The sequence below is a fragment of the Streptomyces sp. NPDC034049 genome (genome assembly GCF_055575575.1).
This window is the reverse complement of record NZ_JBVISJ010000002.1, coordinates 919,109-967,819: the sequence shown is the minus strand read 5'-3', so window position 1 is coordinate 967,819 and position 48,711 is coordinate 919,109. Positions and strand designations below refer to the sequence as shown.

Here is a 48,711-nt window from a genome sequence, read left to right as displayed (position 1 = left end):
CGGCTTCGTCCTCGTCCTGGGTCGCGTCCTCGTCCTCGGCTTCGTCCTCGGCTTCGTCCTCGTCCTGGGTCGCGTCCTCGTCCTCGGCTTCGTCCTCGGCTTCGTCCTCGTCCTGGGTCGCGTCCTCGTCCTCGGCTTCGTCCTCGCCCTCGGCCTCGTCCTGGGTCTCGGCCTCGGCCTCGGCCTCGTCCTCGGCCTCGGCCTCGCCCTCGTCCTGGGTCTCGTCCTCTGCCTTGCCCTCGTCCTGGGTCTCGTCCTGGGTCTCGTCCTGGGTCTCGTCCTCGGGCTCTTCCTCAGGCTCTTCCTCAGGCTCTTCTTCGGGCTCGGGCTCGTCGTCCTGCGCGCCGCCGTTGCCCTCCGCCCGCTCCCGCAGTCCCGTGGTGCGTTCGTGCAGGGCGTCGGCGAGGTGGTCGGCCTTCGACGACAGCACGGAGGTCGCCGCGGCCTTGCTCGCGCCCGCCAGTTCCCCGCGCACCTGACGGGTGAGGTCGCCGAGGAACGGGGCGTCGAGCGCCTTGCCCAGCTGTCCGGGTCTGACCTGCGACCCGGCCAGCAGCGCACCGAGGCCGAGGGCGAGCTTGGCCTTCTTCGTCCGCCCCAGCAGATAGCCGCCGAGGACGGCCGCGCCCATCGTGGCGTTGTTCATGACTCCGTCTCCCTCTGCTGCTGGAGCCGGTAGGCGCTGATCTCCTGCAGTCGCCGCAGCAACTCCTCCTCGCGCCGCGCGAACTCCTCCTCGTCGATCCGCCCCTCGGTCCGCGCCCGCTCCAGGTTCACCAGCTCCTCCTGGACGGGCCCCGGGTCGTAGTACTCGTCCTCGGCGGCCTGCCGCACCTTGTCGACCACCCACCCGACGCCCCGCACAGGAGCGATCGGCAACGTCAGAATGGTCCCGACCAGTCCCACCACATCGCCTCCCAGGTCATCCGGCGGTCACATATGCGGTCATGAGCGGTCAGTCACGAACCGTCAGTCATGACCGGTCATGACCGGTCATATGCGCGGTCATACGAAGCTGTACGGCGGCAGCGGCCCGCGCAGCCGCAGCTCCACTCCCTCTCCGAGGGCCTCGGCCAGCTCCCCGCCGGCCTCGGCGAACTCGTCCTCCCGTTCGCCGTCCACCAGGAAGGAGACGTTCACGAAGTACTGCTGGGAGGCCGGGGCGAGCCGCTCGTCCAGGGCGTACGGCCGCAGCGCCGCGAGGACCTCCTCGCCGAGCGCCTCCTGCCGGCCCTGCACCTCCTGGGCCACGAGTTCACCGAGCGCCAGGCGGTCCTCGTACGTGCCACCGCCCTCACGGATCGCGTCGTTCAGCTCACGCGCCCGCGCGGACTCCGTCAGGACGGCGCGCAGGAGGGTGTCCTCGTCCAGTACGCCCTTGACGTTGAACTCCGCGCGCCCCGTCAGTTCGTCCAGACGTCGGGAGAACGTCTCGGCCTGCTCCTGGAGCAGCGCCTCCACGGCCGCCTCGTCCGGGGCGACGAAACCGAAGCTCAGCGGCAGGATGGCGCCCTCGGTCCACAGTTGCAGCTGGACCTCCTGGTGCGCCTCCACGTCCCGGCGGCTGACCGACAGATCGTCAGGTGCCTCGCTGACGACGGCGCTCAGCTCGCCGTTGCTGACGGCGTGCAGGGCGGTGGGATCCTCGCCGACGCCCTTGACGTCGTCCAGGCCCAGCGGGTGCGCCGCCTTGGTGATCGCGTAGACGTAGACCGACATCGGCTCGCTCACTCCTCACGGTCCCTGGAGGTACGGCGGCTCGTGCCGCTCCGCCCGGAGCTCACGCGCTGCTTCTCGCGCACGGACTCGCGCTCCTCGTCGTGGTCGCGCTTCTTCGACAGCGAGTCGGTGACGGCCTCGGCCGCCCCGGTGAGCGCGCCCTTGCTCTTGCCCCGGGCGCCCGACTCGACGGTGTTCCCGACGATGTCCGTCAGCTGGGAGGGGGCCTTGCGTCCCGATTCCAGATCCAGCCGGTTGCACGCCTCGGCGAAGCGCAGATAGGTGTCGACGCTGGCCACGACCACCCGGGCGTCGATCTTCAGGATCTCGATGCCCACCAGGGAGACGCGGACGAACGCGTCGATGACCAGGCCCCGGTCGAGGACCAGTTCCAGGACGTCGTAGAGGTTCCCCGAGCCACCGCCACGGGGGGCGAGGGCGCCGCCCTCGCTCTGCGGCACCACAGTCACGATTTCTTCCCTCCGAGTACGGGAAGCCGTCCGGCGAAGGGCGCGGGCCGTGGCTCCGACGGCGGCCGCCGGGTTCTTCGGCGGCGGCCGTGGCCTCGGCGGCTCAGCGGGAGCTGCCCCGGTCGATCTGCGCGCGTGTGTACCGGCGTCCACGCTCGTACGCCAGCAGCTTGCCCGCGGGGTCCAGAGACACCCGGTAGGCAGCCATCACGCTGGTCGTCTGCGGAATGCGCTCCAGTTCCAGGACCTCGACCTGGGCCTCCCAGCCCTCGTCGGTCGGCTTCAGTGCGGAAACGGACTCGGGAGCGCGGCCGAGCAACTCGGACAGCTGCTGGATCGCGCTCCGCATGGCCTCGGGTGCGGAGGCCCGCTCCTCGGCGGGCGCCTGCCGCGACGAGGAACGGTGCTTTTCCGACTCCCGACCGTTCGTAATCATCACCTTCTTACCCTTTGTCCATCATCGACCTTGGGCGGGTCATATGCCACCCCGGGGGGAGAGAGGGGGCGCGGTGGGTGGGGTCAGATAGGCGTGCAGGTGGCCCGCGCCCTCCAGCATGGCCGCCGTACGCGCGGTCAGGGCGGTGTGGCGGGTGGTGATCGCGGCGCGCAGGGCCTCCGTACCACCCTCCGCGCGGAGGTCCTCGAGGACGGGACGGATGTCGTCGAGGAGGTAGTGGCTGCGGCGGAGGGCGAGGACGAAGCGGGCGTCGCGCACCTCGTCGGGGGCGTAGTGGCGATAGCCGGTGCCGCGTTCGCGCCGGGGGGACAGCAGACCGGCGGCCTCCCAGACCCGCAGCGTCGACGTCCGCACGCCGAGCAGGGCCGCGACCTCGCCGATCAGCAGGTCGGCGGCGGGCACGTCGTCCTCGGGCGGCTCCCCGGCCAGCGCCCGCAGCGCCTCCCCGGTCACGCGCAGCGACACCCGCTCCGTGTGCAGCGCCGCGTGCGCCTCGTCCACCAGCGCCAGTGCCCCCGGTACGTCCCCCTCGTGCACGGTCCGCATGATCCGCGTCGCCACGACCGCCCCGTACCCCTTCGACAGCGCCCGGTACGTCAGCAGTGCCCGCCGGTGGGCGTCCCCGAAGATCCGGTACCCCGAGGCCGTACGCGGCACGGGCGGCAGCACCCCGGCCTCCTCGTAGTTGCGGATCTGCTGCGTGGAGACACCGGAGAGCCGGGCGAGGTCGACGGGGCGCAGGCGGGCGGAGGGACGTGGGGGTGGGCCGGGTGCGGGCATCGGATGGAAGGCCAGAACGCTTCGACGTGCCGGACGGCCGTGTCAGTCGGCGGTCCGACGCCAGACGGCCCTCACGTGGCCGACCGGCGCCGCCGTCACGCCTCCTCGCCGTCCTTCTTCTCCCGCTTCTCGGCCTGTCCGCCCTTCTCGCCCCGCTCCTGCTCCTGCCGCTTCAGTTCCTCCTCGCGGCGGCGCAGGTCGGCCTCCCAGCTCTTCAGGAGCGACTCGTCCTTCTTGTTGTCCTCGGCGAGCGACTTCAGGAACTCGGGGTTGTCGTCGGGGGCGACGTACTCCGTGCGGTGGTTGCGGTGCCACTCCGAGGGCGTGCGACCACCGGCGGGCGCGTTGCGGAGCTTGCCCGCGGCGAGCCAGGCGATCGGGCCCACGATCCAGAAGAGCAGGATGATGAAGACCCAGGCGATCTTCGGCAGGTGCTTCGCCTCGTCCTCGGGGGTGTTGAGGCAGTCGATGAACGCGTAGATGGTCAGCGCCAACGGCACGAGGTACATCAACAGCCTGAGCATGGAACAGCCCCCTGGAAGCGGTGGCGGGGCCGTGCACCTGGCCCCGTGACGGGGTCAGGGTAGCCCCTCGGGGATACTGGACCCCATGGCTTACGACGATCTTCGCTCCCTGCTCCGCGCACTGGAGCGCGAGGGCGATCTCAAGCGCATCAAGGCCGAAGTCGACCCCTATCTGGAGGTCGGGGAGATCGTCGACCGGGTCAACAAGGCCGGCGGCCCCGCCCTGCTCTTCGAGAACGTGAAGGGCTCCGCGATGCCCCTCGCGATGAACGTCTTCGGCACCGACCGCCGCCTGCTGAAGGCGCTCGGACTGAAGTCGTACGGCGAGATCAGCGAGAAGATCGGCGGCCTGCTCAAGCCCGAACTGCCCCAGGGCTTCGTGGGCGTGCGGGAGGCGTTCGGGAAGCTCGGCGCGATGGCCCACGTGCCGCCGAAGAAGGTGAAGCCGGACAGCGCGCCCGTGCAGGAGGTGGTCCTCCAGGGCGACGAAGTGGATCTGGACCTGCTGCCGGCGCTCTTCACCTGGCCCAAGGACGGCGGCTCCTTCTTCAACCTGGGGCTCACCCACACCAAGCACCCCGAGACCGGCGTGCGCAACCTCGGCCTGTACCGCCTCCAGCGCCACGACAAGCGCACCATCGGTATGCACTGGCAGATCCACAAGGACAGCCGCAACCACTACCAGGTGGCCGCCAAGCGCGGCGAACGCCTGCCGGTCGCCATCGCCTTCGGCTGCCCGCCCGCCGTGACGTACGCCTCCACCGCGCCGCTCCCCGGTGACATCGACGAGTACCTGTTCGCCGGGTTCGTCGCGGGCAAGCGGATCGAGATGGTCGACTGCAAGACGGTGCCGTTGCAGGTGCCGGCGAACGCCGAGGTCGTGATCGAGGGCTGGCTGGAGCCCGGCGAGATGCTCCCCGAGGGCCCGTTCGGCGACCACACCGGCTTCTACACCCCGCAGGAGCCCTTCCCCGCGCTGAAGATCGACTGCGTGACGATGCGGAGGCGCCCGCTGCTCCAGTCGATCGTCGTCGGCCGTCCGCCGACGGAGGACGGACCGCTGGGCCGCGCGACGGAACGCTTCTTCCTGCCGTTGTTGAAGATCATCGTCCCGGACATCGTGGACTACCACCTCCCCGAGGCGGGCGGCTTCCACAACTGCGCGATCATCTCGATCGACAAGAAGTACCCCAAGCACGCGCAGAAGGTCATGCACGCCATCTGGGGCGCCCACATGATGTCCCTGACCAAGCTGATCGTCGTCGTGGACTCCGACTGCGACGTCCACGACCTGCACGAGGTCGCCTGGCGCGCCCTCGGCAACACGGACTACGCCCGCGACCTCTCGATCGTCGAGGGCCCGGTGGACCACCTCGACCACGCCTCGTACCAGCAGTTCTGGGGCGGCAAGGCGGGCATCGACGCCACGAAGAAGTGGATCGAGGAGGGCTACACACGGGACGGGGGCTGGCCCGACATGGTCGAGTCGGACCCGGCCACGGCGGCGCTCGTCGACCGCCGCTGGAAGGAGTACGGCCTGTGACCAGCGCGTCGGCGGCGATCCCGCGACAGCCGGGCCGCACCAAGGCCTTCCTCCGCCTCGTGATGATCGAGCACTCGGTCTTCGCGCTGCCCTTCGCGTACATCGCCGCGCTCACCGCCATGTTCCAGCTGGACGGCAACATCCACTGGGTCCGGCTGCTCCTGGTCACCGTCTGCATGGTGGGCCTGCGCACGTTCGCGATGGCGGTCAACCGGATCATCGACCGGGAGATCGACGCGCGGAACCCGCGTACGGCGCACCGCGAGCTGGTGACCGGCGCGATGTCGGTCAGGCACGCGTGGACCGGCGCCCTCGTCGCGGTCGTGATCTTCCTCGGCTCGGCGGCGCTGCTGAACCCGCTCTGCCTGGCCCTCGCCCCCGTCGCCGTGATCCCGATGGTGGTCTACCCCTACGGCAAACGCTTCACGAACTACCCCCAGGCCATCCTGGGCCTCGCCCAGGCCATGGGCCCGGTCGGCGGCTGGCTCGCGATCACCGGGGAGTGGTCCTGGGAGGCGGTCGTCCTCGGCCTGGCCGTCGGCATCTGGATCGGCGGCTTCGACCTCATCTACGCCTGCCAGGACGTCGACTCCGACCGGGAGTCCGGCGTGCTGTCGGTCCCGGCGCGCTTCGGCATCCCGGCGGCGATCTGGGCGGCACGGGTCTGCCATGTGCTGACGACCGCGCTGTTCGCCTGGTACGCGGTCGTCACCGACGCGGGCGCGTTCCTGTGGCTGGGCCTCGCGATCGTCGCGGGCGCGTTCGTCTACGAGCACACGATCGTGCGCCCGCACGATCTGTCCCGCCTGAACCGAGCGTTCTTCTCCGTCAACGGCTTCATCGGCATCGCCCTGTTCGTGTGCGCGCTGCTGGATCTGGTGGTGCGGGGGTTGACGTTCTAGGAGCGCCTCAGGGGGTGGGGGTGTGGGTTCGTCGGCGACTGCGGCTCCGGTGGGGCTTCTCGCGCAGTTCCCCGCGCCCCTCAAAGACCAGGCCCTGCGGGCCTGGAAGACCACGGCCCTGCGGGCCTGGAAAGCACGGGGCGCAGCCCCTGTTTTTCAGGGGCGGGGAACTGCGCGAGAAGCCCCACCGGACCCCCACCCGCCGAAGAACCCGCGCCCCCAGCCGTCAGGCGACCGAGGAACCAGGGCCCGGGCCCGTGGTCCGGCGGCGGAACACGAACGCCGCCACCACGCCCGTGACCAGGCCGATCAGATGTCCCTGCCAGCTGATGCCGGTCTCGGTGGGGGCGATGCCGCCGAGGATCGCGCCGCCCCACACGGCCGCGACCAGGACACCCACCACGACCCCCAGCAGCCGGCGCTCGACGAAGCCGGTGACCACGAGGAACCCGAAGAGCCCGAAGACGACGCCGGAGGCACCGGCGGTGTTGGTGTGGTCGGGGGATATCAGCCAGACCCCCAGCCCGTCCGCGACGATGATCAGCGCGCACACGGCGGCGAAGCGGCGCAGCCCGCCGAGCGCGGCGAGGAACCCCAGCACCAGCAACGGCACGCTGTTCGCCGCGACATGGGCGAAGCCGAAGTGGATGAACGAGGCGGGCACCACGTCGACCAGCTCGGGCACCGAACGCGGAACGATCCCGAAGTCGTCCAGGGCGTGGCCCATCGCCACGTCCACGACCTCCAGGATCCACAGCAGCGCCACCCAGCCCACCATCAGCTTGGCCGCCGCCTTCGCGCGGTCCCCGCGCGACCACTCCCGCTCGGGGCGCAGCGCTCCCCGCACTCCACCTGCCATGTCGAACCCCCGTCCCGACCTCACGCCGACCTCACGCGTCCTTCGTGGAAACGGCCGGGCCCCCTTGGCCGGTTCCCGCCGCGCGCCGCCGGATAGGCTCGGTGTCGTGAACCCAGTCAAGCCAGGGAAGACACCGCGTACGCCTTGGATCGTAGGGGTGTCCGGCGCATCCGGCACCCCATACGCCGCCGCCGTGCTGCGCGCGCTCCTCGCCGCGGGCGAGGATGTCGACCTCGTGGTGTCCCGGGCCTCGCGGCTGACCCTGCTCGACGAGACGGGAATCTCCTTCCGCGACGCGCACTGGCGCGACGACCTGCGGGAATGGCTGTCCCACGGCGCGGACGGCAAGCCCGGCACGTTCGCCGTGGACCTCGACGGCGAGGGCGGCGACCGGGTACGTCACTGGACCCCCGGCGACCTGGCCGCCGGACCGTCCTCCGGCTCGTACCCCGTCAAGGGGATGCTGATCGTCCCCGCGTCGACGGCGTGCGTCGCGGGCGTGGCCCTCGGGCTCTCCAAGGACCTGCTGCAACGGGCGGCGAGCGTGACCCTCAAGGAGGGGCGGCGGCTCGTCGTCGCCGTACGCGAGACCCCGTTGAACGGCCAGACCCTGCGGCACCTGGTGACCCTGGACGAGGCGGGCGCGACCGTACTGCCCGCGTCCCCGGCCTTCTACGCGGGGGCCACGCACATCCAGGACCTGGTGGACTTCGTCGCCGGACGGGCGCTGGACGCGGCGGGCGTCCCGCACACCCTGTACCGGCGCTGGGAGGGCGAGGTGGGCGGGGCGCGCGCCTCCGGTGCGACCGACTGAGCCGCACACGCCCACCCCGGCCGGCACCATGCTCCTCCCCGGCCCGCTGCACGAACCCGTTTTCTCGTACCACTGAACAACCAAGCAGCACCCACGACGCAACTCTTCAGCGGAAGGCAACCGATCGCATGGACGCGGTGGACAGGCAGCTCATCCAGGCCCTGAGGGAGAACGGCCGGGCCTCCTACGCGGAGCTGGGACGCCTCGTCGGACTGTCGGGACCCAGTGTCACCGACCGCATCAACCGGCTGGAGGCGGCCGGTGTCATCACCGGCTATCGCGCCACCGTCAACGCGGCCTCCCTCGGCCTCGGCGTGACCGCGCTCATCGGCATCTCGCTCTCCGACGCCGCCGACCACGAAGATGTGGCGAACCGGCTGCGGGACCTCGCGGAGATCGAGGACTGCTGGTTCATCGCCGGCGACGACTCCTTCATGCTCAAGGTGCGCGCCCCCGACGTCGACGGCCTGGAGAAGACCATCCGTCGGCTCTCCGGCACCAAGGGCGTCTCCCGCACCCGTACGACGATCGTGCTCTCCACGAAGTGGGAGAACCGGGTGGGTGAGCTGCCGGAGGAGGAGCTGTAGGGCGGGGCACGTAGGGTTGACGAGGTCTTCGAAGCAGGCAAGCACGCAGGCAGGTCGGTCGGTGAAAGGTGTGGGCATGGACGTCGGGCTCAAGCGCGAGCTGGAGGAGAAGGTCCGCTCCGGTGAGCGGCTGACCCGCGAGGACGGCATCGCGCTGTACGCGTCGGACGACCTGGCCTGGCTGGGTGGTCTGGCGCACGAGGTGCGGACGCGGAAGAACGGTGACGTCGTCCACTTCAACGTCAACCGCCACCTCAACATGACCAACGTGTGCACCGCCTCCTGCGCGTACTGCTCCTTCCAGCGCAAGCCGGGGGAGAAGGACGCGTACACGATGCGCATCGAGGAGGCGGTGAAGCTCGCCAAGGCGATGGAGGGCGAGAACCTCACCGAGCTGCACATCGTCAACGGCCTGCACCCGAACCTCCCGTGGCGCTACTACCCGCGCTCCCTGAAGGAACTGAAGGCCGCCCTCCCGAACGTTTCGCTGAAGGCCTTCACGGCCACGGAGATCCACCACTTCGAGACGATCAGCGGTCTGACGGCGTCGGAGATCCTGGACGAGCTGATCGACGCGGGCCTCGAATCCCTCACGGGCGGCGGCGCGGAGATCTTCGACTGGGAGGTCCGCCAGCACATCGTGGACCACCGCACCCACTGGGAGGACTGGTCGCGGATCCACCGCCTGGCGCACGAGAAGGGCCTCAAGACCCCGTGCACCATGCTCTACGGCCACATCGAGGAGCCGCGCCACCGCGTCGACCACGTCCTCAGGCTGCGTGAGCTCCAGGACGAGACGAACGGCTTCCAGGTCTTCATCCCCCTGCGCTACCAGCACGACTTCGTGGACGTCCAGGACGGCAAGGTCCGCAACCGCCTCCAGGCCCGCACCCAGATGGCCACGGGGGCCGAGGCCCTGAAGACCTTCGCCGTCTCCCGCCTCCTCTTCGACAACGTCCCCCACGTCAAGGTCTTCTGGGTGATGCACGGCGTCCAGACCGCCCAACTGGCGCTCCAGCACGGCGCCGACGACATGGACGGCTCGGTCGTCGAGTACAAGATCACCCACGACGCGGACAACTACGGCACGCCGAACAAACTGACCCGCGAGGACCTGCTGGACCTCATCCGCGACGCGGGCTTCCGCCCCGTAGAACGCAACACGAGGTACGAGATCATCCGCGAGTACGAGGGCCCGAACCCGGCGCGTCGCGAATCCCCGCAGCCGATGCGAGTCTGAAGCCGGCCGGTTGTTCGGGTGCGGGTGGGTAGGGCTTCTCGCGCAGTTCCCCGCGCCCCTGAAAGGGCCGAAAGGCCGTAGGCCTTTCAGGGGCGCGGGGAACTGCGCGACCAGCCCCCACCGGACGGACGCTGGGGGTCGAAGGGGCGCAGCCCCTTGGTGGGGGCACCTCCCGCTCGAGCGAAGCCGAGAGTGGGGGAGGGAAGGGTAGGGGCGGCGGGGGCGAATCCCTCTTGAGACGAGCCGCACGTAATGACTACGGTCACCCCATGCCCCTTACGTTCCACCTGGACCCACCCCTCACCCCCGCCCTCCACGACGGCATCCTCACCCTCTGGGCGGACGTCTCCAACGCCGACGGAGCGGTGGGCTTCGTCCCCCCGGTCACCCGGGAAACCATCCGCCCGGAACTCCTCAAACACCTCACCGCCATGGCGGAAGGCAGACACCGCCTCCTCCTCGGCCTGGACGACACCGGCACCCCCGCCGCCACCGCCTTCTTCGGCTTCAACACCCACCGCCTGATGACCCACTGGGTCTGGCTCTACACGGTGATGGTCCACCCCTCCCACCAGGGCAAGGGCTACGGCCGCGCCCTCATGGCCGCGGCCGAGAACGCGGCCTGCGACTTCGACGGCATAGACGCCATCCGCCTGTGCTGCCGAGGCGGCCGCGGCCTCGAACACTTCTACGCCTCCTGCGGCTACAAGGAGGTCGGCCGCGTCCCCGGCGCGATACGTGTCGCCCCCGGCGACCACCGCGACGACATCACGATGCTCCTGCCTCTGAGCTGAGGCCCCGCACCCCCGTGCAAGATCGCCCCCCGACCGTGCTTCACTGGACGATGCCCTGCGAACAACGGTGGCACTGTTCGGAACGGATACGGAAGAGTGGATTGAGATGCTCCGCTACACACTGATGCGCCTCGGTATCTTCGTGGGCTGCTTCGTGGTCGTCTGGGCCCTCGTCTACTCCGGCGTCGCCCCGCGCGGCCTCGGCGCGTCCAACGGCATGTGGATGGTCGTGCTCGCGCTGCTGGTCTCCGCGCCGATCAGCTTCGTCGCCCTCCGCAAGGAGCGCGACCGGGCCTCCGCCCAGATCGCCCCCCGCCTCGACCGCTCCATCGGCCGCGTCAAGTCCAACCTCGCGGCCAACCGCAGCCAGGAGGACGAGGCCGACGACGTGGCCCGGACCCCGAGCCCGCGGACGACCGACGAGGCCGACGAGGCCACCGGGACCGACGGGACGACCGCCGGGTCCGACGAGGCCGCCAAGGCCGACGCGGCGGCCGCGCAGCCGGCGTCCGGCAAGGCTTCGTAGGGCCGTACGCGGACCGTCGGCAGCCGCGCTCGCCGACCCGCCCCACAAGATCACCCGCCCGACGCGCAGGTCCGTCCCCGCCGTCGGAACCGTACGCTTGCCCGCATGGGTGCTGTGAAGAGCAAACGGATGCCTCGTGCGGTGCGGGAACAGCACATGCTGGACGCGGCGGTGCGGACGTTCGGGCAGCGTGGGTACCGGGCGGCGTCGATGGACGAGATCGCCGAACTGGCGGGTGTCTCCAAGCCGTTGGTGTACCTGTACCTGAACTCCAAGGAAGACCTCTTCACGGCCTGCATCCGCCGTGAGGCCAAGGCGCTCACCACGGCCGTCCGCGCGGGTGTGAACCCCGAACTGCCCGCCGACCGCCAACTCTGGGAGGGGCTGGGGGCGTTCTTCACGCACACCGCGCGCAACCCGGACGCCTGGGCCGTGCTGCATCTCCAGGCCCGGACGCACGGGGAACCGTTCGCCGCGGAGGTGGCGGCGATGCGCGAGGAGATGGTCGCGTTCGTGACCGGGCTGATCCTGGTCGCCGCGCGGGAGGCCCGCCGTGACCCGTCCCTGCCCGAGCGGGAGGTCGCCGGTCTCGCCGAGGGCCTCGTCGGCGCCGCCGAGGCCCTCGCCGCCTGGGCCAACGCGACCCCCGGCATCACCGCCCGCCAGGCCGCCACGACCCTGATGAACTTCGCCTGGGCCGGGCTGGGCGACCTGATGGAGGGGCGTCCGTGGACACCGCCGGCTGCGACGTGAGGGGGCCGTTCGTCGCCGGGTGCGGGTTCGGCGGGGAACTGCGCGACCAGCCCCCACCGAACCCGCATCCGATCCCACCCTCAGGCGACGAGCGGAAACACCTGCCCCCGCACATGAACACGCCCGCCACCCGACCCACCGGACGTGTCTGACGAGCCCGCCCCGGAGCCCTCGGCCACCCCCGGCACCTCGGTCCCACGCAACTCGAACCCACCCCACGCCCGCCCGTCGGCCAGATACGTCACCGCCCCCGGCAACGGCACCGGCGCCCGGAACTCCGCGCGGACGAGGGTCGCCGGAGGCGCGCCGTGCTCGGCGAGGCAGCGGGCCACGGTCCACATGCCGTGCGCGATGGCCCGGGGGAAACCGAACAGCCGGGCGCCGAGCGGATGCAGATGGATCGGGTTCCGGTCGCCGGACACGGCCCCGTACCGCCGGCCGACATCCCCGCCCAGCCGCCACTGGACGACCACGGGCACCCCTTCCGGCCCACCCCCGGCCGCCTCACCCCGACCGCTCCACCCGTCCCTGAGAGCACCCCCCTCCCGGGAAGCACCCCTCTCCCGGGAAGCACCCCCGTCCCCGTCACCCCGAGCCTCACCCCGCCGCTCCCGCACGGGTGCGTGCCGGGCCAGGTACGTGCTGCGGGACTCCCACGCGATCCCGGCCCCGCCCTCGGCCTCCTCCCCGTCCCGTACCTCCGTGACGACGGTCGCCTCGGTGCCGCGCCGATGGGGCGTCAACCCGGCGACGTACACGGTGATCTCGTACTCCCCGGTGGCGGGCAGCCGTCGGCGTCGGGTGATCTCGATCGAGGTGTGCACCAGGCCGAGGACCGGCAACGGGAAGTCCCGACCGGACATGATCCGCATGGCCGACGGAAACCCGAGGACGTGCGGATACGTCAGCGGAACGGCGTCTTCGCCGGTGGGAAACCCGCAGACCCGCTCGTACGCGGCGAGCCGGGCGAGGTCGATGCGCACGCCTGGCAGGACGAGCCGGGGCAGCCGGGAGGGGGAGACGAACCCGGAGGCCGCCGCGCGGGGGAGCCTGCGGCTTTTGCCCGGGGAGAGGAGGGCGCCCCTGGCCAGAAGCGGACCGAGGGAGGGCGGTCGGGTGAGGGTGACGGTGGGCATCGGACGGTCTCCCCTTCCTCGCGCCGGGCTCCGCTCCCCGCGCCGGACTCCGCTTCTTACTCAGAAGTCAGGTTACCCAAGGTAAGGGCCGGTAAGCCCTGCTGGGGAGCCCGGTAAATGAACGACCCTCAGGTAACTTGGCGCGCCCTTGACCTGCGGAGGAGTCGTGACCGAGCGGTCTGCGACACTGCACATGCCCGGCCCGGTTCCATCTCCGGACCATCGCCACACTCACACGAACCTCACACACCAACCCCGTACGATCCGGACACACCGAACGCCCAGGAGCCGCCCGTGTCCAACCTCGAAAGCACCGAACCCGCCCTGGTGGAACCCGAGTTGAAGCGGCTGGACGGCACCGTGCGGGAGGCGTACGTCCCCGCGCTCGCCGCGCCCGTGACCTACGGCTCGCTCGCGGACATCCCGTTCGACAACGCGGCCCACGCCCCCGACGCGGTCGTCCTCAGCCGCAAGCACGGCGGTACCGACAGGGAGCACGACGACGGCCGGTGGCGGGACGTCACGGCCGCCGATTTCGCCGCCGAGGTGCTCGCCCTGGCGAAGGGCCTGATCGCCGAGGGCCTCATGCCGGGCGACCGCATCGCGATCATGGCGCGGACGACGTACGAGTGGACCCTCCTGGACTTCGCGGCCTGGGCGGCGGGCCTGGTCACGGTCCCCGTCTACCCCACCTCCTCCGTCTTCCAGACCCGCTGGATCCTCCAGGACGCGGGCGCGGTGGCCCTCGCCGTCGAGACGGCGGGCCAGGCCGCCGCCCTCGGCCCCGAGCTGGACCGCATCCCCGACCTGCGCCACATGTGGGTCTTCGAGAAGGGCCATCTGGACCGGCTCGCCGAGCGGGGCCGCGACATCTCGGACCAGGAAGTGGCCGTACGGCGTGGGGTGCTGGGCCCCGACACCCTCGCGACCCTGATCTACACCTCCGGCACGACCGGCCGCCCCAAGGGCTGCGCCCTCACCCACGGCAACTTCTGCGCCGAGGTCGACAACGCGATCGACCTCCTCTACCCCATCTTCCGCGCGAAGACGGACGAGGAGGCCTCCACCCTCCTCTTCCTCCCGCTAGCCCACGTGTTCGGCCGCATGGTCGCGATCGGCTGTATGCGGGCGAGGGTCCGGCTGGGCCACTCGCCGAGCTTCCGCACGGAGGACCTCCTCGCCGACCTCAAGTCCTTCCGCCCGACGTTCCTCCTGGTCATCCCCTATGTGCTGGAGAAGGTCTTCAACACGGCCCGCGCCTCAGCCGAACGCATGGGCCGCGCCGCCTCCTACGACCGCGCCTCCGCCGTCGCCCGCCGCTACGGCGAGGCCCTGGAGGCCGAACAACACGGCACCGGCCCCGGCCCGTCGGCCTTCCTGAAGACGGCCCGCTCCTTCTACGACCCCCTGGTCTACCGCCGTATCCGCAAGGCGCTCGGCGGCCGGGTCCGTTACGTCATCTGCGGCGGCAGCCCCCTCGGCCGCCGGCTGGCCGCCTTCTACGCCGGTGCGGGTATCGATGTCTTCGAGGGCTACGGCATGACGGAGACGACCGCCGCCGTCACCGTGACCCCGCCCGACCGGCCCCGGCTGGGCACGGTCGGCAGGCCGCTCCCCGGCACCCGGGTCCGGATAGCCGCCGACGGAGAGATCCTTCTGCACGGCGGCCAGATCTTCCGCGGCTACTGGGACCCGCAGGCCGGCGGTGTCGTCCCCGCGGGACCCGACGGCTGGTTCGCGACCGGTGACATCGGCCAGCTCGACGACGAGGGGTACCTCACGATCACCGGCCGCAAGAAGGAGATCCTCGTCACCGACAGCGGCAAGAACGTGGCACCGGCGCCGCTGGAGAACTGGCTGCGCTCCCACCCCCTGATCGCCCACGCCATGGTCATCGGCGACCGCCGCCCGTACGTCACCGCGCTGCTGACCCTGGACCCCGAGGGCATCACCCACTGGGCCCAGATGAACGCCAAGCAGGGGCACCCCCTCGACCGCCTGGCCGAGGACCCGGATCTGCGCGCCGTCCTGCAACGCGCGGTGGACGAGGCCAACCGCCTGGTCTCCCGCCCCGAGTCCATCCGCCGGTTCACCATCGTCCCCGGCGGCTTCACGGAGGAGGCGGGTCACCTGACTCCGTCGATGAAGCTGCGCCGGGAGGTCGTGGAGAGGTCCTTCGCGACGGAGATCGAGGGGCTGTACGAGAAGTAGCCGGGCCGCGTGCCTTCCCCGGGGCGGCCCGGTCCCCCTTCCCGCTACTTCCCCGCGGCCGGATCGCCCTCCCCCAGCGCGACCCACCAGTGCCCGTCGTCCCTGACCAGCAGCAAATCCTGCCGCTGGTCGGTCCTGTCATAGGTGAGCCGGACGGGGTTGAAGTAGTCGACGCTGCCCTCCAGCACGGTGACGTCGACGTGCCCGCGGGCCCCCTCGCCGAACTCCCGCACCTGCTCGTAGGCGGCGCCCCGGGTCCCCTCGTACGCGGGTCCCGCCAGCTCCATCAGCCCTTCCACGTCACCGGCCTCGAGCCGCTGGACGTAGACCCGCACGAGGGTGTCGACGTCCTCGGCGGTCTCCCGCACATCGGGATACCGGGACTTCTCGGCCCGGACGCTCACATCGACCGAAGGGGAGTCGGCGAGCGCGTACGGCGCACGGAACCAGCCCCACCACACGGCGCCCACGGCTCCCAGCACCAGAGCCAACCCGCCGCACCACAGCACGGCACCACGCTTCCCCATCGCCCCCACCTCGACCCCACGGCCCGGCCCCTCATCGGCCGGCGCACCCCTCAAGACCCGCCACAGCCGCATCCGGTTGCACTCACCGACGAGAAAACCCAGCTCAAGGGCCCGCTGCCCCGGCTCACCCCCCCGCCGGGGCAGGCTCTACACCGCCTGCACCCTCCTGGCCGTCGCGCCGGGAGGCTGGTCCCTCGTCGCAATTGTTTTGGCGTGACGCCGCCCGGGCGATGCGTGTCGAAAAGGCCATCGAGGAAAAGGCCGGACGGAACCGTAGGGAGAGGGTCCGCAGGAGTTCCATATTCCGTGCGTGAATTTCCTGTCTCGGCTTCTTCTCCTCCCCCCTCCGTCGCTGGCGGAACTCGGGCCTCGGCAAGGAATGGCGAGCAAGCCGAAATTCCGCCAAGAGATGCCACCGGCACTTTCAGGTCTTTGCTCGTGAGGGCGTGAACGAAATCGTTTCCGCATATCTACGATTTCGAACCATGACCGACACCACTCGGCTGTCTCCACACCCTGATCGACACGGGCCGTCTCGGCCCCACCCCCCACCCGCGCAGGAAGATCCTCGTCATCGGCGGCGGCATCACCGGCCTCGTCGCCGCCCGACTGCTCAAGGACGCCGGCCACTTCTACGGCCCATCACCTCCCGAGAATCGCAAGGGAAAGGAACCGGAAATGTCTGATCTCAACGTCCTGATCGCGTTCGACGCGGCCACGATCGTCGAACGGAACCCCAACGCGTCGAGGAATCCCGACGCCCCGACGTACGCCGACGAGAGCCTCATCTACATGACGACGCGTCACGACCACATCATCGGTACGTCGGGGGCCGAACTGAATCTTCGCGCGGAGCCCGGGGACACCGTCCGGTGGCGGGAGACGACGCTGTCGCTCGGCAGCGACTACAAGGCGTTGCTCTACAAATACGTGAGCAGCGACCCCGGCCACCAGCTCATCCGCACACCGGAGATCGAGGTGATCGACGGCGTCTATCCGCTGCCGAAGGAGGGCTCCGAGGGCAGGCCGGAATTCGTGACACAGGCCTACCAGGACCATTACTGGCGGACGACCGTCAAAAGGGCCGGCAAGGTCGTCTACCACTTCTCGTTCCAGATCCTGGACCGCCACCGCCAGCTGAAGGGCTACTTCCAGTGGGACCCCTTCATCACCATCGAGAACCCCTGAGGGTCGTCGACCGGCGGGGCGTCAGGACGTCGGCTCGTCCGGCCGGGGCTGTGGCTACGGCTCCAGCAGGACGTCGGTCACGCTCACGCCCGCGGAGGCGCCGAAGGTCTCGGTCGTCACCCCGAGACCGGTGGCGGTGACCTGGAGGGCGATGTGGTCGCCGCCCACGCGCAGGTCGAGCCGCACCCGGGGCGCTCCCAGGTGGTCCGGGACGCGGTGGATCCGTGCCGCCGGGTAGTTCAGGCTCGTCAGCTTCGTCAGGAGCGCCGCGTGGTCGGCGACGGCCGTGCCGGAGAAGGCCCTGCTCACCCGCCGTGCGTGCCGGTCGGCGACACACTGTTCGACGGGGTGGAGCCGCACCGGATCGTAGGGGTCCACCGGCACCGGGTCGATGGGGTCGTCGCCGGGAGGCGTCGCCGCCCCGTCGTCGTCGCTGACGTCCGGCTCACAGCCCTGCCAGATGATGTCGTTCATCTCGAAGAACCGTGCCTCCGCGGCGTCGTCGCTCACCGAGGTGACGGCGCTCGCGGAGGCCGGAGCGGCGGCCAGGGCGCTCGGCGCGCCGAAACCGGTCAGAAGGGCGCCGCCGAGGACGGCCACCAGCAGGGGCTTACGAAGAAGGTGTGGTCTCATGCCTGAACCATGCCGGGCACCGGCGGGTGCCCACATGAGTACCGGTACTCAATCCACCAGGTCGGCCGCCGTGAGCAGTCGGGTCAGGTCCGTTCGGGAACGGACGTGCAGCTTGCGGTAGATGCGGGTGAGATGGGCCTCGACCGTCTTCCGGGAGACGAACAACGACGCGGCGGCCTCCGTGTTGTTGAGGCCCCGGGCGATCGCCCGCGAGACCTGGAACTCCTGGGGGGTCAGCTGGTTCAGGGCGCCGCCCATGCCGCCCGCGCCGCCGGCGGCGGACCGGGTGCCGCTCAAAGCGCCGCCAGCGGCGGCCAGTTCGCCCGCCGCGCGCCGGGCCCAGGGGACCGCGCCCAGCCGTTCGAAGCAGGCCAGGGCGGAGGCCAGCGGGGCCCGCGCGGCCCCCGGGCGGCGGTGGCGACGCAGCACCTCCGCCTCGCACAGCAGGGTCCGCGCCCAGTCGAAGGGGCCCGTCGTCCGCTGGTGGGCGGTGAGCGCCGCGCCGAAGTACGCCTCCGCCTCCTCCGGCGTCCCCGCGAGCAGCCCCCGGACCCGGGCGGCCGCCGCCTCCGCCGACGCCAGGCCCGTCTCCCGGGCCCGTTCCTCCAGCCAGGACACCACCTCGGCGGCCCGCGTCGCGTTCCCCGCCCGTACGTGCGCCTCCGCCAGATCCGCCGCGAAGGGGACCACCTCGGGGTTCCCGATGCCCTGCTCGACCGCCAGTGACAACGTTTGCTCCAGCTGGTCGACGGCCGCTTCGTGGTCGCCGTGGGCCAGCGCCGACAGCCCGAGCACCGCCGTCAGGTGGAACTCCTGGCAGCCGATGCCGTACGCCCCGCACTCCCGCCTGGCCCGCGCCACATGCTCCTCGCACTCGACCCGTTCGCCGCGCAGGGCTTCGAGCCGGGCGAGGCAGTACAGCGTGTAGCTCACGCACGTCAGCTGACCCAGTTCCTCCGCCCAGCGCAGCGACTCCGTCAAGTCGCCCCGGGCGGAGGCCCATTGGCCGATACGGGTCTCCAGCTCCCCCCGTACGGCGAGGGTGAAGCCCAGCACGCCCACCGCGCTGTGCCGCCGGGCCGACTCCACGGCCGTGTTGAGCAGCCGGCGGCCCCGGTCGAACTCCTCGGCGCGGCTCCACGCCTGTCCGGCGATCGCGTACACCTGCTGGTCACGGACGGGGTCCCCGCCGCCGTGCCGGTCGGCGGCCTCCAGCATCGCGCGGCCCCGCGCCGTACGACCGGACATGATCAGGGCCCCGCCCAGCATCGACAGGCTGTACCAGCGTTCGGGGCCGGACTCGGAGGCGAGGGCGAGGGACTCCTCGGCGACACGGACCGCCGCCGGGACATGGCCGTCCAGCCGCGCGGCGGCCGTCGCCTCCGCCAGCAGCAGACACGCCCGGGTGCGGTCGGAGTCGCGGACGGCGTCGGCGGCGTTCATGAGCAGGCCGTACGCCTGGGCCGTCTCGCCCTTCCAGGTGTGCATACGGCCCAACAGGCCCTGGATGGCGGCGCGCACGGCCGGGTCGGGGGTGATCCGCAGGGCCTCCTCGCACCACTGCGGGCCCGCGGGTGAGCCACTGAGCAGGGCGTCGGAGGCGGCGTGGTGGAGGCGGTCGGCGCGGGGCGCGGGGTCGGGGGTGAGCTCGGCGGCGCGCCGCCAGGCCAGGGCCGACTCGCCGAAGGCACTGCGGCGGCGGGCCTCCCGCGCGGCATCCGCGAGCGCCGCCGCGGCCTCCTCGTCGGGGCCGGGCGTCGCGGACGCCCGGTACCAGGCGTGCAGCGAGCCGGTGCTCACCTCGGCCAGCGCCTGGAAGGCGGCGTACCGGTGCGCGAGGGGGGCGCGGCCCAGCACCAGTGCACGCAGCACCGGGTGGTGGAAGTCCAGCCCGTCCGCCGTGGCCGTGATCAGGCCGTCCTGCTCGGCGGGGGAGAGGGCGTCGAGCGAGAGCCCGGCCGCCTCCAGCGCCTTGCGCAGCGGGCCCGCCGCCGTCGAACGGCCGGCGGCCAGGACGACCAGGGCCCGCCGGGCGGCGTCCGGCAGACCGTCGATCCGGTCCGCCCAGGCGCGCTCCAGATGGCTGCCCAGGGACGGCGGTTCGAGCAACGGCCGCTCGCCGCGCGCCTGTTCGTCGGTCAGCGCGGCCGCGATCTCGCGCAGGGCGAGCGGATTGCCGCCGCTGACGCGTACGAGGTCGGCGAGCACGCTGGGGGCCACGCGGCCCTCCAGCAGCGCGGCGCACTCCTCCGGCGTCAGCCCGCCCATCTGCACGGTGGGGATGCTGCGACGCGGCCCCGACTCGCCGTGGTCCTCCCGGGAGCCGAGTGCGAGGGCGACGCGTTCACTGGAGAGCCGGCGGGCGACGAAGAGAAGGACGCGCTGGGAGGAGGGGTCCACCCAGTGCAGGTCGTCGACGAGGACGACCACCGGGCGCTCGTCGCCGAGCGCCGCGAGCACGTTGAGGGCGCCCATACAGGCGGCGTAGGGATTGCCCTGCGGGTCCGCCGGGTCGCCGCTCAGGGCCAGACAGGACTCCAGGGCCGAGCGCTGGGCGCCGGGGAGTTCCCTGAAAAGGGGTGAATGGGGCATCAGTAGGTCGCCGAGGGTGGCGAAGGGGAGCACGGTCTCGGTCTCGATGCCCCGGGCGCGCAGGACCGTGGCCGGCCGCGCGCCGGAGCCTCCGGCCGTCGCGCGCTCCGCCGCGTAGTCCAGCAGGGCGGTCTTCCCGATACCGGGTTCGCCCCACAGCAGCAGTGCCGCCCCACCCGCCCCGCCCGCCACGAGCAGGTCGTCCATCAGCCGGCGTTCCCGCTCCCGACCGACGAGTCCCCGTAACAATGCGCCACCCCCTGGTGCCCGCCTGCGCCCGGCCCCGCCCGTCCATCATCCCCCAGGGGGAGTTGTCGGGGGAGATGTAGGGACTTCCCGGAAGCGCGGGCGGCCGCCCCGGGCCTTCAATGGTTCTCGGAACACAGCACCACAGGGGAATCGCACGGGGGGATCGCAAGGACACGGGGGATCGCAAGGAACGGAAGGAACCAAGGGGAACAGGGAAATGAACCAGGTCGCGGAACTAGGGGGACGGCCCATGCCGGCATCCGTGGGACGCGGGGATCTCACCTCGGGGTCCGACCGGCTCGACTCGGTCGAGATCAAGGTGACGTTCTCGGGTGCGGGCGCGGCCGCCGCGACTTGGGCGCTGGCGCCGGACACCGGGGGAGCCCGGCGCCGCGTCTACTTCTGTGAGGCCCTCGCCCGCTCCACGGCGCCAGGTCACCTGCCGCTTCTGGATGCGGGGCTGATCCTGCGCCTTCGGGTGGGGAGCGGGCGGGGCGGGGCCGCGACCGCGGAATTGCGGCCCTGTCGCCGGTCCCGGCTCTCGGAACGCTGGCTGCGCTTCCGTGAGCAGGGACCGGATTCCTTCCACCTGACGGGCGCCTGGTCGGGCGACCGCCGGGTGCTCTCCGCCGCGCTCGTCTCCGACTGCGGGCGTACGGCCGTGGAGGCCGCCGCCACCGGCACCGAGCCGCTGGACCACGTCTTCTCCGACCACCAGCGCGCCTTCCTCGCCGACTGCGCCGACATCGACGTCGGCCTCGGCGCGCTCGACGTCCTCGGCCCCGTGGACACGGTCCGCCGGTGCGGGGTGCGCCTCGACCATCACGAAGTGACCGTGGAGCACTGCACGGTGGGCGCCGACCGGTCCCTTGAGTGGCTGGAGGTCTCGGAGCGGGTCGCCCCCGAGGGGGCGGAGGTCGTCCAGGCCTCCCTGACCGCGCTCCTGCGGGGGAAAGGGCTCGAACCGGATCTGGGGCGGGGCGTCCGGCTGCGCCGGGTACTCGAGTCGCTGGCCGCGGCAGGGGCCGAGCGCGGGCCGGGAGAGTGACCGGGGGAGAGGGGGCGGGGGAGTGACCTGGGGGGAGGGGGCCGGGTCGGCATTCCCTGAATGCGGCGGAAAAGGCAGGAGCCCCTGCGCCGAAAGGCTAGGGGCTCCTTGGGTACTGCTCTCAGACGTCGTCAGAGGGGCATCCCTCGGATCGAACGGTTCAGACGGGGGTGACGTTCTCCGCCTGCGGACCCTTCGGGCCCTGCGTCACGTCGAAGGAGACCTGCTGGTTCTCCTCCAGCGAACGGAAGCCGCTCGCGTTGATGGCGGAGTAGTGGACGAAAACGTCCGGGCCGCCACCTTCCTGGGCGATGAAGCCAAAGCCCTTTTCGGCGTTGAACCACTTCACGGTTCCGGTAGCCATAAGCCCTCCTTGGGCCCAAAGGGTTGCCCTGCTCCAGAACCCTGCAAGTGTGAAAACAAGATGCCGCACAACTGCATACGTCTGAAAACGACGAGAGCCCGCGGTCACATGCTCCGCAGGCTCTGTACTGCAAGGGAAACCAAACTGCAACTTGCGGCGAGCCTAGCACGCGGGCAGGGGAATGCAATAGAGGCCTGGATCACGTCACCCGGATGTTTGAACCGCTCGGGTCTCGGTTTGACTGACCGCCTCTACTTCCCCATCTGTCCCACCGGCGACACGCCGTCGAGAGTGTTGACACGGGGTGTACATCCGGTTTCGGGAGCACCTCCGGCCCCCGGAGCCCGCACCGTACCCCATGAGGGCTAGCCTCGCGATGTGGACAATCCTCGCAACCGGCCGCGCGTCGGCCACATCCAGTTCCTGAACTGCCTGCCCCTGTACTGGGGGCTCGCGAGAACGGGCACGCTCCTCGACTTCGAGCTCACCAAGGACACCCCCGAGAAGCTCAGCGAGCAGCTGGTGCGCGGGGACCTCGACATCGGGCCCATCACCCTCGTCGAGTTCCTGCGCAACGCGGACGACCTGGTCGCCTTCCCCGACATCGCCGTCGGCTGCGACGGCCCGGTGATGTCGTGCGTGATCGTCTCCCAGGTGCCACTCGAACGCCTGGACGGCGCACGCGTCGCCCTGGGTTCCACCTCGCGCACCTCCGTACGCCTCGCGCAGCTGCTGCTGGCGGAGAGCGTCGGCGTCCAGCCGGCGTACTACACCTGCCCGCCCGACCTCTCGCTGATGATGCAGGAGGCGGAGGCGGCCGTGCTCATCGGTGACGCGGCGCTGCGCGCGAACCTGCTCGACGGGCCGAACTTCGGCCTGGAGGTGCACGACCTGGGCGCCATGTGGAAGGCGTGGACGGGGCTGCCGTTCGTCTTCGCGGTGTGGGCGGCGCGGCGGGAGTACCTGGAGCGGGAGCCCGAGGTCACCCGCAAGGTGCACGAGGCGTTCCTCGCCTCCCGCGACCTGTCGCTGACCGAGGTGGACAAGGTCGCCGAGCAGGCCGCCCGCTGGGAGGCCTTCGACGAGCGGGTCCTGGAGCGGTACTTCACGACGCTCGACTTCCGCTTCGGCGGGCCCCAGCTGGCGGCGGTCGCCGAGTTCGCGCGGCGGGTCGGCCCGACCACCGGATTTCCGGCGGACGTGAAGGTCGACCTGCTTTCCTGATCCCTTTCCCGCGAAATCCCGGTGAACTTCGTGGAATTCCGGTTGACGAATTCGACGTTCTGTGGGATTGACTGCGGGAGGGATCGCCGACGCCCGCATTTCCCTTCGCGCGTGCGGCACTACGCTTCAGGGACGGGGGAGGTGTCGTCCATGCAACCGCTCGATGTCGGCGAACCCACGGCCGTGGGGCCCTACCGGCTGCTCGGCCGGCTCGGGTCGGGCGGCATGGGCCGCGTCTACCTGGGCCGCAGCGCGGGCGGCCGTACGGTCGCCGTCAAGGTGGTGCACCCGCACTTCGCCCTCGACGAGGAGTTCCGCGCCCGCTTCCGGAGGGAGGTCGACGCCGCCCGTCGCGTGGGCGGCTCCTGGACCGCGCCCGTCCTGGACGCCGACCCGGAGGCCTCGGTCCCCTGGGTGGCGACGGGGTACGCGGCCGGTCCCTCCCTGGCGGCGGCGGTGGCGGACGGCGGCCCCCTGCCTCCCCACTCCGTGCGGGTCCTCGGCGCGGGCCTGGCGGAAGCGCTGTCGGCGGTGCACGCGCTGGACCTGGTCCACCGGGACGTGAAGCCGTCGAACGTCCTGCTCACGGTCGACGGCCCCCTCCTCATCGACTTCGGCATCGCCCGCGCCACGGACGGCACCGCGTCCCTGACCTCGACGGGCGTCTCGATCGGCTCCCCCGGCTACATGTCCCCCGAGCAGATCCTCGGCAAGGGCATCACCGGCGCGGCGGACGTCTTCTCCTTGGGCGCCGTCCTCGCGTACGCCGCGACCGGCCGGTCCCCGTTCCCCGGGGACTCCTCCGCCGCCCTCCTCTACAAGGTCGTCCACGAGGAGCCCCGGCTCGACGGTCTGGAGGGCGAGCTGCGCGCCCTGGTGGAGCGGTGCCTGTCCAAGGAGCCGGGCGCCCGCCCGGCCCCCGACGAGATCGCCCACGCCCTGGCCCCGCAGGGCACGGCCCGTCTGGTGGCGGCGGGCTGGCTGCCGGGCCCCCTGGTGGAACAGGTCGGCCGCAGCGCGGTGCAACTGCTGAACCTGGAGGCGGCGGAGCAGGTCCCGTCCGGCCCGGTGGGGTTCAGCAGTCCCTCGGTGGGTGTCGAGCCGCCCGTCCCCGCGGCCCCCTCCGGCGAGGTGAGGGCCGAAGTCCCGGCCGCGAGCGGGGTGTTCGGGCCGCCACCGGTGATGTCGCCGCACACACCGCCGCCGCACTCACCGCCGCCGGAGACACCGCCTCCGGTGACACATGTGCCGGGGCAGCGGGCCGACGCGTCGGCGGACACCGCCCCACCGCCGGGCAAGCTGTCGCTGAGCGTGGCGGCGGCGTCCACGTCCACGGAGAACGGCCGGGGTCGACGGGTGAGTTGCTCGGTGGCCCTGGCGGTCGCGGGCGCGTTCGCGATGGTCGGCCTGGGGGTCGTGTTCGGGCTGGGCATGCTGAACGGCGACGACAAGGGCGGCGAGGCGGCGGGCGAGGCCCCGTCGGCGAGCAGCGCCCCGACCGACGGCGGCCAGGACTCGGGACCGCACGACGGGGCGGGCGACCTGCCCGCGAAGTACCTCGGCACCTGGGAGGGCGACGGCTACGCCCTCGGCGGCAACCTCCCCGCCGGCACCTTCACCGTCACCCTCGAACAGGGGGCCGTGGGCGACCGGTTGGGCACGTTCCGCTCGGTGGACCTGCTGGGCGGGGCCTGCGACGACACGTTCGTCCTCAAAAAGGTCGCCGAGGACCACATCCTCGTCACCAGCATCGCCGACACGAAGAACAACCCCAAGACCTGCACCAGCAACACCCACGAGGTCACGCTGACCCCCGTCGGCGACGAACTCGAGTACACCTCGAACAACGCGGACGCGGGCGACCCGACGGCCCGCCTGGCAAAGGTGAAGTAAGGGGCCGGTTGGTCGGGTGCGGGTGGGTGGGGCTTCTCGCGCAGTTCCCCGCGCCCCTGAAAAGCAGGGGCTGCGCCCCGTGCTTTTGGGCCCGAAATGGCCGGAGGCCTTTCAGGGGCGTGGGGAACTGCGCGACCAGCCCCCACCGGGCGGACGCCGGGGGTCGAAGGGGCGCAGCCCCTTCAGGATGGGACGGGTAGGGGCGGCGGGGGCGAGAGAACGCACCCCCTCCTCATAGGCTGCCCCCGTGGCTCTAGACCCCGTGCTGATCGCACCGACCGTGGCCGCCGCACTCTGGGGCGCAGCCACCGGCACACTCCTCCCCCGCCCCGCCTACCGCTTCACGGTCGACGAGGACCATCCCTGGCACCACACATGCCCCGCCGGCCACCCCCTCACCGGCCCGGCGAACGGCTGGCTGGGCCCCGCCCGCTGCACCGCACGCTCCCCCGAGGCCGCCTGCTCCTACGGCCCCAGCACCCCCGCCGTCGCCGCTGCCACCACCCTGATCTGCGTCACCCTCGCCCTGGCCACCGGCACCCGCCCCGAACTCGCCGTATGGCTGCTCCTCGCCCCCCTCGGCGTGCTCCTCACCCTCGTGGACCTCGGCGCCCAACGCCTCCCGGACCCCCTGACCTTCTCCTTCGCGGGCCTGGCCCTCGTGCTCCTGGGCGCGGTCGCGTTCGTGCCCGAGCACGCCGGCCAGTGGCGCACGGCGCTGTACGGCGCCCTGGCCCTCGGCGGCCTGTACTTCCTCTTCTTCCTCGTCCGACCCATGGCCCTCGGCTTCGGCGACGTGAAACTCGCCCTCGGCCTCGGCGCCGTCCTCGGCTGGTACGGCTGGGGCGCGCTGTACCTCGGCACCTTCGCCGGCGCCCTCATCGGCAGCGTGTACACCGGGGTGGCGCTGGCCAGGGGCCGAGCCGTACGCCGGCAACTGGTGGCCCTGGGCCCGTTCATGATCGCGGGAGCGTACGTCGGCCTCCTGCTGGAGGCGTACGCGGCCTGACACCGGACGCCGCCCGACGAAGTTATCCACAGGCGGACGGCCTGGCGTCGGCCGGTCCGGGCCCCTGGCGTAGGCTGGCCCGGTCCGTTCAACCCTTACGAAAGGGACGCTCCCGGTGACCGAGAAGGCCGATCTCCAGTCCGTTCTCGACCGTGCCGCCGAGGGCGGGAGGATCACGCCGGAGGAGGCGCTCGACCTCTACCGCGACGCCCCGCTGCACGCCCTCGGCGCCGCCGCCGACGCCGTACGCAGGCGCCGGTACGCGGGCACGGAGCACATCGCGACGTACATCATCGAGCGGAACATCAACTACACGAACGTGTGCGTCACGGCGTGCAAGTTCTGCGCTTTCTACGCCCCGCCGACGGCCAAGGACAAGGGCTGGACGCGCGATCTCGACGACATCCTGCGCCGCTGCGCGGAGACCGTCGAGCTGGGCGGTACGCAGATCATGTTCCAGGGCGGGCACCACCCGGACTACGGCGTGGAGTACTACGAGACGCACTTCGCCGCGATCAAGAAGGCCTTCCCGCAGCTGGTCATCCACTCCCTCGGCGCGTCCGAGGTGGAGCACATGGCCCGGATCTCCAAGGTGAGCGTCGAGGAGGCCATCCAGCGTATCCACGCCGCCGGACTCGACTCCTTCGCCGGAGCCGGCGCCGAGCTGCTCCCGGCCCGTCCCCGCAAGGCCATCGCGCCGCTCAAGGAGTCCGGCGAGCGCTGGCTGGAGATCATGGAGACCGCGCACAACCTGGGCGTGGAGTCCACGTCCACGATGCTCATGGGCACCGGCGAGACCAACGCCGAGCGCATCGAACACCTGCGGATGATCCGCGACGTACAGGACCGGACGGGCGGCTTCCGGGCCTTCATCCCGTACCTCTACCAGCCGATGAACAACCACCTGAAGGGCCGCACCCAGGCCACGATCTTCGAGTACCTGCGGATGATCGCGATCTCCCGGCTCTTCATGGACAACATCGCCCACATCCAGGGCTCCTGGCTCACCACCGGCCAGGACGCGGGCCAGCTCACCCTGCACTACGGCGCGGACGACCTCGGCTCGATCATGCTGGAGGAGAACGTCGTCTCGGCGGCCGGCGCCAAGCACCGCTCCAACCTCCAGGAAATGATCGACATGATCCGTACGGCGGGACGGGTCCCGGCCCAGCGAGCCACGACGTACGAACACCTGGTGGTCCACGACGACCCGGCGAACGACCCCGTCGACAAGCGCGTCATGTCCCACATCTCGTCCACGGCCATCGAGGGCGGCACGGCCCACCCCGAACTGAAGCTGCTGAACGCCAACTAGGGCCCCCGTGCTGACCATTCACGCGGCCGACGAGGTACGGCGCACCTGGGACGACCCGGAGCCGATCAAGGACGGCGCCGTCGTGGTGGACGGCACCCGGGTCAGGGCCGTGGGGTCGCTGACCGAGGCCGAGGAGCGCTTCCCGGGTGCCCGCGTGCGGAGATGGCCCGGCGTCCTCGGGCCCGGTCGGGTGCACGAGGACCCCCTCCCGGACGCCCCGACACCCCGCGAACGCGTCCACGCCGTACTGAAGTCGGGCGCGGTCGCGGTCCTGGAGCAGCACGCGAACACGCCGGAACTCCGCGCGGCCGCCGAGCGCAACCACGTGGCGGTACTGCCATCGCCGATCCCCCCGACGATCGTCGAGCTGGGCCGGGCAGACCTGGCGGTCTTCGACGAGGCCGGGGACATCTGTCTGGCCACGGTGTGCGCCGGGCGCCTGATCCACCGCCGGCGATAAAGGGGCGCGGGGCTGTATCGATACGCGGCTCCGCCGCGCGGGCGCGATCAACCACGAACGACCGGCACTCCGCATACGGCAGAAGCATCCGAGCTCATCCCGAAAACGCCTTCCCGAACGCCCCGTCCTCCTGCTCCACCCCACTACAGTCGACCAGCTCGTCACTCGCCCCGTCCCCGCACTCCCGATCCCGGAACGTCGCCCACATCGACACCCACGCCACCCCCTTCTCCTCCGCGAACTCCCGCACCTGCGCCGCGTCCTCCAGGGTGAACGTCTCGTTGTCGACGTCGTTGACCCCCAGCATCGAGGTCATCGCCAGCGCCCCCCACGCCGTCGACCCGCTCGTGCCGAAGACGTCCATCAGCTGCCCGTGCGTCGCCTCGGCCGCCCGCTCCGCGTAGTCGCCCATGTCACCGCCGTACGAACTGGCGTAGTTCATGGTCATGATGTTGACCGTGGTGACGAGGACGGCGTGGTCGTTGGCCGAGTCGAGCAGGGCCACACCGTCGTCGTCGAGGCCGGAGGGCATGACGGGGAGGGTGAAGGAGACGGAGAGGTCGGGGCGGTCCTTCTGGAGGAGCGCGATCGCCTCGGAGCGCAGGCCGACGGAGTCGGAGTCCTTGAGCGCGTCGCCCTCGACGTCGAAGTCCGCCTCGGTCGAGCCGGCCGCGTCGAGCGCCGCGCCGTACGCCTCGGCGAGCTCGTCCGCGCTGTCGCAGGCCTCGGCCAGCTCCGTCCCCGAGGCGCCGCCGAACGAGACCCGCACCGACGCCCCCGTGCCGGTGAGCGCCGAGACGCGGGACCTCACCGCGGTGTCGTCGATCGCCTCCGTGCCGTTCCACGTGGGCGTGCACGCGTCACCGTCGGCGATCACGAACGCCAGATGGTACGCGGCGGCCGACCCGGCGTCGTCGAGGCCGGAGGGTTCGGTGGCGTTCACGTACGGCGCGTAGGTCGTGGACGTCGTGACCGGGGGCGCGGACGCCGGCGCGGTCGGGGGAGCGGGGGACGCCGTGGGCGTCGCGGCGGCCCCCGGCGGGGACCCGTCGGTGTCCGTGGTGCAGCCCGCGCAGGCCAGGGCCACCAGACACAGCAGGCCGACGGCCGGTTTCAGGGGATTCCTCACGGTGCTCATGAGGGCAATGAAGCACAGGCGCCTGCGCCGCATGGGTGCTTCTCGATGAAGAGCGAGGCCGCTGCCGTGACGCGCTACGGGCCGGGCGCCGCACCCGCGTCCGGCCCGTACTGCCACAATGGGCCCGTGACCCGCGCATCCCTGGACAAGCAGCCGCACGAAGTCGCCTCGATGTTCGACCGAGTGGCGAAACGGTACGACCTGACCAACGACGTGCTGTCTCTCGGACAGGACCGGCGCTGGCGCAAGGAGGTCGCGCGCGCCGTCGACGCCCGCCCCGCGCAGAAGATCCTCGACCTCGCCGCCGGTACGGGCACCTCCTCGCTGCCCTTCGCGCAGACCGGCGCGTACGTCGTGCCGTGCGACTTCTCCCTCGGCATGCTCCAGGTCGGCAAGGAGCGCCTGTCGTGGCTGCCGTTCACCGCGGGCGACGCCACGAGGCTGCCGTTCAAGGACGACACCTTCGACGCGGTGACCATCTCCTTCGGCCTGCGCAACGTGCAGGACACCGACACCGCGCTGCGTGAGCTGTACCGGGTGACCAAGCCCGGCGGCCGCGTCGTGATCTGCGAGTTCTCCCACCCGACCTGGACGCCTTTCCGGACCGTCTACACCGAGTACCTGATGCGCGCGCTGCCGCCGGTGGCGCGCGCGGTGTCGTCCAACCCCGACGCGTACGTCTATCTCGCCGAGTCCATCCGCGCCTGGCCCGACCAGGCGGGCCTCGCCGAGCGCCTCCGGAAGGCCGAGTGGGAGAAGGTCGCCTGGCGGAACCTCTCGGGCGGGATCGTCGCGTTGCACCGGGGCTTCAAGGCCTCCGCGTAAGCACCGGCGACGGCCGAAGTCCGGCCGCCGGGAACGGAGTTCACCCGCACGAGGGATGTTCGCCGGGGAATCCTGTTGACGGGAACCGGTCAACAGAAACTACCGTCCGTTGATACACCGGCACACACCGGTGACATCTGACGACGGGGGTTCGATGACGTCCTACTGCCCGCACTGCGGGACACCAGGCCCTGCCGAGGCGCGCTTCTGCGTGAAGTGCGGCGGGGAACGCATGCCGGTCCCCCCGACGACGCCCCCCGTCGCGCCCCCGGCCCCACCACCACCACCGGCGGCGCCGCCGGGCGCGCCCCCCGTCGGCCCGCCGCCACCTCCCGCGTACGTCCCCCCGTACGCTCCCGCCCCCGCGCGCCCCTCGCCCGTCGGCGCCTTCCTCGGCCGGGCCCTCCGGGGCGACTGGGGCGGCTCCGCGGCGGCCGCGCTCTGGCCGGTGGGGCTGCTCCTCGCCGCCGCGCTCGCGCTCGCCGTCCCCTCGTACGGCCAGGGCACCGCGGACGAGGACGACTTCGTCGGCTTCGGCGACCGTCTGGGCCTCGCGCTCGCCGCCCTCCTCCAGGGCCTCGGCGGCGGCTTCGAGATCTCCGGGAGCGGGGGCGGCGACTTCGCGGGCGACTACCGGTCCGCCGAGGCCGCCCTCACCCTGACCCTCGTCCCGCTCACGGTGACCGTCCTGTTCGTCGGGGCGCTCTTCCTCGCCGTACGACACCTGCGCACCCGGATGGTGACCCGCGCCGCGTACGCCGGCGGAGGAGTGCCCGGGGCGGGACCCGGCGGCGGCCGCAGCGCCGGGCTCGAAGCGGCCGTCCGGGTCACGCTGCTGGTGACGGCCGCCGTCCTGCTGCTGGGGCTGTTCGCGCAGCCGGAGATCGCGCGCGTCGAGGCCTCGACGTCCCCCTGGCGCGCGGCGCTGGGCGCGCTGCTGCTCACCGCCGCCGTCTGTGTCGGCCTGCTGCAACGCGACGACCTGGCCGCCTGGCTCGCCGTCCGCCCGGGGCCCCGGACCCTGTTCCGGGCGACCGGAACGGCCGTACGCGCCATGGTGATCGTCCTCGCCCTCTGCTCGCTCGTCGCCTTCGTCGTCCTCGCGGCGAACGACGAGTGGCAGGCCGAGTGGGAGGAGGACCTCAACCCGCTCCTCCTCGTGCTGTTCGTCCTCCCCAACCTCGCCGTCACCCTCCTCGGCCTCTCCTGGGGCGCGTCCGTCCAGGGCGAGGCGGGCCGTACCCGGTACGGGGACGACACCTCGTACGACTCCTCCGGCGACTACGGGCTCGTGGAGTCCGGCCCGTACGGGGACTACGAGCGCGAGTCGTTCGGCCTCTCCGAACTGGGCGACGCCGTCAACTCCTGGGCGGTCGTGGGCGCGTTGACGCTCGGCGCGGTCTGCGCCCTGGTCCTCGGGGTCCTCGCGGCGCGCCGTTCCTCGGGCCGCGGCGAGCAACTCCTCGCCGCGGGCGTCTTCTTCGGGCTCTTCCTCCTCCTCGCCGGCGTCAGCGGCCTCGGCATGGAGACGTCCGGCTCGGCGACGGCCGAACTCAGCGCCGAGTTCGCGGTCGCGGGCCAGGTGGACGTGGGCCTCGACATCGCCGAGGTGCTGCTCTTCTCGTTGCTGTGGATCTTCGCCGCGGCCTTCCTCGCGCCCTATCTGGTGCAGATGGCGGGAGCGCGTACGGCGGTGATCGCACCGCCCGTCCCGGCGATGCCGAGCAGCGGCCCGACGGTGGGCCACGGCGTCCCGGCACGGCCCACCGCCCCGGCCCCCTACGAGCCTCCGCTCGTCGAACTGGGCCCCCACCACCTGCCGCCCGCCGAGCCGCCCAAGTCCCGCAGCCGCACGCTGATCTGGGTGCTCACCATCGCGGCGGCCTTCGTGATCGGCGGGGGAGGGGCGGCGGCGATCCTGCTCTGGCAGAAGTAGGCGCCGGCCCTAGCGGAGAACCGCGAACGGGTCCCCCGGCTCGTCCAACGCCCTGCGCAGGCCGGGCGGCGGCCCGCCGGGCCGGGGCTCCCGCACGCCCCCGCCGTCGTCGCCCGACTCGAACCACACGGTCACGGCGGCCCCGCGCGGCACCCGTACGCCGGGCGGCGGGTACTGCCGTACGACGTGGTCCACGACGGTGCGTGCGAAGTCGGGCCGGTCGGGCGCGGCGAGGAGGACCCCGCCCGCCTCGGCCGTCTCGCGCGCGTCCACGGCCATCAGCCCGACGAACCGTGGCACACGCACTTCGGATGACTTGGGTGTTATGTGCACAGATGTTCACCCCCAGCGGTACCGGCAGGGTAACCGCCGAGCGCCCTCACCCGGAAGCACTGCGTGGCAATCTGCGCCAAATCGCTACGCAGGGTGACGAGTTGCCGAAATCCCGAACGGCCGGATCGTCCAACGGCCGGATCGCCGAACCGCCGGACGCGGAACCGCCGGACGCGGAACCGTCGGACGGCTACAGCGTCAGCCGGTAGCAGTGCCCCGGCCGGCCCGAGACGGGGGTCGTGAACGTCTCCGCCAGTTCCATCCCCAGCCGCCGCGTGACGGCGATGGACCGCTCGTTGCGCGCGTCGACCATGGCGACGACGCTGCCGACACCGGCCGCCCGCACCCGCTCCAGGGTCTGGGCCGCGGCGGCGGTCACGTACCCCTTGCCCCAGTGGTCGCGGGCGAGCCGCCAGCCGATCTCGATCTCGCCGGTCGGGCCCCACGCGCGGGGCCACGGCTGCGCACCGGTGAAGCCGATGGCCCGGCCCTCCTCGTCGAGCAGCGTCCACAGGCAGAACCCGTGCTCGGCGTCGTGACGGCGCTGGCGCGCGGTGAGCTCCTCGTAGACGGACAGCTCGGCCGACCGGCCGCCGTGGAACTCCATGACATCGGGATCGTCGAAGATCCGGTGCCAGGCGAAGGCGTCCTCGTCGGTGGGGACACGCAGCCGTACGTCGGGCAGAGCTCTGGTCACAGGGGCAGCCCTTCAGCCGGTGATCGATGACGCTGAATAGACTGCCCATGTCCGACGCCTGTCGGCACATGTTTTCCGGCCGTCCGGTCGCCCGGCGACCAGCAGGCTTTGCTCCGATCCTTCTAGATCTCGGGGAGAACCCGTCGTGACCGAGCCCCAGCCCCTTACCGAACACACCGCCGATGTGATCGTCGTCGGGGCCGGGCCAGCCGGTTCCACCACCGCGTACTACCTGGCCAAGGCCGGGCTGGACGTACTGCTCCTGGAGAAGACCAGCTTCCCCAGGGAGAAGGTCTGCGGCGACGGCCTCACCCCGCGCGCCACCAAGCAGCTCGTGGCGATGGGCATCGACATCTCCGAAGAGGCCGGCTGGCTCCGCAACAAGGGCCTGCGGATCATCGGCGGCGGCGTCCGTCTCCAGCTCGACTGGCCGGATCTCGCCGCCTACCCGAACTACGGACTCGTCCGCAAGCGCGACGACTTCGACGAGCAGCTCGCCCGTCAGGCGCAGAAGGCGGGCGCCCGCCTCCACGAGCAGTGCAACGTGGGCGCGCCGATCATCGACGACCGCACGGGCCGGATCACCGGTGTGCACGCCAAGCTCGGCGAGGAGAAGCGCGAAGTCACCTTCCACGCTCCGCTGGTGGTGGCGGCCGACGGCAACTCCACCCGTCTCTCCCTCGCGATGGGCCTGCACCGCCGCGAGGACCGTCCGATGGGCGTCGCGGTCCGCACGTACTTCACCTCGCCGCGCCACGACGACGACTACCTGGAGTCCTGGCTGGAGCTGTGGGACAAGCGCGGCCCCGGCGAGGACCGGCTGCTCCCCGGCTACGGCTGGATCTTCGGCATGGGCGACGGCACGTCCAACGTCGGTCTGGGCGTGCTCAACACCTCCTCCGCCTTCAAGGAGCTGGACTGGCGCGACGTCCTGAAGGCCTGGTGCGCGTCCATGCCCGAGGAGTGGGGCTACACCCCCGAGAACATGACCGGGCCCATCCGCGGCGCCGCCCTCCCGATGGCCTTCAACCGCCAACCGCACTACACCAAGGGCCTGCTGCTGGTCGGCGACGCCGGCGGCATGGTGAACCCCTTCAACGGCGAGGGCATCGCCTACGCGATGGAATCCGGCCAGATCGCCGCCGACGTCATCGTCCAGGCCCACGCCCGCGCCACCCCCGGGCAGCGTGAACTCGCCCTCCAGCGCTACCCGCAGGTCCTCAAGGACACCTTCGGCGGCTACTACACGATGGGCCGTGCCTTCGTGAAGCTCATCGGCAACCCGAAGATCATGAAGCTCGCCACGCAGCGGGGCCTGACCCACCCGCTGCTGATGAAGTTCACCCTGAAGATGCTGGCCAACCTGACCGACCCCACCGGCGGCGACGCGATGGACCGCATCATCAACGGCCTGAGCAAGGTGGCCCCGAAGGCCTGACCCCCGCCCGGCGGGGCGGCCACCGCGCCCCGCCCACGCGGCCTGAACCCCTGTACGCCCCCTGGGGGTCCGCCGCCGTCCCGGAGCGCGGAACACCTTGGGGGTGGGGTGAAAGGCGCCCTGTGCGGCGCCTGTGGCCTTTCCGTGGGCAGCCCGAGGGCCGCTGTCCCCTACGGGGAGAGCGGCCCTTCGAAAACGCCCTGGGCGACCGCGAGGGTCAGAGCACGCGCACCGCGCCCGTCGCCGGGTAGCCGGAGAGATCCTGGATGACGACGCCCTTGGAGGGGTTCGCCGCGTCCAGGTACTGGCCGTTCCCGACGTAGACACCCACGTGGTACGCCGAACCCTTGGCGCCCCAGTACAGGATGTCGCCGACCTGGAGGTTCGACAGCGAGACCTCGGTGCCCTGCATCGACTGGTCCTGCGAGACCCGGGGGAGGTCCACGCCGACCTGCTTGAACGCGGCCTGCACGAGCGAGGAGCAGTCCCACGCGTTGGGGCCGGTGGCGCCCATGACGTAGGCGTCGCCGAGCTGCGCCTTCAGGAACGAGATGACCGTGCCGACGCTGCCGGAGGCGGGCGCCGTCGTGGCCGTCGCCGTCGACGAGTTGGTCGTGAGGGTGGTCCGCTCACTGTCGCGCGAGGCGCGCTCGGCGGCGGCCTTGCGCTCGGCCTCCTCGGCGGCCTTCTTCCGGGCCTCTTCCTTCTTCGCCTTGGCGAGGTCCTTGTCGGCCTGCTTGGCCGCCGCCTCGGCGGCCGCGTCACGCTCGGCCTGCAGCTGGTAGTCGGCCGCCATCGCCTGCGTGGCGTCCGCGGACTGCGCGGCCTGCGTGGCCAGGTCGGCCGTGAGGGTGGGCAGTTCGAGCGTCTGCGTCACCGGCTCCGCCGCGAAGGCCGCCGTCGACGCGCCGGCCACTGCCACGGTGCTGAGAACGCCACCGGCGACTCCGGCGCGCATCGCGATCGAGGACGCGTTACGGCGGGGTTTCCGGTGGCTGCGTATGTGAGCGGTGTGGGACATGGGTACAAGCGGTACCAGCGACTCCTCCATACCTTCAAGAAACGTGTGCTGCGCCACAGTTGTTCAACGGAGGCCGCAAATTCCTCCCGCGTCACTCTTTATTGACGCCGTAACGGGCATAGCGGACACGGTCGAACAGGCCTTTGATCATGCGCTTTCGTGATTACGCCCGAATTGCCCTGCGCTTACCACCGATCGCAGCGAGTGGCCAAGGCCCGTTGATTTGATCTCGGTCCGATGTGGCGCAGGTCACGGAACGGTCACCCGCTCCGACGGCGTCCCGCGCGGGAGCGACTCCACCCGGCGCTCGTGAATGCGTGCACACGTCCACATCCGTCGCCGGACCTCCCTCCGGGGTGTGAACGGGGTGCTCTATCAAGGGGGCTCGTCCAGCACCAATTTGCATGCAGAGGAACTCTCTTGATATGGAGACGCCCTACGTGACCAGCGGTAACGAGCAAAAATGTCACTTCTGGTGATCAGTCTGGCGCTTCGTGTATGAAGATCGTCGCTCATCCGACTTCATGATCCTTCGTCAGGTGGTGGAGATCACAAACTCGGTGCTGCACCCGTGTCGCAGATCACAGACCGGCAGGCATAGGATGCGGGGCAGTTGGGCTTGTGACCTGCTTCACATGTTCGCGATCTTCGTCGAGACGGACGGGGTTCGTGTGGCCGGTGGGGCGGGAGAGCAGGACCCACGCAATCCGCCAGCAGTCAGTGCCGACTGAGAGGAGCGAGGAGCGGTGAACGCCTATGCGCCCATCCTCGTACTGGGAGCCCTCGGGGCAGGCTTTGCGATCTTCTCCGTGATCATGGCCACGCTGATCGGCCCGAAGCGCTACAACCGGGCCAAGCTCGAGGCCTACGAGTGCGGGATCGAGCCCACCCCCACGCCGGCCGGCGGCGGGCGTTTCCCCATCAAGTACTACCTGACGGCGATGCTCTTCATCGTCTTCGACATCGAGATCGTCTTCCTCTACCCCTGGGCCGTCACCTTCGACGCCCTGGGTGTTTTCGGGCTCGTGGAGATGCTGCTCTTCGTGCTCACCGTCTTCGTCGCCTACGCGTACGTCTGGCGCCGCGGCGGCCTGGAATGGGACTGAGGGGCCTTTAAGCCATGGGACTCGAAGAAAAACTGCCGAGCGGTTTCCTGCTGACCACCGTCGAGCAGGCCGCGGGCTGGGTACGCAAGGCATCCGTCTTCCCCGCCACCTTCGGCCTCGCCTGTTGTGCCATCGAGATGATGACCACGGGCGCGGGCCGCTACGACCTGGCGCGCTTCGGCATGGAGGTCTTCCGCGGCTCGCCGCGCCAGGCGGACCTGATGATCGTGGCCGGCCGGGTCAGCCAGAAGATGGCGCCGGTGCTGCGGCAGGTCTACGACCAGATGCCGAACCCGAAGTGGGTGATCTCCATGGGGGTCTGCGCGTCGTCCGGCGGCATGTTCAACAACTACGCGATCGTCCAGGGCGTCGACCACATCGTCCCGGTCGACATCTATCTCCCGGGCTGCCCGCCACGGCCCGAGATGCTGATGGACGCGATCCTCAAGCTCCACCAGAAGATCCAGACGTCCAAGCTCGGCGTGAACGCGGAGGAAGCGGCCCGCGAGGCCGAGGAAGCCGCGCTCAAGGCACTGCCCACCATCGAGATGAAGGGGCTGCTGCGATGAGCGACGCGAACGGCAAGAACGGTGCCGGCGGCTCCAACGGTTCGAACGGGGTGAACCCCGAGAAGGATCTCGCCGCCTCCAATCTCCCCGGCCAGCGCGGCGACGGCGGCGAGGAGATCCGCGTCCAGCGCGGCATGTTCGGCGCCAACAACGGCGGCGACACCTCCGGCTACGGCGGCCTGGTCCGCTCCATCCGGCTCCCCGGAGAGGCCGTCCGCCCCTACGGCGGCTGGTTCGACGAGGTCGCCGACGAGCTGGAGGGCGCCCTGGAGGAACAGGGCCTCGTCCCCGAGAACGTGATCGACAGGACCGTCGTCGACCGCGGTGAGCTGACCTTCCACATCGAGCGTGAGCACCTGTTGACCGTCGCCCGCACCCTCCGCGACGACCCGGCCCTCCGCTTCGAACTGTGCACCGGCGTCTCCGGCGTCCACTACCCCGGCGACAAGGGCCGCGAGCTGCACGCCGTCTACCACCTGCGCTCGATCACCCACAACCGGCTGATCCGCCTGGAGGTCTCCGCCCCCGACGCCGACCCGCACATCCCGTCGCTCGTCCCCGTCTACCCGACCAACGACTGGCACGAGCGCGAGACGTACGACTTCTTCGGCATCGTCTTCGACGGCCATCCCGCACTGACGCGGATCATGATGCCGGACGACTGGCAGGGCTTCCCGCAGCGCAAGGACTACCCCCTCGGCGGCATCCCCGTCGAGTACAAGGGCGCCCAGATCCCGGCTCCGGACCAGCGGAGGTCGTACTCATGAGCACGCAGCACGCATCCCCCGAGTCCCAGGCCTCCGCGCGCGAGACCACCGAGGGCACCGTCTACACGGTCACCGGCGGCGACTGGGACGAGGTCGCCGAGACCGCCGCCCGGTCCGACGACGAACGCATCATCGTCAACATGGGCCCCCAGCACCCCTCCACGCACGGGGTGCTCCGGCTGATCCTGGAGATCGACGGCGAGACCGTCACCGAGGCCCGCTGCGGCATCGGCTACCTCCACACCGGCATCGAGAAGAACCTCGAATACCGCACGTGGACGCAGGGCACCACGTTCGTGACGCGCATGGACTACCTGACGCCGTTCTTCAACGAGACGGCGTACTGCCTCGCCGTGGAGAAACTCCTCGGCATCGAGGACCAGATCCCCGACCGCGCCACGATCATCAGGGTGCTCCTGATGGAGCTGAACCGGCTCTCCTCCCACCTGGTGTGCATCGCCACCGGCGGCATGGAGCTGGGCGCGACCACGATCATGATCTACGGCTTCCGCGATCGTGAACTGATTCTCGACATCTACGAGCTGATCACCGGCCTGCGCATGAACCACGCGTACATCCGGCCCGGCGGACTCGCCCAGGACCTGCCGCCCGGCGCGGTGGACCAGATCCGCGAGTTCGTGAAGAAGATGCAGAAGAACCTTCCCGAGTACGACAAGCTCGCCACCGGGAACCCCATCTTCAAGGCCCGTATGCAGGACGTCGGCTATCTGGACCTGTCCGGCTGCATGGCCCTCGGCGCCACCGGCCCGATCCTCCGCTCCGCCGGCCTCCCGCACGACCTGCGCAAGGCCCAGCCGTACTGCGGCTACGAGACGTACGACTTCGACGTCCCGACCGCCGACACCTGCGACTCCTACGGCCGCTTCCTGATCCGCCTCGAAGAGATGCGCCAGTCCCTCAGGATCGTCGAGCAGTGCCTGGACCGGCTGCAGCCGGGCCCGGTCATGGTCGGCGACAAGAAGATCGCCTGGCCCGCCCAGCTCGCCCTGGGACCGGACGGACTCGGCAACTCCCTGGACCACATCAAGAAGATCATGGGCACCTCCATGGAGGCCCTGATCCACCACTTCAAGCTGGTGACCGAGGGCTTCCGCGTCCCGCCGGGACAGGCGTACGCGGCGGTCGAGTCGCCCAAGGGCGAACTCGGGGTGCACGCCGTGTCCGACGGAGGCACCCGCCCCTTCCGGGTCCACTTCCGCGACCCGTCCTTCACCAACCTGCAGGCCATGGCGGCGATGTGCGAGGGCGGCCAGGTCGCCGACGTCATCGTCGCCGTCGCGTCCATCGACCCCGTGATGGGAGGCGTCGACCGGTGACCACCACCCCCGAGGGCGTCAGCCTGGGCATGCCCCAACTGCCCGCGCCCGACTACCCGGACGACGTCCGGGCCCGGCTGGAGCGGGACGCGGCCCAGGTCGTCGCCCGCTACCCGGACTCCCGGTCCGCCCTCCTGCCGCTGCTTCACCTCGTGCAGTCGGAGGAGGGCCATGTCACCCGCACCGGCATGCGGTTCTGCGCCGAGGTGCTCGGTCTGACCACGGCCGAGGTCACCGCGGTCGCCACCTTCTACTCCATGTACCGCCGGGGGCCCTCCGGCGACTACCAGGTGGGCGTCTGCACCAACACCCTGTGCGCGGTGATGGGCGGCGACGCGATCTTCGAGGCGCTCCAGGACCACCTCGGCGTCGGCAACGGCGGGACCACCGACGACGGCAAGGTCACCCTGGAGCACATCGAGTGCAACGCGGCCTGCGACTTCGCGCCGGTCGTGATGGTCAACTGGGAGTTCTTCGACAACCAGACCGTCGACAGCGCCAAGCGACTCGTCGACGACCTGCGCGAGGGAGCCGAGGTCCGGCCCACGCGCGGGGCGCCGCTGTGCACCTTCAAGGACACCGCGCGGATCCTCGCCGGCTTCCCCGACGAGCGGCCCGGGGCCGTCGAGGCGAGCGGCGGCGCCGGACCCGCGTCGCTGGTCGGCCTCCGCCTGGCCAGGGGAGAGGCCGGACCCGCGCGCGTGGTCCACCCACGGGACGGCGGCCCGCACGACGAGCCGCAGGGCCGCGTGCACGAGCCGTCACCCAGCGAGCACCTCAGCTCGCACGACGCGCCGCAGGACACGTCGGCCTCGGACCCGCACCACCCGTCGGGGCCCGCCGCCGAGGAGGGGGAGTGATGACCTTGGCACCCGAGATCAAGGGCAGCAGCCCGGAGAAGCTGCTCGCACCCGTGCTGTCGTCCTTCTGGGACGAGGACAAGTCGTGGACGCTCGACGTCTACCGCAGGCACGACGGGTACGAGGGCCTGCGCAAGGCGCTGGACATGTCACCGGACGACGTCATCGCGTACGTCAAGGAGTCGGGTCTGCGCGGCCGCGGCGGCGCGGGGTTCCCGACCGGAATGAAATGGCAGTTCATTCCGCAGGGCGACGGAAAACCGCACTATCTCGTTGTCAACGCCGACGAGTCGGAGCCCGGAACGTGCAAGGACATCCCGCTCCTCTTCGCGAACCCGCACAGCCTCATCGAGGGCATGATCATCGCGTGCCACGCCATCCGTTCCTCGCACGCCTTCATCTATCTGCGGGGTGAGGTCGTCCCCGTCCTGCGGCGGTTGCACGAGGCCGTCCGTGAGGCCTACGAGGCCGGCTACCTCGGCGAGAACATCCTCGGCAGCGGACTCGACCTCGACATCACCGTGCATGCCGGCGCCGGGGCGTACATCTGCGGTGAGGAGACCGCACTGCTCGACTCGCTCGAAGGCCGCCGCGGTCAACCGCGACTGCGTCCCCCCTTCCCCGCCGTGGAAGGCCTCTACGCCTGTCCCACTGTCGTGAACAACGTCGAGTCGATCGCGTCGGTTCCCGCCATCATGCACCGGGGCAAGGAATGGTTCCGGTCGATGGGCAGCGAGAAGTCCCCCGGCTTCACGCTCTACTCCCTCAGCGGCCATGTCGCCTCCCCCGGCCAGTACGAGGCCCCCCTCGGCATCACCCTGCGCCAGCTGTTGGAGATGAGCGGCGGCATGCGCCCCGGCCACCGCCTCAAGTTCTGGACGCCCGGCGGCTCCTCGACGCCGATGTTCACCGACGAGCACCTCGACGTCCCCCTCGACTACGAGGGCGTGGGCGCCGCCGGTTCCATGCTCGGCACCAAGGCGCTCCAGTGCTTCGACGAGACCACCTGCGTCGTACGGGCCGTCACCCGCTGGACCGAGTTCTACGCCCACGAGTCCTGCGGCAAGTGCACCCCCTGCCGCGAAGGCACCTACTGGCTGGTGCAGCTGCTGCGCGACATCGAGGCCGGCAAGGGCGTCATGAGCGACCTCGACAAGCTGAACGACATCGCCGACAACATCAACGGCAAGTCCTTCTGCGCCCTCGGCGACGGCGCCGCCTCGCCGATCTTCTCCTCCCTCAAGTACTTCCGCGCGGAGTACGAGGACCACATCACGGGCCGGGGCTGCCCCTTCGACCCGGCCAGGTCGACCGCCTGGGCCGACAAGGACAAGCACGCGGAGGTGAACGCATGACCGTGACCACGAGCGCTCCCTCCGGGGGCGGCGAGGCGGCGGTCCCGCCGGAAGATCTCGTCTCGCTGACCATCGACGGCATCGACATCAGCGTGCCCAAGGGCACCCTGGTCATCCGGGCCGCCGAACAGCTCGGCGTCGAGATCCCCCGCTTCTGCGACCACCCCCTCCTCGACCCGGCCGGCGCGTGCCGCCAGTGCATCGTCGAGGTCGAGGGCCAGCGCAAGCCCATGGCGTCCTGCACGATCACCTGCACCGACGGGATGGTCGTCAAGACGCACCTCACCTCCCCGGTCGCGGAGAAGGCCCAGAAGGGGGTGATGGAGCTCCTGCTCATCAACCACCCGCTGGACTGCCCCGTCTGCGACAAGGGCGGCGAGTGCCCGCTGCAGAACCAGGCCATGTCGCACGGCCACTCCGAGTCCCGCTTCGAGGGCAGGAAGCGGACGTACGAGAAGCCCGTGGCGATCTCCACGCAGGTGCTCCTCGACCGCGAGCGGTGCGTGCTGTGCGCCCGCTGCACCCGGTTCTCCAACCAGATCGCCGGCGACCCGATGATCGAGCTGATCGAGCGGGGCGCGCTCCAGCAGGTCGGCACCGGCGAGGGCGACCCCTTCGAGTCGTACTTCTCCGGCAACACCATCCAGATCTGCCCCGTCGGCGCGCTGACCTCGGCGGCGTACCGATTCCGCTCCCGCCCCTTCGACCTGGTCTCCTCGCCGTCCGTCTGCGAGCACTGCTCCGGCGGCTGCGCCACCCGCACCGACCACCGGCGCGGCAAGGTCATGCGCCGCCTCGCGGCCGACGACCCCGAGGTCAACGAGGAGTGGATCTGCGACAAGGGCCGCTTCGCGTTCCGCTACGCGCAGCGCCCGGACCGGCTGACCACGCCGCTCGTCCGCAACGCCGACGGCGTGCTGGAGCCCGCGTCCTGGCCGGAGGCTCTGGAGGCCGCGGCCCGGGGGCTGACGGCGGCGCGTGGCCGGGCCGCCGTCCTGACCGGCGGCCGGCTCACCGTCGAGGACGCCTACGCGTACAGCAAGTTCGCGCGGGTGGCCCTCGACACCAACGACATCGACTTCCGCGCGCGCGTGCACAGCGGCGAGGAGGCCGACTTCCTGGCCGCCCGCGTCGCCGGACGCGGCCGCGACCTCGACGGTACGGGCGTCACGTACGCCTCCCTGGAGAAGGCGCCGGCCGTCCTGCTGGTCGGGTTCGAGGCCGAGGAGGAGGCGCCCGGCGTCTTCCTGCGGCTGCGCAAGGCCTGGCGCAAGCACAAGCAGCGGGTGTTCTCGCTGGCGACGCACGCCACCCCGGGCCTCACGAAGGCCGGCGGCACGCTGCTGCCCGCCGCGCCCGGCACCGAGACCGAGTGGCTGGACGCCCTCGCCAGCGGCTTCGGCCTCGACGACGACGGCACCAGGGCCGCCGAGGCGCTGCGCGCCGAGGGCGCCGTGATCGTCGTGGGTGAGCGCCTCGCCGCTGTCGCGGGCGGGCTCACCGCCGCCGTCCGGGCCGCGTCGCTGACCGGCGCGAAGCTGGTGTGGATCCCGCGCCGGGCCGGGGAGCGCGCCGCCGTCGAGGCGGGCGCGCTGCCGTCCGTGCTGCCGGGCGGGCGCCCGGCCACCGATCCACGCGCACGTGCGGAGGTCGCCGCCGCCTGGGGCGTCGGCGAACTCCCCGCGCGCTACGGCCGGGACACCGGGCAGATCGTCGAGGCCGCCGCCACCGGAGAGCTCGGGGCCCTGGTGGTGGCGGGTGTGGAAGTCGGCGATCTGCCCGACCCGGCACGCGCGCGTGAGGCGCTGTCCGCGGTGGGCTTCCTGGTGTCGCTGGAACTGCGGCCCAGCGAGGTCACCGACCGTGCGGACGTCGTCCTCCCGGTCGCCGCCGTCGCCGAGAAGGCGGGCACCTTCGTCAACTGGGAAGGGCGCGTGCGGATGTTCCAGGCCGCGCTGAAGCCCGACCAGATGACCCGCCCGGTGGCACCCACCGACGGCCGCGTCCTGCAGATGCTGGCCGACGCCATGGACGTCCACCTGGGGCTGCCGGACCTGCGCACCACGCGCGCGGAGCTGGACCGCCTCGGGGCGTGGGACGGCGGGCGGGCCAACGAGTCGGCGGAGGTCGGGGCCGCGCTGCCGCGCCCGGCCGCCGGGGAGGCCGTCCTCGCCGGACACCGGCTGCTGCTCGACCAGGGCCGTCTCCAGGACGGCGACGAGGCACTCGCCGGGACCCGGCACGCCGCCCACGCGCGCGTGTCCGCCGCCACGGCCGCCGAGGCCGGCGTCAAGAACGGCGACGTCCTCGCGGTCAGCGGCCCCACCGGGGTCGTCGAACTGCCGCTGCGGATCACCGAGATGCCCGACCGAGTCGTCTGGCTGCCGCTGAACTCCACCGGCTCGGGCGTCGCCTCCGACACCGGGGCGCTGCCCGGCGCACTCGTCCGTATCGGCCCCGCGACGCTCGCCGCCGAGGCCCCCGAGGAGGTGGAGGCATGAGCCCCTTGTACCTCGCCGCGGAAGACCTCTCGATGTTCGGCCGCGACCCCTGGTGGCTGGTCGTCGTCAAGGCGGTGTTCTGCTTCGCCTTCCTGATGATCACCGTGCTGTTCTCCATCGTGTGGGAGCGCAAGGTCGTCGCCTGGATGCAGCTGCGCATCGGCCCCAACCGGCACGGCCCCTGGGGCATGCTCCAGTCGCTCGCCGACGGCATCAAGCTGATGCTCAAGGAAGACGTCATCGTCAAACGCGCGGACAAGGTCGTCTACGTCCTCGCGCCGATCGTCGCGGCCATCCCGGCCTTCATGGCGATCGCGGTGATCCCCTTCGGGCCCGCCGGCAACGAGATCTCGATCTTCGGCCAGCGCACCACGATGCAGCTGACCGACCTGCCGATCGCGATGCTCTACATCCTCGCGGTCGCCTCGGTCGGCATCTACGGCATCGTCCTCGCGGGGTGGAGCTCCGGCTCCACCTATCCGCTCCTGGGCGGCCTGCGCTCCTGCGCGCAGATGATCTCCTACGAGATCGCCATGGGCGCCGCGTTCGCCTCCGTCTTCCTCTACTCCGGGTCGATGTCGACGTCCGCGATCGTCGAGGCGCAGCAGGACCGCTGGTACATCGTGCTGCTGCCGGTCTCGTTCGTCATCTACATCGTGACCATGGTCGGCGAGACCAACCGCGCCCCGTTCGACATGCCGGAGTCCGAGGGCGACCTCGTCGGCGGCTTCAACACCGAGTACTCGTCGATCAAGTTCGCGATGTTCATGCTCGCCGAGTACGTCAACATGGTGACCGTCTCCGCCGTGTCGGTGACGCTGTTCCTCGGCGGCTGGCGGGCCCCCTACCCCATCAGCACCTTCTGGGAGGGCGCCAACCACGGCTGGTGGCCGATGCTCTGGTTCGTGCTGAAGGTGCAGCTGCTGCTGTTCTTCTTCATCTGGCTGCGCGGCACCCTCCCACGCGTCCGCTACGACCAGCTGATGAAGCTCGGCTGGAAGGTCCTGCTGCCGGTCTCCGTGGTCTGGCTGATGCTCGTCGCGACCGTGCGGACCCTCAGGAACGAGAACTACGACTTCGCCGAGATCGCGCTGTACGTCCTCGGCGCCGTCATCGTCCTCTTCCTGCTCTCCGTCGTCGCCGACATGTTCCGCGACCGCCGCGAGGCACAGGAAGCGCCCGCCGAACCGGTCGGCTTCGACCCGATGGCCGGCGGATTCCCCGTACCGCCCCTGCCCGGACAGACCCTCCCGCCGGTGCCCCGCAGGCGCCCGCGCCGGGAGCGGGAGCTGATTGTCAGTGGTGGGTCCGATACTGAGAGTGACGGATCTTCGAATGGGAGGGAGGCGTCCGATGGCTGAGGAGCCGAAAGAGAACAAGCAGGGGTTCCAGAACCCCGTCGCCGGCTTCGGCGTGACCTTCAAGGCCATGTTCAAGAAGCGGCTGACCGAGCAGTATCCGGAGCAGCAGAAGACCACGGCCCCGCGGTTCCACGGCAGGCACCAGCTCAACCGCCATCCGGACGGCCTGGAGAAGTGCGTCGGCTGTGAGCTGTGCGCCTGGGCGTGTCCCGCCGACGCCATCTACGTGGAGGGCGCCGACAACACGGACGAGGAGCGCTACTCGCCGGGCGAGCGGTATGGCGCCGTCTACCAGATCAACTACGCCCGCTGCATCCTGTGCGGCCTGTGCATCGAGGCGTGCCCCACGCGCGCGCTCACGATGACCAACGAGTTCGAGCTGGCCGACTCCAGCCGCGCCAACCTCATCTACACCAAGGAGCAGCTGCTCGCCGGTCTGGAAGAGGGCATGGTCGATTCGCCGCACGCGATCTACCCCGGCACCGACGAGCAGGACTACTACCGGGGCCTGGTCACCGAGGCCGCGCCCGGCACGGAGCAGCAGGTGGCCGCCTCCAAGGGCGAGAAGCCGCAGGACGCGGCCGCCACCACCGGTGAGGACGAGCCGGCGTCGGAGAAGGTGATCCGCCGATGACGCAGCAGCTCGCCGCGTACACCACCTCGACCGGTGAGGCCTTCCAGTTCTGGATCCTCGGCACCGTCGCCGTGATCGGCGCCCTGTGCACCGTCTTCATGAAGAAGGCCGTGCACAGCGCGCTCTGTCTCGCCGGCACCATGATCGTCCTGGCGGTGTTCTACCTCGCCAACGGCGCCTACTTCCTGGGCATCGTGCAGATCGTCGTCTACACCGGCGCGATCATGATGCTGTTCCTGTTCGTCGTGATGCTCGTCGGCGTCACCGCGGCGGACTCCCTGAAGGAGACCATCAAGGGCCAGCGCTGGCTGGCCCTCCTGTGCGGCCTCGGCTTTGGCATCCTCCTGATCGCGGGCATCGGCAACGCCTCGCTGACGGAGTTCAACGGCCTGGGCACGGCCAACGCCGGCGGCAACGTGGAGGGCCTCGCGGCCCTCATCTTCACCGACTACGTGTTCGCCTTCGAACTCACCGGCGCCCTCCTCATCACGGCCGCCGTCGGCGCCATGGTCCTCACCCACCGTGAGCGCACCGAGCGCGCCAAGACCCAGCGCGAGCTGGCCGAACAGCGTGTGCGCGAGGGCAAGCACCTCCCGCCGCTGCCGGCCCCCGGCGTCTACGCCCGGCACAACGCGGTCGACATCCCGGGCCTGCTGCCGGACGGCACCCCGTCCGAGCTGACCGTCAGCAAGACCCTGCGGGACCGGGGCCAGATCCGTGACGTGTCGACCGAGGCGCTGAACGACCTCAAGGCCCTGGAGCAGCGCGCCGAGGACCGCCTGGAGCGCACCAACAGCGGGAACGGCCCCAAGCGCGGGGAGGCATCGAAGTGAATCCCGTCAACTACCTGTATCTCGCCGCCCTGCTGTTCACGATCGGCGCCACCGGCGTCCTGATCAGGCGGAACGCGATCGTGGTGTTCATGTGCGTGGAGCTGATGCTCAACGCCTGCAACCTCGCCCTGGTCGCCTTCTCCCGGATGCACGGCAATCTCGACGGCCAGATCATCGCCTTCTTCACGATGGTCGTCGCCGCCGCGGAGGTCGTGGTCGGACTCGCGATCATCGTGTCGCTCTTCCGGTCCCGCCACTCGGCCTCGGTCGACGACGCCAGCCTGATGAAGCTGTAAGGGGTCGGAAGAATCGTGGAGAACCTGATTGCGCTGCTGGTCGCGGCGCCCCTGCTCGGAGCGGCGGTCCTGCTGTGCGGCGGCCGTCGCCTGGACGCCGTCGGCCACTGGATCGGCACGGCCCTCGCCGCCTCCTCCTTCGTCATCGGTGCCGTGCTCTTCGCCGACATGCTCGGCAAGGACGCCGAACACCGGGCGATGACCCAGTACCTGTACAGTTGGATCCCCGTCGAGGGCTTCCAGGCGGACGTCGCCTTCCAGCTCGACCAGCTGTCGATGACGTTCGTCCTGCTGATCACCGGAGTCGGCTCGCTCATCCACGTGTACTCCATCGGGTACATGGAGCACGACGAGCGCCGCCGCCGCTTCTTCGGCTATCTGAACCTGTTCCTCGCGGCGATGCTGCTGCTGGTCCTCGCCGACAACTACCTCCTGCTGTACGTCGGCTGGGAGGGCGTCGGCCTCGCCTCGTACCTGCTGATCGGCTTCTGGCAGCACAAGCCCAGCGCCGCCACCGCGGCGAAGAAGGCGTTCCTGGTCAACCGCGTCGGCGACGTCGGGCTGTCCATCGCCATCATGCTGATGTTCACCACCTTCGGGACCTTCGCCTTCGGGCCGGTCCTCGGCGCAGTCGGCGAGACGAGCGAGGGCACGCTCACCGCGATCGCCCTGATGCTGCTGCTCGCCGCCTGCGGCAAGTCCGCCCAGGTGCCGCTGCAGTCCTGGCTCGGGGACGCGATGGAGGGCCCGACCCCGGTCTCCGCCCTCATCCACGCCGCGACCATGGTCACCGCGGGCGTCTACCTGATCGTCCGCTCCGCCGCCGTCTTCAACGGCGCCCCGGACGCCCAGCTCGTCACCACCGTCGTGGGCGCGGTCACGCTCCTCTTCGGTGCGATCGTCGGTTGCGCGAAGGACGACATCAAGAAGGCCCTCGCCGGATCGACGATGTCGCAGATCGGGTACATGGTGCTGGCGGCCGGCCTCGGCCCCGTCGGCTACGTCTTCGCGATCATGCACCTGGTGACGCACGGCTTCTTCAAGGCCGGGCTGTTCCTCGGCGCCGGCTCGGTCATGCACGGCATGAACGACGAGGTCGACATGCGCAAGTACGGCGGCCTGCGGACGTACATGCCGGTCACCTTCGTCACCTTCGGCCTCGGCTACCTCGCCATCATCGGCTTCCCGGGCCTGTCCGGCTTCTTCTCCAAGGACAAGATCATCGAGGCGGCGTTCGCCAAGGGCGGCACCGAGGGCTGGATCCTCGGCGGCGTGGCCCTGCTGGGCGCGGCCATCACCGCGTTCTACATGACGCGCGTGATGCTGATGACGTTCTTCGGCGAGGAGCGCTGGCGCAACCGGTCCACGGCCTCCCCGGCCGAGCCGGACGTGGAGCCCGCCGCCGAGCACCACGGCGCCCACGCCGAACCGCATCCGCACGAGTCCCCCAAGGTCATGACGATCCCCATGATCGTCCTGGCCGTCGGCTCGGTCTTCGGCGGCGCGTTCTTCAGCATCGGCGACCGCTTCATCCACTGGCTGGAGCCCGTCACCGACCACGCGCACGGACACCCGCCGATCAGCGCCGCCGCGATCACCACGGCCACCGTCGCCGTGATGGTCATCGGCGTCGGCCTCGCCTGGCTCCAGTACGGGCGCAGGCCCGTCCCCGTCGTCGCCCCGCGCGGATCGCTGCTCACCCGGGCCGCCCGGCGCGACCTCTACCAGGACGACTTCAACCACGTCGTCCTCGTCCGTGGCGGAGAGCACCTCACGCGCTCTCTCGTCTACGTCGACCACACCCTGGTCGACGGAGTCGTCAACGGTACGGCGGCCTCGATGGGCGGCCTCTCCGGGCGGCTGCGCCGGATCCAGAACGGCTATGCC

48 protein-coding genes (1 of these 48 running past the window's edge) are annotated in these 48,711 nt (G+C 70.9%); 31 read left to right on the top strand and 17 right to left on the bottom strand.

Annotated elements, in window-relative coordinates; genetic code table 11:
* The 7 genes from ACZ52C_RS09200 to ACZ52C_RS09170 all read right to left on the bottom strand — a co-directional run.
* A partial coding sequence (locus tag ACZ52C_RS09200; RefSeq protein WP_469074086.1) for a hypothetical protein occupies positions 1–646 on the bottom strand: 646 nt, incomplete at its 3' end.
* Entirely contained in the window at positions 643–879 is a 237-nt protein-coding gene (locus ACZ52C_RS09195) for a gas vesicle protein GvpG (protein WP_469074085.1), read from the bottom strand. The genes ACZ52C_RS09195 and ACZ52C_RS09200, both read right to left, overlap by 4 nt.
* A gap of 126 nt (positions 880–1,005) precedes the next feature.
* A complete protein-coding gene (locus ACZ52C_RS09190; RefSeq protein ID WP_469074084.1) occupies positions 1,006–1,731 on the bottom strand; it encodes a GvpL/GvpF family gas vesicle protein in 726 nt (241 codons plus the stop codon).
* Positions 1,728–2,183 carry a gas vesicle structural protein GvpA gene (locus ACZ52C_RS09185; RefSeq protein WP_469074186.1) on the bottom strand — a complete coding sequence of 152 codons (456 nt, stop codon included), beginning with the start codon at positions 2,181–2,183 and terminating at the stop codon, positions 1,728–1,730. The genes ACZ52C_RS09190 and ACZ52C_RS09185 overlap by 4 nt, the downstream gene beginning before the upstream one ends.
* Positions 2,184–2,292: 109 nt before the next feature.
* Complete coding sequence (locus ACZ52C_RS09180; protein ID WP_469074185.1) at positions 2,293–2,622, bottom strand: gas vesicle protein GvpO; 330 nt, start codon at positions 2,620–2,622, stop codon at positions 2,293–2,295.
* A 42-nt stretch (positions 2,623–2,664) separates the two neighbouring features.
* A complete protein-coding gene (locus tag ACZ52C_RS09175; RefSeq protein WP_469074083.1) occupies positions 2,665–3,426 on the bottom strand; it encodes a MerR family transcriptional regulator in 762 nt (253 codons plus the stop codon).
* Positions 3,427–3,521: 95 nt separating this feature from the next.
* Positions 3,522–3,950 (bottom strand): PLD nuclease N-terminal domain-containing protein, encoded by a 429-nt coding sequence (locus ACZ52C_RS09170; protein WP_469074082.1) that lies wholly within the window; start codon positions 3,948–3,950, stop codon positions 3,522–3,524.
* Positions 3,951–4,035: 85 nt separating this feature from the next.
* On the opposite strand from ACZ52C_RS09170, the gene ACZ52C_RS09165 reads away from it, so the two are divergent.
* Together ACZ52C_RS09165 and mqnP are read left to right on the top strand one after the other, a co-directional pair.
* The gene (locus ACZ52C_RS09165; RefSeq protein WP_469074081.1) at positions 4,036–5,493 is read left to right on the top strand and encodes a menaquinone biosynthesis decarboxylase; all 1,458 of its coding nucleotides are present in this window, start codon (positions 4,036–4,038) and stop codon (positions 5,491–5,493) included.
* Positions 5,490–6,395 (top strand): menaquinone biosynthesis prenyltransferase MqnP, encoded by a 906-nt coding sequence (gene mqnP / locus ACZ52C_RS09160; RefSeq protein WP_469074080.1) that lies wholly within the window; start codon positions 5,490–5,492, stop codon positions 6,393–6,395. The genes ACZ52C_RS09165 and mqnP overlap by 4 nt, the downstream gene beginning before the upstream one ends.
* Before the next feature lie 226 nt (positions 6,396–6,621).
* Here the strand turns inward: mqnP and ACZ52C_RS09155 are convergent, their stop codons facing one another.
* A complete protein-coding gene (locus ACZ52C_RS09155) occupies positions 6,622–7,254 on the bottom strand; it encodes a rhomboid family intramembrane serine protease (protein WP_469074079.1) in 633 nt (210 codons plus the stop codon).
* A gap of 106 nt (positions 7,255–7,360) precedes the next feature.
* Between ACZ52C_RS09155 and ACZ52C_RS09150 the strand changes: the two genes are divergently transcribed.
* From ACZ52C_RS09150 to ACZ52C_RS09125, 6 genes are all read left to right on the top strand, one after another.
* The gene (locus tag ACZ52C_RS09150; RefSeq protein ID WP_469074078.1) at positions 7,361–8,068 is read left to right on the top strand and encodes a UbiX family flavin prenyltransferase; all 708 of its coding nucleotides are present in this window, start codon (positions 7,361–7,363) and stop codon (positions 8,066–8,068) included.
* Positions 8,069–8,196: 128 nt separating this feature from the next.
* Positions 8,197–8,655: an Lrp/AsnC family transcriptional regulator gene (locus ACZ52C_RS09145; protein WP_469074077.1), complete on the top strand. Its 459-nt coding sequence runs from the start codon at positions 8,197–8,199 to the stop codon at positions 8,653–8,655.
* Positions 8,656–8,731: 76 nt separating this feature from the next.
* Positions 8,732–9,895, top strand: coding sequence for an aminofutalosine synthase MqnE (gene mqnE, locus ACZ52C_RS09140; protein ID WP_469074076.1), 1,164 nt, complete (start codon positions 8,732–8,734; stop codon positions 9,893–9,895).
* 269 nt (positions 9,896–10,164) lie between these two features.
* Positions 10,165–10,689: a GNAT family N-acetyltransferase gene (locus ACZ52C_RS09135; RefSeq protein ID WP_469074075.1), complete on the top strand. Its 525-nt coding sequence runs from the start codon at positions 10,165–10,167 to the stop codon at positions 10,687–10,689.
* Between the two features lie 106 nt (positions 10,690–10,795).
* Positions 10,796–11,215: a DUF4229 domain-containing protein gene (locus ACZ52C_RS09130; RefSeq protein WP_469074074.1), complete on the top strand. Its 420-nt coding sequence runs from the start codon at positions 10,796–10,798 to the stop codon at positions 11,213–11,215.
* Positions 11,216–11,320: 105 nt separating this feature from the next.
* Positions 11,321–11,968 carry a TetR/AcrR family transcriptional regulator gene (locus ACZ52C_RS09125; protein WP_045559338.1) on the top strand — a complete coding sequence of 216 codons (648 nt, stop codon included), beginning with the start codon at positions 11,321–11,323 and terminating at the stop codon, positions 11,966–11,968.
* Between the two features lie 80 nt (positions 11,969–12,048).
* On the opposite strand, the gene ACZ52C_RS09120 is transcribed toward ACZ52C_RS09125, so the two are convergent.
* Complete coding sequence (locus ACZ52C_RS09120; RefSeq protein ID WP_469074073.1) at positions 12,049–13,104, bottom strand: MaoC/PaaZ C-terminal domain-containing protein; 1,056 nt, start codon at positions 13,102–13,104, stop codon at positions 12,049–12,051.
* Positions 13,105–13,398: 294 nt separating this feature from the next.
* On the opposite strand from ACZ52C_RS09120, the gene ACZ52C_RS09115 reads away from it, so the two are divergent.
* Entirely contained in the window at positions 13,399–15,315 is a 1,917-nt protein-coding gene (locus ACZ52C_RS09115) for an AMP-dependent synthetase/ligase (RefSeq protein WP_469074072.1), read from the top strand.
* A gap of 44 nt (positions 15,316–15,359) precedes the next feature.
* On the opposite strand, the gene ACZ52C_RS09110 is transcribed toward ACZ52C_RS09115, so the two are convergent.
* Complete coding sequence (locus ACZ52C_RS09110; protein WP_469074071.1) at positions 15,360–15,842, bottom strand: hypothetical protein; 483 nt, start codon at positions 15,840–15,842, stop codon at positions 15,360–15,362.
* 678 nt (positions 15,843–16,520) lie between these two features.
* On the opposite strand from ACZ52C_RS09110, the gene ACZ52C_RS09105 reads away from it, so the two are divergent.
* On the top strand, positions 16,521–17,030 hold the full coding sequence (locus ACZ52C_RS09105; protein ID WP_469074070.1) for an inclusion body family protein: 510 nt from the start codon (positions 16,521–16,523) through the stop codon (positions 17,028–17,030).
* A gap of 54 nt (positions 17,031–17,084) precedes the next feature.
* Here ACZ52C_RS09105 and ACZ52C_RS09100 read toward each other — a convergent pair whose 3' ends face one another.
* Together ACZ52C_RS09100 and ACZ52C_RS09095 are read right to left on the bottom strand one after the other, a co-directional pair.
* A complete protein-coding gene (locus tag ACZ52C_RS09100; protein ID WP_469074069.1) occupies positions 17,085–17,663 on the bottom strand; it encodes a hypothetical protein in 579 nt (192 codons plus the stop codon).
* Positions 17,664–17,711: 48 nt separating this feature from the next.
* A complete protein-coding gene (locus ACZ52C_RS09095; protein WP_469074068.1) occupies positions 17,712–20,462 on the bottom strand; it encodes a LuxR C-terminal-related transcriptional regulator in 2,751 nt (916 codons plus the stop codon).
* A 292-nt stretch (positions 20,463–20,754) separates the two neighbouring features.
* On the opposite strand from ACZ52C_RS09095, the gene ACZ52C_RS09090 reads away from it, so the two are divergent.
* Positions 20,755–21,552 (top strand): hypothetical protein, encoded by a 798-nt coding sequence (locus ACZ52C_RS09090; RefSeq protein WP_469074067.1) that lies wholly within the window; start codon positions 20,755–20,757, stop codon positions 21,550–21,552.
* A gap of 160 nt (positions 21,553–21,712) precedes the next feature.
* On the opposite strand, the gene ACZ52C_RS09085 is transcribed toward ACZ52C_RS09090, so the two are convergent.
* On the bottom strand, positions 21,713–21,916 hold the full coding sequence (locus ACZ52C_RS09085) for a cold-shock protein (RefSeq protein WP_003992177.1): 204 nt from the start codon (positions 21,914–21,916) through the stop codon (positions 21,713–21,715).
* Positions 21,917–22,294: 378 nt separating this feature from the next.
* On the opposite strand from ACZ52C_RS09085, the gene ACZ52C_RS09080 reads away from it, so the two are divergent.
* From ACZ52C_RS09080 to ACZ52C_RS09060, 5 genes are all read left to right on the top strand, one after another.
* On the top strand, positions 22,295–23,140 hold the full coding sequence (locus tag ACZ52C_RS09080; RefSeq protein WP_469074066.1) for a menaquinone biosynthetic enzyme MqnA/MqnD family protein: 846 nt from the start codon (positions 22,295–22,297) through the stop codon (positions 23,138–23,140).
* 150 nt (positions 23,141–23,290) lie between these two features.
* Entirely contained in the window at positions 23,291–25,033 is a 1,743-nt protein-coding gene (locus tag ACZ52C_RS09075) for a serine/threonine-protein kinase (RefSeq protein WP_469074065.1), read from the top strand.
* Positions 25,034–25,280: 247 nt separating this feature from the next.
* Positions 25,281–26,042, top strand: coding sequence for a prepilin peptidase (locus tag ACZ52C_RS09070; protein WP_469074064.1), 762 nt, complete (start codon positions 25,281–25,283; stop codon positions 26,040–26,042).
* Between the two features lie 115 nt (positions 26,043–26,157).
* The gene (gene mqnC / locus ACZ52C_RS09065) at positions 26,158–27,357 is read left to right on the top strand and encodes a cyclic dehypoxanthinyl futalosine synthase (protein ID WP_469074063.1); all 1,200 of its coding nucleotides are present in this window, start codon (positions 26,158–26,160) and stop codon (positions 27,355–27,357) included.
* A gap of 7 nt (positions 27,358–27,364) precedes the next feature.
* Positions 27,365–27,817, top strand: a complete 453-nt coding sequence (locus ACZ52C_RS09060) for an imidazolonepropionase-like domain-containing protein (protein WP_469074062.1) — start codon at positions 27,365–27,367, stop codon at positions 27,815–27,817.
* Between the two features lie 94 nt (positions 27,818–27,911).
* On the opposite strand, the gene ACZ52C_RS09055 is transcribed toward ACZ52C_RS09060, so the two are convergent.
* Positions 27,912–28,955, bottom strand: coding sequence for a chitinase (locus ACZ52C_RS09055; RefSeq protein ID WP_469074061.1), 1,044 nt, complete (start codon positions 28,953–28,955; stop codon positions 27,912–27,914).
* A gap of 126 nt (positions 28,956–29,081) precedes the next feature.
* Between ACZ52C_RS09055 and ACZ52C_RS09050 the strand changes: the two genes are divergently transcribed.
* Entirely contained in the window at positions 29,082–29,780 is a 699-nt protein-coding gene (locus ACZ52C_RS09050) for a demethylmenaquinone methyltransferase (protein WP_469074060.1), read from the top strand.
* Between the two features lie 154 nt (positions 29,781–29,934).
* Positions 29,935–31,716 carry a zinc ribbon domain-containing protein gene (locus ACZ52C_RS09045; protein ID WP_469074059.1) on the top strand — a complete coding sequence of 594 codons (1,782 nt, stop codon included), beginning with the start codon at positions 29,935–29,937 and terminating at the stop codon, positions 31,714–31,716.
* 9 nt (positions 31,717–31,725) lie between these two features.
* Here ACZ52C_RS09045 and ACZ52C_RS09040 read toward each other — a convergent pair whose 3' ends face one another.
* Together ACZ52C_RS09040 and ACZ52C_RS09035 are read right to left on the bottom strand one after the other, a co-directional pair.
* A complete protein-coding gene (locus ACZ52C_RS09040; protein ID WP_196789964.1) occupies positions 31,726–31,995 on the bottom strand; it encodes a PASTA domain-containing protein in 270 nt (89 codons plus the stop codon).
* A 244-nt stretch (positions 31,996–32,239) separates the two neighbouring features.
* Entirely contained in the window at positions 32,240–32,746 is a 507-nt protein-coding gene (locus ACZ52C_RS09035; protein WP_469074058.1) for a GNAT family N-acetyltransferase, read from the bottom strand.
* A gap of 145 nt (positions 32,747–32,891) precedes the next feature.
* Between ACZ52C_RS09035 and ACZ52C_RS09030 the strand changes: the two genes are divergently transcribed.
* Positions 32,892–34,184: a geranylgeranyl reductase family protein gene (locus ACZ52C_RS09030; RefSeq protein ID WP_469074057.1), complete on the top strand. Its 1,293-nt coding sequence runs from the start codon at positions 32,892–32,894 to the stop codon at positions 34,182–34,184.
* Between the two features lie 217 nt (positions 34,185–34,401).
* Here ACZ52C_RS09030 and ACZ52C_RS09025 read toward each other — a convergent pair whose 3' ends face one another.
* On the bottom strand, positions 34,402–35,235 hold the full coding sequence (locus ACZ52C_RS09025; RefSeq protein ID WP_469074056.1) for a C40 family peptidase: 834 nt from the start codon (positions 35,233–35,235) through the stop codon (positions 34,402–34,404).
* A 716-nt stretch (positions 35,236–35,951) separates the two neighbouring features.
* Here ACZ52C_RS09025 and ACZ52C_RS09020 point away from each other — a divergent pair.
* The 12 genes in view from ACZ52C_RS09020 to nuoL are tightly spaced (at most 29 nt apart) and all read left to right on the top strand, a layout consistent with a single transcriptional unit that may run on beyond the window.
* Positions 35,952–36,311 carry an NADH-quinone oxidoreductase subunit A gene (locus ACZ52C_RS09020; RefSeq protein ID WP_009310323.1) on the top strand — a complete coding sequence of 120 codons (360 nt, stop codon included), beginning with the start codon at positions 35,952–35,954 and terminating at the stop codon, positions 36,309–36,311.
* Between the two features lie 14 nt (positions 36,312–36,325).
* The gene (locus ACZ52C_RS09015; RefSeq protein ID WP_003998928.1) at positions 36,326–36,880 is read left to right on the top strand and encodes a NuoB/complex I 20 kDa subunit family protein; all 555 of its coding nucleotides are present in this window, start codon (positions 36,326–36,328) and stop codon (positions 36,878–36,880) included.
* Positions 36,877–37,647 (top strand): NADH-quinone oxidoreductase subunit C, encoded by a 771-nt coding sequence (locus tag ACZ52C_RS09010; protein ID WP_469074055.1) that lies wholly within the window; start codon positions 36,877–36,879, stop codon positions 37,645–37,647. Before ACZ52C_RS09015 ends, ACZ52C_RS09010 begins: the two co-directional genes overlap by 4 nt.
* Positions 37,644–38,984, top strand: coding sequence for an NADH-quinone oxidoreductase subunit D (locus ACZ52C_RS09005; RefSeq protein ID WP_469074054.1), 1,341 nt, complete (start codon positions 37,644–37,646; stop codon positions 38,982–38,984). Before ACZ52C_RS09010 ends, ACZ52C_RS09005 begins: the two co-directional genes overlap by 4 nt.
* Before the next feature lie 29 nt (positions 38,985–39,013).
* Entirely contained in the window at positions 39,014–39,844 is an 831-nt protein-coding gene (gene nuoE / locus ACZ52C_RS09000; protein WP_469074184.1) for an NADH-quinone oxidoreductase subunit NuoE, read from the top strand.
* On the top strand, positions 39,844–41,199 hold the full coding sequence (gene nuoF / locus ACZ52C_RS08995) for an NADH-quinone oxidoreductase subunit NuoF (protein ID WP_469074053.1): 1,356 nt from the start codon (positions 39,844–39,846) through the stop codon (positions 41,197–41,199). Before nuoE ends, nuoF begins: the two co-directional genes overlap by 1 nt.
* Positions 41,196–43,700 carry an NADH-quinone oxidoreductase subunit G gene (locus ACZ52C_RS08990; RefSeq protein ID WP_469074052.1) on the top strand — a complete coding sequence of 835 codons (2,505 nt, stop codon included), beginning with the start codon at positions 41,196–41,198 and terminating at the stop codon, positions 43,698–43,700. Before nuoF ends, ACZ52C_RS08990 begins: the two co-directional genes overlap by 4 nt.
* Positions 43,697–45,061, top strand: a complete 1,365-nt coding sequence (nuoH, locus tag ACZ52C_RS08985; RefSeq protein ID WP_469074051.1) for an NADH-quinone oxidoreductase subunit NuoH — start codon at positions 43,697–43,699, stop codon at positions 45,059–45,061. Before ACZ52C_RS08990 ends, nuoH begins: the two co-directional genes overlap by 4 nt.
* The gene (gene nuoI, locus ACZ52C_RS08980) at positions 45,054–45,695 is read left to right on the top strand and encodes an NADH-quinone oxidoreductase subunit NuoI (protein ID WP_469074050.1); all 642 of its coding nucleotides are present in this window, start codon (positions 45,054–45,056) and stop codon (positions 45,693–45,695) included. The genes nuoH and nuoI overlap by 8 nt, the downstream gene beginning before the upstream one ends.
* Entirely contained in the window at positions 45,692–46,528 is an 837-nt protein-coding gene (locus ACZ52C_RS08975) for an NADH-quinone oxidoreductase subunit J (RefSeq protein WP_469074049.1), read from the top strand. Before nuoI ends, ACZ52C_RS08975 begins: the two co-directional genes overlap by 4 nt.
* Entirely contained in the window at positions 46,525–46,824 is a 300-nt protein-coding gene (gene nuoK, locus ACZ52C_RS08970; protein WP_009310327.1) for an NADH-quinone oxidoreductase subunit NuoK, read from the top strand. The genes ACZ52C_RS08975 and nuoK overlap by 4 nt, the downstream gene beginning before the upstream one ends.
* A 15-nt stretch (positions 46,825–46,839) precedes the next feature.
* On the top strand, positions 46,840–48,711 hold the 5' portion of the coding sequence (gene nuoL, locus ACZ52C_RS08965) for an NADH-quinone oxidoreductase subunit L (protein WP_469074048.1). 75 nt of this gene lie beyond the right edge of the window; the window shows 1,872 of its 1,947 coding nt (coding positions 1–1,872); its start codon is at positions 46,840–46,842; its stop codon lies beyond the right edge, outside the window.

Bases quoted from the DNA above. Each gene is read 5' to 3' on its own strand.
- ACZ52C_RS09055 (WP_469074061.1), bottom strand. From the start codon at position 28,955: ATGAGCACCGTGAGGAATCCCCTGAAACCGGCCGTCGGCCTGCTGTGT.
- ACZ52C_RS09110 (WP_469074071.1), bottom strand. From the start codon at position 15,842: ATGGGGAAGCGTGGTGCCGTGCTGTGGTGCGGCGGGTTGGCTCTGGTG.
- mqnE (WP_469074076.1), top strand. From the start codon at position 8,732: ATGGACGTCGGGCTCAAGCGCGAGCTGGAGGAGAAGGTCCGCTCCGGT.
- ACZ52C_RS08975 (WP_469074049.1), top strand. From the start codon at position 45,692: ATGACGCAGCAGCTCGCCGCGTACACCACCTCGACCGGTGAGGCCTTC.
- ACZ52C_RS09090 (WP_469074067.1), top strand. From the start codon at position 20,755: ATGCCGGCATCCGTGGGACGCGGGGATCTCACCTCGGGGTCCGACCGG.
- ACZ52C_RS09015 (WP_003998928.1), top strand. From the start codon at position 36,326: ATGGGACTCGAAGAAAAACTGCCGAGCGGTTTCCTGCTGACCACCGTC.
- ACZ52C_RS09175 (WP_469074083.1), bottom strand. From the start codon at position 3,426: ATGCCCGCACCCGGCCCACCCCCACGTCCCTCCGCCCGCCTGCGCCCC.
- ACZ52C_RS09095 (WP_469074068.1), bottom strand. From the start codon at position 20,462: ATGGACGACCTGCTCGTGGCGGGCGGGGCGGGTGGGGCGGCACTGCTG.
- ACZ52C_RS08990 (WP_469074052.1), top strand. From the start codon at position 41,196: ATGACCGTGACCACGAGCGCTCCCTCCGGGGGCGGCGAGGCGGCGGTC.
- ACZ52C_RS09130 (WP_469074074.1), top strand. From the start codon at position 10,796: ATGCTCCGCTACACACTGATGCGCCTCGGTATCTTCGTGGGCTGCTTC.
- ACZ52C_RS09105 (WP_469074070.1), top strand. From the start codon at position 16,521: ATGTCTGATCTCAACGTCCTGATCGCGTTCGACGCGGCCACGATCGTC.
- ACZ52C_RS09145 (WP_469074077.1), top strand. From the start codon at position 8,197: ATGGACGCGGTGGACAGGCAGCTCATCCAGGCCCTGAGGGAGAACGGC.
- ACZ52C_RS09170 (WP_469074082.1), bottom strand. From the start codon at position 3,950: ATGCTCAGGCTGTTGATGTACCTCGTGCCGTTGGCGCTGACCATCTAC.
- nuoH (WP_469074051.1), top strand. From the start codon at position 43,697: ATGAGCCCCTTGTACCTCGCCGCGGAAGACCTCTCGATGTTCGGCCGC.
- ACZ52C_RS09165 (WP_469074081.1), top strand. From the start codon at position 4,036: ATGGCTTACGACGATCTTCGCTCCCTGCTCCGCGCACTGGAGCGCGAG.
- ACZ52C_RS09135 (WP_469074075.1), top strand. From the start codon at position 10,165: ATGCCCCTTACGTTCCACCTGGACCCACCCCTCACCCCCGCCCTCCAC.
- ACZ52C_RS09010 (WP_469074055.1), top strand. From the start codon at position 36,877: ATGAGCGACGCGAACGGCAAGAACGGTGCCGGCGGCTCCAACGGTTCG.
- ACZ52C_RS09025 (WP_469074056.1), bottom strand. From the start codon at position 35,235: ATGGAGGAGTCGCTGGTACCGCTTGTACCCATGTCCCACACCGCTCAC.
- ACZ52C_RS09045 (WP_469074059.1), top strand. From the start codon at position 29,935: ATGACGTCCTACTGCCCGCACTGCGGGACACCAGGCCCTGCCGAGGCG.
- ACZ52C_RS09005 (WP_469074054.1), top strand. From the start codon at position 37,644: ATGAGCACGCAGCACGCATCCCCCGAGTCCCAGGCCTCCGCGCGCGAG.
- nuoE (WP_469074184.1), top strand. From the start codon at position 39,014: ATGCCCCAACTGCCCGCGCCCGACTACCCGGACGACGTCCGGGCCCGG.
- ACZ52C_RS09040 (WP_196789964.1), bottom strand. From the start codon at position 31,995: ATGGCCGTGGACGCGCGCGAGACGGCCGAGGCGGGCGGGGTCCTCCTC.
- ACZ52C_RS09085 (WP_003992177.1), bottom strand. From the start codon at position 21,916: ATGGCTACCGGAACCGTGAAGTGGTTCAACGCCGAAAAGGGCTTTGGC.
- ACZ52C_RS09075 (WP_469074065.1), top strand. From the start codon at position 23,291: ATGCAACCGCTCGATGTCGGCGAACCCACGGCCGTGGGGCCCTACCGG.
- nuoF (WP_469074053.1), top strand. From the start codon at position 39,844: ATGACCTTGGCACCCGAGATCAAGGGCAGCAGCCCGGAGAAGCTGCTC.
- ACZ52C_RS09100 (WP_469074069.1), bottom strand. From the start codon at position 17,663: ATGAGACCACACCTTCTTCGTAAGCCCCTGCTGGTGGCCGTCCTCGGC.
- ACZ52C_RS09125 (WP_045559338.1), top strand. From the start codon at position 11,321: ATGGGTGCTGTGAAGAGCAAACGGATGCCTCGTGCGGTGCGGGAACAG.
- ACZ52C_RS09120 (WP_469074073.1), bottom strand. From the start codon at position 13,104: ATGCCCACCGTCACCCTCACCCGACCGCCCTCCCTCGGTCCGCTTCTG.
- nuoI (WP_469074050.1), top strand. From the start codon at position 45,054: ATGGCTGAGGAGCCGAAAGAGAACAAGCAGGGGTTCCAGAACCCCGTC.
- ACZ52C_RS09155 (WP_469074079.1), bottom strand. From the start codon at position 7,254: ATGGCAGGTGGAGTGCGGGGAGCGCTGCGCCCCGAGCGGGAGTGGTCG.